Genomic DNA, 54,403 nt, shown 5'->3' with positions numbered 1-54,403 from the left:
CGGAGGGAATGCCAAGCCGGGTCGCCGTCTCGCCTGCGGTCGCGGCTGCGCCGTCGGCAAGCCCGCCGTCTTCGGCATGGACGATGATCGGCAGATCAAAGGCGTTGGCATAGGCGAACAGCCGGCTCATCACCCCTGACGAAGCGATCCAGCGCCGCCCGGTGGCGACGCCGACGGCCCCGGCCGCCTTCATCAGCCCGATTTCGGCAAGCTCAAGGCCTTCCAGTCCCCGCGTCGCGGCGGCCAGGGGGTGGACCCACAGATCGGGCTTGCGCGCTGCGGTCGCCCGCGCGACCAGCGCCGGGTCGTCCAGCACGGGCGACTGGTCGGGCATCAGCGCCACGCGCGTGATTCCACCGGCGGCGCAGGCATGCGGGTCTGCCGAAAACACGCCGACATCGACAAAGCCGGGCGCGACGATCGTTCCTTTGGCGTCGATCCGCTTCGCGCCGGACGGGACCTGCACCTGCCCGATGGCCACGATCTTGCGGTTGGCGCACAGCACGCCGCCCCGGGTTTCGCGGCCGTTGACCGGATCGATGATCCGCGCGTTGATGATGGCGACGGGCGTGGTCATGCCCAGCCTTCCACGCCGCGCCGCGCGCGTGTCAGCACGTCCATGCAGGCCATGCGCACCGCGACCCCCATTTCCACCTGTTCGGTGATTGCCGAGCGGTGGATGTCGTCGGCGACATGGCTTTCGATCTCGACACCCCTGTTCATCGGACCGGGGTGCATGACAAGCGCGTTTTTGCCCGCCCGCTCCAGCCGTTCGCGGGTCAGGCCGTAGAAGGCCAGATATTCGCGCGATGAAGGCACATATGCGCCCGTCATCCGCTCCCGCTGGAGGCGAAGCATCATCACCACGTCCGCGCCTTCTATCCCCCGGTCCATGTCCAGAAACGGCGTCACGCCCATGGCCTCGATCGCGGGCGGCATCAGCGTGGGCGGGGCGACCACCCGCACATTCGCGCCCAGCGCGGTCAGCGCCAGAATGTTGGAGCGCGCGACCCGGCTGTGCAGCACGTCGCCGCAGATCGCCACGGTCAGCCCTTCGATGCGGCCCTTGCGGCGGCGGATGGTGAGCGCGTCGAGCAGCGCCTGTGTGGGGTGCTCGTGCCGCCCATCGCCCGCGTTCAGCACCGGGCAGTCGACCTTCTCGGCGATCAGCGCGACCGCGCCCGATGCGTCATGCCGTATGACGATGACGTCGGGCCGCATTGCGTTCAGCGTCAGCGCCGTGTCCAGCAGCGTCTCGCCCTTCTTCACGCTGGACGATGCGACCGCCATGTTGACGACGTCCGCGCCCAGCCTTTTGCCCGCGATCTCGAAGGACAGCAGCGTGCGGGTGGAGTTCTCGAAAAAGGCGTTGATCTGGGTCAGGCCGCTCAGCCGCCCGTCATGCTTCGCCGTGCCCCGGTTCACCGTGACCCAGGCTTCGGCTTCATCCAGCAGATAAGTGATTTCCCACGGCTGAAGGCCGTTTATGCCAAGCAGATGTCGATGGGGAAAAGGATGAACGCCGGGAGAAAGGGAGGATGGCCCGGGCGAAATCTCGATCATGGACGCAGGCTCTAGACCGCTTTTCCGCAAGTCTCAAGCCATAGCCAGCCGGTCGATCGCGCCTTGCAAAATATAGGCGGCGGCAAGTTTGTCGACCAGCTCGGCCCGTCGGGCGCGGCTTCGGTCGGCGTCGATCAGAGTCCGAGTCACTGCCTGGGTGGACCAGCGTTCGTCCCACAGCAGGATCGGCAGGCCAAGCGGCTGGAGGTTGCGGGCAAAGGCGCGGACGGACTGGGTGCGCGGCGAATCGCTGCCGTCCAGGTTCAGCGGCAGCCCGATCACCAGCCCCTTCACCGCATGGGCGGCGCAGAATGCGGAAAGCGCCGCCATGTCCTTTGAAAACTTTGTGCGGCGGATCGTCTCGGCAGGTGAGGCGATGGTCCAGCCTGCGTCGCAGAGCGCGATGCCGATGGTTTTGACGCCGACATCCAGCCCGGCGAGCCTGCCCCCGTCGTCAAGCGAATCGCGAAATGCGCCGGGTTCGACCGTAATCACCACGGCTTTGCGAAGCTGGCGGCGCGCGCTTCCGCGTCGGCACGCAGATTGGCCCAGAACAAGGCATAGTCGTAGATGTGAAAATTGTTGCCGGGCAGGACATAGCGGCCAAAGCCAAGCGGCGGCGGACCGATGAGAAGCAGGCCCTTGTCGCAGCGCGCGCCGATCTTTCCGGCTTCCAGCGAAAGGGTGGAGAAATCCTCGCTTGGCCGCAGCGCGCCCAGATTTTCCGTAGGAGGGGCGGCGGTGGCCGGAGCGCCGGTCAACGGATTGACGCAGAGCATCTCGGTGTTCTGCCGGGGCTTGCCGGTCAGGCCGGTAGAGGCGTGATAGACCTTTGCGACCGCTCCCGGCTCGGCAGGCTCGGCATAGCTTTGCCAGGCGATCACGCAGCGCGCCTCGCCAGGCTTGGTGCAGGCGGGCAGCCCCAGAGCCGGGATGTCGGCTTCCAGCGACACCGGCCAACCGCCCAGATAGGCCGCGACGATGCGGCGGGAGAGGGGAGTTCCCGCGATCCGGTCTCTCAGCAGCCGCATTAGATGAAGCGAGCCCTGGCTGTGCCCTGCAAGGATGATGGGCCGCGATGCCGGAATTGCGCCGAGAAACGTCTCGAACGCTGCCAGAATGTCCTGATAGGCGAAATCCAGCGCCGCTTCCGCATCGGCCTTGTCGGTCAGGAAAGCGCCGAAGGTGGCCTGGCGGTAGCGCGGCACCCATGTCGCGGAGACTCCGTTGAAGACGCTTGCCTGGGTTTGGGCGAACAGGCGCGCGCGTTCATTCGCTTCACGGTCGTCCAGCGGGGCGTTCCAGCGGTCGCGGCGAAGATAGGTGGTCGGCACGACATAAAATGTCGCAATCGTCGGCCGGGCTGCGGCGCCATATCCCTCGGGCGCCCAGCGGGCGGGATCGTCCGGCAGGTCCGGCCGCGACAGCCACATGGCCGGACGGCGATAGTCGGGCTTCGAATCCTGCTTGCTTTCCGCGAACGGCACCGAAGGCACCATGGCCGCCTTCAGCAACTGTTCTCCAAACATCCGGTAACCAAAAGCCGCTGCGAGCGCGAGCATGACAATTCCTACGATGATCCACAAAAAGCGCCGCGCAAGCATCGAATCCCGGTTCCTCGATTTTCGGGCGAAGCTAGGGGGAGCCGGGGCTATTGCAAGCGGGAATGCGGAAAGCGGCGCTGGCGCGCGCTTGTGGAGGCATAGGCGCTGCTGGGCGATTGAGATTTGCCGCCACGCCTGTTAGGCGCGTTCGTCCGCACTGAAAGGGAGTAGGGAATGGCTGTCGACGCCGCCATGGTGGAACGTGTCGCCAGGCTGGCGCGCCTCAGGCTCGCGCCGGGCGAAGCCGCGCATCTGGAGTCCGAGATCAACGGGATTCTCGGCTGGATCGAGCAGCTTCAGCAGGTCGACACCGACGGCGTCGCGCCGATGACGGCTGTCATCCCCAACCATCTTCGTCTGCGGGAAGACAATGTCACCGACGGCGGCATCCGTGACGAGGTGCTGGCCAACGCACCCCAGGCGGAGCATGGCTTTTTCGCGGTTCCCAAGGTGATCGAATGACCGAACTGACCGGACTCAAGATCGCCGAGTTGCGCGATGGCTTTCGCGAGGGCGCCTTTTCGGCGCGCGAAGTGGCCGAAAGCTATGTCCGCGCGGTCGAGGGCGGCCGCGCCCTCAACGCATTCATCGTGGAAACGCCCGATCATGCGCTCGCGGCGGCCGATGTCGCGGACCGGGGCAGGGCCTCGGGCGAACTGCGGCCGCTTTCCGGCGTGCCGCTGGGCATCAAGGACCTGTTCGCAACCAAGGGCGTGCAGACCACCGCTGCGTCGAAGATCCTGGAAGGCTTCACGCCGCCCTATGAATCCACCGTCACTGCAAAGCTCTTCGCGGCGGGTGCGGGCATGCTGGGCAAGCTCAATCTCGACCAGTTCGCCATGGGCTCGTCGAACGAGACGAGCGCTTTCGGCAATGTGATTTCACCATGGCGGCGCTCGGGAGGCGATACGGCTCCGCTCGCGCCCGGCGGCTCCAGCGGCGGTTCCTCGGCTGCGGTCGCCGCGCGGATCGTGGCGGGAGCGACCGGTACCGACACCGGCGGCTCGATCCGCCAACCGGCCGCGTTCACCGGCATTTCCGGCATCAAGCCCACCTACGGCCGTTGTTCGCGCTGGGGTATCGTCGCCTTCGCTTCCTCGCTTGATCAGGCGGGTCCGATGGCCCGGGACGTGCGCGATTGCGCCATACTGCTCAAGGAAATGTCGGGTTTCGATCCGAAGGATTCCACCTCGCTCGATCTGCCGGTGCCCGATTATGAAGCGGCGCTCACCGGCAACCTCAAGGGCGTGCGGGTCGGCATCCCGAAGGAATATCGCGTCGACGGCATGCCCGGCGAGATCGACAAGCTCTGGGCCGACGGCGTCGAATGGCTGAAGGGTGCAGGGGCGGAGATCGTCGAAGTCTCGCTTCCCCACACGCATCATGCGCTTGCGACCTATTACATCGTCGCTCCGGCCGAGGCATCCTCAAACCTCGCGCGCTATGACGGGGTGCGCTACGGCCTGCGCGTCGCGCCCGACAACGGCAGCCTTGACGACATGTATGCGGAAACCCGCTCGGCGGGCTTCGGGGCGGAGGTCAAGCGGCGCATCATGATCGGCACCTATGTGCTGTCGGCGGGGTTCTACGACGCCTATTACATGAAGGCGCAGAAGGTGCGGGCGCTGATCGCGCGCGACTTCGAGCAGGTCTGGGACAAGTGCGACGTGCTTCTGACGCCGACCGCGCCGTCGGCCGCCTTCGCGCTTGGCGAGAAGGTGTCGGACCCGATCGCCATGTACCTCAATGACGTCTTCACCGTTCCGGCGAGCCTTGCGGGCCTGCCCGCGATGTCGGTGCCCGGCGGGCTGGATGCGCAGGGGCTTCCGCTCGGGCTTCAGATTATCGGCAGGCCACTGGACGAGGCGGGCGTGCTCAATGCCTCCTATGCGCTTGAGCAGGCCGCCGGGTTCGTGGCGCAACCTAACAGATGGTGGTAGGTTCGTTACGGTTGAGCGTATTTTCCTAACAAGGCGGCAATGATTCAGGGATAAACAGGTGCATTGCCGCATTTTGCACCGCAATAACGATCTGCAAGGGCAAAAAGGGTTGCGCAAATATGTACGGGCCTGCCGAGGTGGACACGAGGTCTTCAAAGAACACGGCGGGCACGCCAGCAGGCGGCAGGAATCGGGAGCTTGCCGGGCAGATCCTGCGCTTCGGCGTCACCGGTGTACTCAACACCAGCATCTGCCTTGTCATACTGTTCGTGCTGAACGAGCGCTATGGCGTTGACGAATGGATCGCGAGCTTCATCGGCTATGCCGTTGCCACCGTGCACAGCTTCATCGTCAGCAAGTTCTGGACCTTCGCCGGCCAGCATGAACGAAAGGCCCACCACCAGTTCATCGCCTTTGTCATCCTGAATGTTATCGGCGCAGTGATGTTCAGCACCGGCGTACACCTGCTCACCCCCGTGCTTGGCCTGCGTCCGGGCAGCCTTGTCGCAACGGCCGTCGTCGTGGTCTTCAACTTCATCGGGTCGCGGACGCTCGTGTTCAGAAGGGCGGCGGAATGAGCGGGCTCGAAGCCACGGGCGCTGGCCGGCCGGAGATCAGCCTGGTCGTTCCCGTCTATAATGAGGAAGAGGCGATCCCCCTCTTTCTGGAGCGGGTGACGCCGATCATCGAACAAATCTCTCCGCGCTGGGAGATGGTTTTCGTCAACGACGGCAGCAGCGACCGCACCTTTTCCGTGCTGCGCGAAGCGAACCGGCAGGATTCGCGCGTGAAGATCCTCGATTTTTCCCGCAATTTCGGCAAGGAGATCGCGCTTACCGCCGGGATCGATCACAGCACCGGCCGCGCTGTCGTGCCGATCGACGTCGATCTGCAGGACCCGCCCGAACTGATCGTCGAAATGGTCGCCAAATGGCGCGAGGGCTATGACGTCGTCCTCGCTGCCCGGAAGGACCGATCGAGCGACAGCTGGGCAAAGCGCAGCACCGCTTCGGCATTCTACCGGGTCATGGGCCGATTGAGTTCGGTTGATATTCCATCGAACGTAGGCGATTTCAGGCTCATGGACCGGCGGGCGGTGGAGGTTCTCTGCCAGTACAGAGAACGGCAGCGCTTCATGAAGGGGCTTTTCGCCAGCCTCGGCTTCCGACAGGTGGTGGTGGAATATGCCCGCCCGGAACGAAGCGCCGGAGAGACCAAGTTCAGGCCCTTGCGGCTGTGGGGTCTGGCGCTGGAAGGGATCATCTCCTTTTCCACCACGCCCTTGAAGATATGGACCTATATCGGCGCGTCCTGCGCCCTGATTTCGACACTCTACATGCTGTGGATCATCGGCAAGACGCTGGTGCTGGGCAATCCGGTGCCCGGCTATGCCTCGCTGATGACGGTGATGCTGTTCATGAACGGAATCATGCTGACCGGGCTTGGAGTGATCGGGGAATATGTCGCCCGCATCTTCAACGAGGTGAAGGCCCGGCCGCTCTATATCGTCAGGGAACAGATCGGCCTCGATGAAGGGCAGACCGAACCGCGGTTGTCTGACGACGATGCGCCGTCCCGATACGGGTCGCGCAGGGCATGAACGGCACGGCGCGGGTCGGCGTCCTCACATTCGGTTGCGCGATCCTGTTGATGATCCCGCTGCTCGCAACGCCCGTGTTGCCGCTGATAGATTTTTATAACCACATCGCCCGCTATTATGTGCTGTCGCACCTGGACGAGGCGCGGCTTGCGGCCAATTACGCTTCCGCCTGGGCGCTGCTTCCCAACTTGGGGCTGGATGCGCTGGCGACGCCGCTGCTTGGCGTGATGCCGCCGCTTGCCGCCGCCCGGCTGATCGCGGCGCTGATCCTGCTGGTGCAGTTCAGCGGGGTCATTTTCCTGCACCGAACGCTTCATCGCCGGGCCGATCCGCTGCCTGCGGTGCTGCTGCTCGGGCTGCTCTACAGCTACATCTTCAACTGGGGGTTCAGCAATTTCCTGCTGGGGCTGGGGCTGGTGTTCTGGAACCTGGGCCTGTGGTTCCGGTTGCGCGAACGTCCTGTCATTGCGTCGGCGGCGGCCTCGGCCGGGGCGCTCGCGATCTTCTTCTGCCACGGCTTCGCCTTCGCCATTTACGGCGTCCTGCTGGGAGCGTTGGAGTTCGGCCGATGGTTGCATGCGCGCGAGCGGACCGTTGGCGGGCTGGGGCGCAAGGCGGCGCTGCTGGCCGCACAGGCCATCGTCCCGGTCGTGCTTTTCCTCCGGATGCCCACATCGAGCGCCGAAGGGCAGAGCGGATCGACCCTCGACGCCATTCGCCAGCACGCATCGGGCGGGACGCTGGCGGAGCGGCTGGATTTCGAGTTCTGGTATCGTCTGCGCACCATCTTCCGGGTTGCGGAAAGCCCCTATCTCCTGCTCGACCTTGCGACGTTCATCGGCACGGCGCTGCTTATCGCCTTCGCCCTGTGGAAGGGCTGGATGCGGCTCCATCGCTGGTGCTGGCCCGCGCTCATCGGGCTGATCCTGCTTTGCGCGGCGATGCCGCCCAGCCTGTTCGGCGTCGGCTATGTCTCCGATCGCATCCCGCTGGTGGTGGCGCTGCTGCTTGTGTCGGCGCTGGCGATGTCCGAGCCGATAGGGCGCGGGGCCAGGGCCGTGCTGGCCGCGCTGTTCACAATCGGGCTGGTCCGGATCGCGGCCATCTTCATCGGCTGGTCGGCCTATGCCGGCGATTACGCCGACTATACGCGCGTCATGGCTGCGGTTCCTGAAGGCGCGCTCGTCATCGACATTCTTCCAACGGGCGAGGACAAGCGGGATGGGCTGACTCCGCGCTGCCAGATGTACCGGCCGCTTGCGGTCCTCACGCACGGCAGCGTGGCGCCTCTGTTTGCGAGCCCCAGCCAGCAGCCGCTCAGGATCAAGGGGCCGCTGGAGAGCGCCGTGGTTGAAAGCAATGGGCCGAATGACTCCAGCCTTCACGCGCGTCCGGGCTATTATGATGAGCGTCTGGCGATGCTGGGGAAGGAGAGGCGCTATGACTATGCGATCATCTGCGGGCGCGAACGGTTGACCCGGCCGCTTCCTCCCGGCGTGCGCATTGCGGCCGAATCCGGCGGCATCGCCCTTCTCCAGCTTCGTTGATACGCGTCACGCATTGCCGGGGCTTGTGCTTGGCAGCGCCAAAAGGCAGAAGCGCAGCCCAGAAACGCCGCCACCGGAACCATGTCTGACAAGATGAAGAGCAACTACCGCATTCAGGGCGCGACCGGCGACTGGGAAGTCGTGATCGGGCTGGAAGTTCACGCCCAGGTGACCAGCCATGCAAAGCTGTTTTCCGGCGCATCGACCGAATTCGGCGCGGAGCCGAACAATCAGGTGAGCCTGGTCGACGCCGCCATGCCCGGCATGTTGCCCGTGCTGAACGCGGAATGCGTGCGCCAGGCCGTGCGCACCGGCATGGCGCTGAACGCCGTCATCAACCCCTGGTCGCGTTTCGACCGCAAGAATTATTTCTATGCCGATCTCCCGCAGGGCTATCAGATCAGCCAGCTTTATCACCCCATCGTCGGCGAAGGATCGATCGAGATCGACGTTGAGGAAGGCGTCACCAAGACCATCGGCATCGAGCGAATCCATCTGGAGCAGGATGCCGGCAAGCTGATGCACGACCAGCATCCGACACGTTCCTATATCGATCTCAACCGCTGCGGCGTGGCGCTGATGGAAATCGTCTCGCGGCCGGACATGCGTTCGCCGCACGAGGCGGGGGCCTATCTCAGGAAGCTGCGGTCGATCCTGCGCTACGTCGGCTCGTGCGACGGCAATATGGAAGAAGGCTCGATGCGGGCCGATGTGAACGTTTCGGTCAGGAAGCCGGGCGACCCGCTTGGCACGCGCACCGAAACCAAGAACGTCAATTCGGTGCGTTTCGTCATGGCGGCTATCGAATATGAGGCGAACCGTCAGGTCGATGTGCTGGAGAGCGGCGGCGCGATCGTGCAGGAAACCCGGCTGTTCGATCCCGACAAGGTAGAGACTCGCTCGCTCCGCTCGAAGGAAGACGCGCACGATTATCGTTATTTTCCCGATCCCGACCTGCTTCCGCTGGAATTGACGGCGGACTTCCTCCGCGAGTGCGAGGATAGCCTGCCCGAATTGCCGGGCGCAAAGCGCCGCCGCTATATCGATGCGCTGGGGCTGCCGCCCTATAACGCAAGCGTCCTGACGGCGGAGAAGGAAACGGCGCAGTGGTTCGAGACGCTGCTCCGCGAGGCCGCCGCGGTGCAAGGAAAAAGCGAAGGTGATGTCGCAAAACAGGCTTCCAACTGGCTGATTTCAGACCTTTTCGGTGCGTTGAACAGGCTGGGCAAAGACATCGACGACAGTCCGGTCTCGCCCGCGCAGGGGGCTGAGCTTCTGGGGCTGATCGCCGACGGCACGCTGTCGGGCCGGCTTGCCAAGGAAGTGTTCGAACTGATGCTGGAGACCGGCGACGATCCGTCGAAGATCGTCGAGGAAAGGGGCCTGCGGCAGACGTCCGATACCGGCGCGATCGAGGCCGTCATCGCCGAGGTGATGGTCGCCAACGCCGACAAGGTCGCCGAATATCGCGACGGCAAGGACAAGCTGTTCGGCTTCTTCGTTGGCCAGACGATGAAGGCCAGCGGCGGCAAGGCCAATCCCGCCGTGGTAAACGAGCTGCTCAAGAAGGCGTTGAGCTAACGGCCTTATGCCTTCGCTCCGTTGAGCGAAGCAGGAACCAGTCCACCTTGTTCAGAACAAATTTGTTCTTTGCACGGCGGTTCCACAGCGGAGTGTGGTGATCTCCAACAATGAGAATGTCGGTAGGCGGCAAAGCCGGATCGCTCGCAATTCCAGCGACTGCGTCCATGACTTCCTTCCAGTACTCGGCAAGCTCGCAGACCGTCTTCTCGTCGATTTTGGGGCGGTCTCCCGTGCAGTCCAAAGAGCCATTAGCCTTCGGAACATAGGGGATATGCGAGTTGAGCGTGAGCCAGTAGACCATTTTAGGTGTATTGGATGGGGCGATTAGTTCTCTTCTGATCACTTCCGCCATTTCGCTATCGCAGAGTCCCGGAAACACGCTCCCGCAACGTGAGGGCAGAAGGGTGGCGTGCTGCGCCAACAGCTCTTCCTCGAAATTCATCTCCTTGAAGCCGATGTTGGGATACCAGCGCTGGCGCTCGAACATGGCCGAGCTGAAGCCGTGATAGCTTATGGTCCGGTAGCCGAGCTGACTTAGCTGCCGAGGAAGGCACGGATAGTGGCCATCAGGTAGATAGGTCCGGAAATCTCCCCGTTTTCCGCAAAGCTCGCGGGATTCCGCATCTGTCGTAGACCCGTTGTAAAAGGAAGTGCCATGCTGAAATTCATAGGGATATCTAGCTGCAATGGTCTTCAATGATCCGGCGACGATTTCTCGGTCGTTCTCAGCGGCAAATGCGCCCATTCCTTCGATGACGACGATGAAGAGATTATGGCCTCGCCTCGCTACAATGTCCGCGGAAAGCCCGGCCTGATTAACTGCGCTTTGGAATCCCAGCCCCTCCGCCGATGCACGGACATAAGGAAAGTTGGCGGTGAGATCGAGCAATGCAAACAAACAGGCGATGATTGCCGCCGGTGTTGGCGAGGCAGCTCGAAACTGTGAGCGATAGCGGAGCAGCAGTCCACCGATCAGCCCCGCTGTCGCAAGTAAGGCTGCTGCAAAGGCCAGGTAGAAGAACGAAGCGGTGGGATTGAGGGTGGAGAGATAGCTGATCGATTTGATTGCGGAAGTCAGTTTCAGGTGGAAGGCGCCTACCACGATTAGCATCAGGTCAGACACTGCGGCGGCGAACAGCAGGGGAAAGGTCGCCCATCGCGGCAGAAGGAGCGCGAGGAGTCCCGCCATGGCGTATAGAAGCGGCGACGCGAGGCGGCTGGCAATGAAGAACGGCATCACCACCAGAAACATGATGTTGGGCAATATGCCGATGACGAGCGCCAGCTGAAGCGATGCCACGCTGAATGGCTGAAACCCGCCTCCCGACAAAATTCGGTGCATTGTGTATCGCGTCACGTCAGCGCCTCCAGCCACGCGGAATAAGGCGGAGTGGTTACTATTTGCTTTGCGGGCACCGCTCTTGCCCCTGTTGAAAGGTACTACCCCCAACGCCTTCCCCGATAACGGGATTCCTTTGCTACTGTTTGGCTCGCTGTCTCCGGGGTCGCGCAGGAGGAGGCGGTGACGGGACCGTCGGGTCGGGCCAGCATCGGCGCAACCCCTGTCGGCGGCTGCCGTCCAACATGGGTCGGGGGACCTGGATGCAGAAGGTTGAAGGCGGGACGGAAGACGCGCGTGGTTTCGCCATCGCGATCGTCCTGTCGGGCATTGGCGCGGGAGGGACCGAGCGGGTTGTCAGCATGCTGGCGAACCGGCTGGCGCGTAACGGCTGGCGGGTGACGATCATCACGCCTGAGGCGACGGATGCGCAATCCTATTATCCATTGGATTCCAGCGTCGATATCGTCCGCTTGGGGCTGCCCGCCGCTCGCTATGGACGTTTCCGGGGAAGATGGGTGGCGATCCGCCGGATCCTGGGCTTGCGCCGCGTTTTCGCCAGGCTGAAACCGGATGTCATCCTGAGCTTCCTCACACGCACCAACGTCCAGTCGCTGATGGCGGCGGTGGGCATGGACGTGCCGGTGATCGTGTCGGAGCGCAACAACCCGGCGATGCAGGAGGTCGGGCCGAACTGGAACCGGCTTCGCTCGCTCTTCTATCCCCGCGCGCATGGCTTGGTCGTGATGACCAGCGGGGCCTTGTCGTTCTTTCCCGAAAGCCATCGGCGGCGAAGCTGGGTCATCCCGAACTTCGCGACCTTGCCCCACGGTGTCGTCGCCAGGCGGGACGGCAAGGTGCTGACGGCGGTTGGCCGGATGGTCCATCAGAAGGGGTTCGATCTGCTTCTCCAGGCGTTCGCCCGGATCGCGCGTCGCTTTCCCGACTGGACGCTTGCGCTGTGGGGCGAAGGCCCTGAACGCGAGACGCTGGAGCGTCTGGTGCATGGCCTCGGGTTGGAGGGTCGGGTTCATTTCCCAGGCCTAAGCCAGCGACCGGGCGGCTGGATAGAAAGCGCAGACGTCTTCGTCCTTTCCTCGCGGTACGAGGGCTGGGGTATCGTGCTTCTGGAAGCGATGGCGGCGGGGCTTCCGGTCGTATCTTTCGATTGCCCATGGGGACCGGCGGAAATGGTGGAGCATCGCCAGAACGGCCTGCTAGTCCCGCCGGAGGATGTCGAGGAACTTTCCAGGGCAATGGCGTTGTTGATGAATGACCCGGCCTTGCGGGACCGGCTGGCCCAGGCCGCCAAGTCCGACAGCAGGCGCTTCGAGCCGGATCGGGTCCTTTCCCAATGGGAGGATGTGCTGCTTCAGGCCGCCGTCCATCGGCATTCCGGATCGACGCAGCGCCGACTTGCCCCCGCCGCATAGCCTGCTTGCGAGGATTGGAGCCAAGCTCTCTACCCATGGGTCTTTTGGGAATAGGTCCAAAGCCTTCCGCAACCCTGTCACCATGCCAGTGACAAAGTAGTCGATTCCTGTTTTAGCTGATAATTCTAAGCGGATTTAGCGGGGACATTTCAGTGCTTAAGAAACGCATTCAGGTATATGTAAGGGAAAATCGGCGCTCCAAGCTCTTGGCTCGTGTCGCCCGCGCCTGTGACGCTTATCTCTGGTACTTCCACAATCAGAACAACTTTGACTTTGAGTGCAATGGCGAACGCCGAGTCATGGAGACGGTCAACAGGTGGAGACAAGGACTTACCGTTTGGGATGTAGGGGCGCACACCGGGGAATGGGCCACGGTCGCTCGACAGCGTCTGGACGGAGCAAAATTGGTTAGCTTTGAAATTGTTCCACGTATTCATGAGCAGCTTGCGGACACGGTGGAACACCAGACATTCAACTGCGGGCTTTCCGATCAAGACGGAACGGTTTCCGTGGCGTGGTCCAAGGATTTCGACACCAGCAACTCGATCAATCCTCGTGTGGGCTCAAAGTTCTTTGACGGCAATGTGGAAATGGTCGAATGTCAGGTTGTTCGCGGTGATCGGCTGATCGAAGAGGGGCAAGCTCCAGCGCCGCAGTTCCTGAAAATCGACACTGAAGGACATGACGTTGCTGTACTGCGCGGCCTGTCCAGGCTCGTGGCCTCCGAAGATGCTCCCTCCATAATTCAGATGGAATACGGGGAAACCTATCTACCGGGCGGATTCACACTCAAGAACATCTACGACATTCTTGAGCCACATGGGTATGCTATTGGCAAAGTCTACCCAAATTACGTCGATTTCAGGCCGTATGAATATAAATTGGACGATTTTCGGCTCGGTAATGTCGTGGCGGTGAACGATCCGAAACTGCAGGCCGCCTTGGGGGCGTAACAGCGTGGATCGCGGCAGGCCAATGTCGGGCGAAACATAGGACCGATATGAGTCTCATTCAGGCCGCCGCCCATCGGCATTCCGGATCGACGCAGCGCCGACTTGCCCCCGCCGCATAGCCTGCTATAGACCCGGCTCATTGACGGGCCCGGGCGGGCGTGGCGGAACTGGTAGACGCGCTGGATTTAGGTGCCTGTAACCCCATGTGGGATTATTGCCGAGTGTGGAATATCCCATATCGGCAAATATCAGCGGCTTAAGACGTTAACGACCGGATGGCCCGCTAAGTGCCTGATCGGCCTCCATTGGGGTTCCAGTGGAGGCCATCTTTTTGCCTCCGGTGCGTCTCCCCCTTTTGGGCTAAATCTTTTTGGCAGGTCCCTCTTGCCTTCAATCCTCGCCGGATGTAGTCATTCCACAACCGGCGATAATCCCACCTCGGAAGGAGAGCAAAATTGTACCTTGATGATACAAGAGACGTAGAGTTCAGCCTTGAGGATGCGGCCCTTTCACTGGGGGCTGAAAGGTACCGAGAAGCCCAAGAGCGCAAGGCCAAGCGGGAAGGCTTCGAGAAGACCGACGCGGTCGCCAAGCTGATCAAGGGGGCCATCCCCCTGGTCGCTGCCGGTCTCCGAAAGTGGATGGAACAGGCGGCGGTGGCCAAGGGGCGAAAGTCCGTGGCCTTCAAGCCCCTTCAGCTCCTGGACGCTGACCTCGTGGCCTACGTGTCGCTGAGCCGGACGTTCCACCACATCGCCAAGGGCGGCAATCTCCAGGACATTTGTGAGGACATCGGCAACAACATCATGGTCGAGCTGGAAGGCCGGGCGATCATGGAGAAGGACAAGAAGGCGGCCAAGCGCTACCTGGCGCTCGCCGAGGGAGAGGCCAAGGAAACCGCCAACGCCAGGCGGCACGGAAAGATCGCTGAGGCCCTCGGCGTTCAGCTCAAGTGGCCTCGCGACCGGAAGGCCCTGACGGGCGGTGCGGTGCTTGGCGTCCTCCTGATCGAGCTGAAGGACATCTTCCTCCAAGTCAGCATCCACCCCGACAAGCCGAAGGTCGTGCAGCTCACCGAAGAGGCCGCCGAGCTTCTCAACAGCATGGTCGACGCCGCCGCTTGGCTTCGTCCGCTCCACCAGCCCATGCTGACCTCTCCGCGCCCTTGGGTCTCGTTCCACACCGGCTGCTACGAGGACGTTCGGCTCTCCAAGACCGTCCCGCTCGCCAAGGTCAAGAGCAGCGCCCACCGCCAGGCGATCAGCAAGGCAATCACCGAGGGCAAGATGGACATCGTCCTGGAAGCCCTGAACGCGATCCAGGAGACGCATTACGCCATCGACACCCGCGTCCTGGAGGCCGTCCTCTGGACACGTTCGGTCGGCGCTCGGCCCTCTCCGTCCTTTCCGGCCTCATCGCTCCCTGAGATGCCTCCCAGGGCCTCAGACGAGGCGTGGGCGGCGATGACCAAGCGGGAGCGGATTGCCCTCGCCAGGCAGCACCAGAACCTTAGGAACATCCGGCAGGCCGCTGGCGTCGAGGGGGCGGTCTTTGCGGTGGACATGGACACCGCGCAGTTCCTGGCGGAGCAGGGGGGCTTCTACATCCCCCATAATCTGGACTGGAGGTCCCGCGTCTACGCTGTGCCCTACTTCAACTTCCAGAGGGCCGACCACATGAAGGCGCTCTTCCAGTTCGCCGAGGGCGTCCCGCTGGGGGCCAATGGCGGCGACTGGCTCATGATCCACCTCGCCAACTGCGGCGACTTCGGGAAGGCCTCCAAGAAGCCCTTCGCCGAGAGGATCGCCTGGGTCCGGGAGCATGAGCTGGAAGTCCTGATGTACGCCCGAGACCCCCAGGGCACCTTTCTCGACGACAGCGAGCTGGGAGGATGGTCGAAGGCCGATAGCCCGTTCTGCTTCCTCCAGGCCTGCTTCGAGTATGATGCCTGGATGCAGTCTGGCTTCTCCCAGGACTTCGTCTCGCATATCCCCATCGCGGCGGATGGGAGCTGTTCGGGCCTTCAGCACTATTCGGCGATCACCCGCTCCTATGAGGAGGCGCACCACGTCAACCTGGTGCCTCGGGACACGGTCGGCGACATCTACCAGCTGACGGCCGAAGCCGCCCTTCCGACCCTGAAGATCGCGGCGGACAACGGCGACGTCTACGCCCAGCGCATCCTGGAGGTCGGCTTCGGCCGCTCAGACGTGAAGCGGAACGTGATGACCTACTTCTACGGGAGCGGAAAGTTCGGAATGCGCGATCAGCACATGAAGGACACGATGCAGCCCCTGGCCGATGAGGTCGCCTTGCGGAAGCGGGAGCAGCACCCCTACGAGTTCGACGTGCAGCGAACGGACAAGGACACCGGGGAGATTTCCCTCCAGGCGGACGGTGGCTTCAACTGCGCTCAGGTCCTGGCGGCCCACACGTACCAGGCGGTGGTCAGCGTGGCCCCCAAGGCCGATGAGGCAGCCAGCTGGGTCCAGGCGGTCGCTGCGATCCTCGCGCACGAGAGCCTCTCATTGACCTGGACGTCGCCCACAGGGATGCCAATCATCCAGCGGTATAGTGAGTACACCTCCAAGGTCGTCAACACATGGCTTTATGACCGGAAGGTCCTGGTGCCCACCAGCACCGATAAGGTCGACGCTGCCGGAAACGTCTTGACGCGGGTGACGATGCTGGTGCGCGAAGCACCCACCAAGCGGATCAACAAAAAGAAGATGCGGTCAGCCTCCTCACCGAACGTCATTCACTCAATGGACGCTGCCCACCTCCAGCTTTCAGTCGTCCGCGCGAAGGAGCAGGGCATCAGGCACTTCGCCATGATCCATGACAGCTTCGGCACCCATGCGGGCAATATGGACCTCTTCGGCCGGGTGATCCGGGAGGCCTTCATTGAGATGTACGAGGGATACTGTCCGCTTCAGGAGATCGACCGCCACGCCCGCTCGGTCCTCTCGGATGAAGGCATCGAAAAGCTGCCCCCAATCCCAACCAAAGGCGACCTTGAACTCAGCCTGATCCGCCAGTCTCTATACGCATTTGCCTAGCCTCTACACACCCGGCAACAATCGCCGAGTGTGCATTAGTGCAGACGTATGCACATCTACCTCCCAGGCCACCCAGTTCCGAAAGGTTCCGGGTGGTTTGCTTTTGGGGGACGTCACGAGCGACGGGAGGCTGCCATGTAGACCACGCGGCACACATAGCCAGCCGCTCAGTTACCACGGAATGCGGTCAAAAGAGTCCTCAAAGAGGGCGACGACGCCGACAGCGCCTTGTCGGACCAGGCGCGGATAGCCGCATTCCTTGGAAGCTGAGTTACCAGCTTCACCTTTCACCACACTCGGCGATATTTGCCGATCATAGCCTATCAGCACACAAGAGTTTCTCTAAACACCATGGCTAAGAAGCCACGCATTCAGGCCACAGTTGGCCCATTCGTTTTTGCCTATCCTCACCTGACCTCGCCGGACAGTGAGGGCCAGTACGCCGACAACAAGTACAAGGTCGACGGCATCTGCGATCCCGCATCCCCAGCCGCCAAGAGCGCTGAGGCAGTCATCAAGGACACCCTCAAGCAGTTCGGACTTTCAGCGAAGGGCACCCAGCTCCCGCTGAAGAAGGAAACGGCCAAGAACGACAAGGGCAAGCGGGAACCCACCGGCAAGCTCATGTTCCGTACCAATTCGCAGTACGCCCCGACCATCTGTGACGCGGCCGGTACGCCCATCCCCGAGAAGGCCCTCAAGAAGCTGAAGATCGGCGCGGGCTCGGAAGGCCTGCTTCAGGGCTTCTTCACGGATTACACCCGCACCGAGAAAATCCGCAACGCGGACGGCGAGGTCGAGGAGGTCGAGACAGTCGGCCTCAAGTTCACCCTCACGGGCGTCCAGCTCATCAAGCTCGTCAAGGGCGGTGGCCAGGGCGCGAACTTCTCTGCCTATGACGGCGGTGGGTTCACCTATGGTTCCGACGAGGACGATGACGACGACCTGAACATCGACGCAGACGACAGCACGGACGAAGAGGACACGGACGACAACGGTGGCCTCGACATCTAAGCCACGACGCAAGGCAGTTACCTGGCGATCCGGCTTAGAAGAAGCGAACATGCGGGACCTCGACGAGCGCGGGGTCCCGTACCGCTACGAAGAGGTCAAGGTCCGCTACCATAAGCCCGCGACCGACCACACCTACACGCCCGACCTGATCCTCAAGAACGGGATCATCGTTGAGACCAAGGGTATCTTCGACGTCGACGACCGAAAGAAGCACGAGCTGATCAAGGCCCAGCATCCTGGGCTCGATATTCGCTTCGTGTTCAGCCGGTCCAAGAGCCCGATTCGCAAGGGCTCCAAGACAACATACGCGGACTGGTGCACCAAGCGGAGCATCCCGTTCGCCGACAAGCTCATCCCCCAGTCCTGGGTGGACGAGCCCAACGACCCTTCGCGGCACAAGGCCCTCGCCAACGCCGCTGCCTGATCAATCCTGAAAGAGAGACCCTCAGTGACCCAACGCATCTTCGCGTGGCCGAAAGGCCGCCCCGTCCGCCCACGCCCTCATACCCGCTTCATCGCGGTCCACTGTGCGGCAACGCCCGAGGGGAAGCACTTCGACGCCACCGATATTGACGGCTGGCACCTGAAGCAGGGCTGGGCAGGCATCGGCTATCACTACGTCGTCCACCTGAACGGCTCGATTGAGACCGGGCGGCCTGAAGGCGCTATCGGCTCCCACGTCGCCGGGCACAACAGCGAGGCGCTGAGCGTGGTCTATATCGGAGGTGTTGATCGAGACGGCCACCCGAAAGACACCCGGACCCCCGAGCAGAAGGACGCCCTCAAGCAGCTCCTCCGCAGCCTCAAGGCCAAATACAAGGGCGCTGTGATCCAAGGGCACCGGGACTTCCCCAAGGTGGCCAAGGCCTGCCCTTCGTTCGATGCCAAGGCGGAGTACGCCAACCTGTGAGTTTCGACCGCCCGCCGCGCCTTGACCGCCCCGGCTCTCATAAGCGCGTTCAGTCCCTCGTGGCCCAGCTAGATCACCTAGCGGCCGACATGACGGACGAGCAGCTGGAGCAGGGGATGGTTGAGGCGCACAAGGCCTGCATTGAGGCCTATCGGCACATTGAAGACGCCTACACGGCCTACCTGACGCCGTCTCACCGCTACTTCGCGTTCGAGAGGGCGCTCAACCAGCGCCGCCTTCGAGCAGCACACCCCGACGTCCCGTTCTCCAACTGAGAAAGACCGACGAACATGCCCCATCTGACACCACGGGCCAAAGAGGTCCTCGACTATCTCCAGGCCAAAGGCACCGCATCGCCGCGTGAGGCCCTCCTGGACATCGACATCAACAGCGGCTCGTTTACACGCCGCATCGCTGAGCTTCGGACGGCCGGGTACAAGATCGAGTCCGCGTTTCAGGCCCATCCTGTCAGCGGTCGCCAGTACAAGCGTTACACCCTGGTCCTCGACTGAGGGCCGATTGCCGTTCCGGCTCATCCAGAAATCATAGAAAGGTAAAGGCCCATGGCCGAACCCGCAGACCTCCAGCTCGCCATTGAGGCCTTCAACACCGCCGTCGAAGCCTATGTGGCTGACGCAACCCCAGGCCTCGACAAGGTCTCCCTGACGCACGATGGCGTGACCGTCTACTTCAACGAGACCGGCCTCGCTTCGGCCGTCCTGTCCACCGGGGAAGCTCTCCAGGACGCGGTCAACGCTCTTGGCGTGGCCGTTGCCGCTGATGCCGATGGCGTGACCAAGTTCGTCGAGCTGGACGGCTACGACGCCCAGATTGCGAACGGCGTCCTCTATCAGCTCCGTCACGACTGATCGAAGTCAGCAGCCCCCACAGAGGCTCAGCCCGAGGGGATAAGTGCAGGACGATATAGGTTCACCGTATGGGAACCGCTGCCGGTCCTGACGTGCTGCCCAGCGCGAACCAACGGGCAGAGGCATTCTAGAAATCCGCAGCTGGTGGAAGCCCAGCACACACAGACCCCAGCGCTTGAAGCTGCACCCCGACCGGGGACGTTTGAATAACCTTCGACGTCCCCGGTTTTTATCGACTGCCGTTTTCCCGCGAAGAAAGGTTCCAAGATGCCGGTTGTTATCATTCTCCTCGTGGCCCTCCTCTCCTTCGGGGGCGTCGGGGGCTGCATGGCCTTCTATCCGCAGTACAACGTCTATTCCTCCCGGATGGCCGGACAGGCCCAGCTCGCTGAGGCCGAAGGGAACCGCCAGATTGCTGTCCGCGCCGCAATGGCGAAACGCGACAGCGCCAAGATGGAGGCGGACGCCGAGATCATCCGCGCCAAAGGTGTAGCGGAAGCCAACCGCATCGTGGCCCAGGGCCTCGGCGGTCCCGAGGGCTACCTCCGTTACCTCTACATCAACAACCTCGAAAACTCGAAGGGACAGATCATCTACGTCCCGACCGAAGCGGGCCTTCCGATCCTGGAAGCAGGCAAGCGCCCCCGCCCACAATAACCCAGTCGTGGGACCGTTTACACACGCACAGACGGTCCCACTTCATTCCATCGGATTTCCGGTGGCTCCTGAGGGCTTTCCTCCCTTTCACCTCAGGGGCCTCCAGAGGTCCGTCCTCAACATGATTGGCATCGGGAACAACGGTAGCGTCCCGGCCCAGGCGTCCGCAGCCTGTCTGAAGGCGGACTGAGGAACTCAGCTACATATCCGTAAAGCGCTGCGCCCCAGCGGGTGAAAGGCCCGCACACACCAGATTCCACATCATCGGAGAACACAATGGCCCGCGCCAGCGCTATCTGGATCGTGGTTGAGCCCGACTATGACGGGGACGACATCGTTGCTGCATTCACAGTGAAGCACGAGTGCGTCTCCTACCTGCACCGCTCAAAGCACACTTGGACCGGCAGGGTCCGCCACGTCATGAAGCTCGCCGATGGGCAGCCGGACGCTTCGGTCGAGGATTTCGGCTCCGAGACCGCCTTCCTCAAGGCCTGCGGCCATGGCGGCTGACTACGAGAAGGACACCAGCGCCTTCCTCCAGCACGAACCGTGCCCAGAATGCGGCTCCAGGGACAACCTCGGCCGCTACGCGTCTGGAAGGGCTCATTGCTTCGGCTGTGGGTACTGGGAGACAGCTGACGACGCCTATCAGCCCCGAGCGGGCCACCAACAATCACAACGGAAACGCATGTTCGAAGCTATCGCCGGGGAGGTCGTCTCAATCGCCTCTTCCTATGGCATTGATGAGAAGACCTGTCGCGCCCTGGGCATCAAGATCGTCCAATGGAGCGTGAAGGTCCCCGACGAGGACGGAGAGCCCGTTAAGCTCCCCCGCAAGGGCTGTCTGTCCTTCGACTATCACGCGCCTGACGGTGCCCTCTGGGGCCAGAAGATCAGGTACAAGCTGAGCGATGCCGACAAGGAGCGCTTCGACCTCGACAAGACCTTCTCGTTCCCTCACGCCGAAGGCAAGCCGCCCCTGTGGCTCATGCACAAATGGGGGCCAGGGTGCGACACGCGCTCTCTGGTCATCTTCGAGGGCGAAGGGGACGCCGCAGCCTACTACCAGCTGACTGGGGGCAAATACCCAGTCGTGTCGATCCCAACCGGCGCGAAGGGCTCCGTCGACGTCCTCAAGAACCATTACGAATGGCTGGACCGCTTCGACAAGGTCGTCCTCCTGTTCGACGCCGACGAGACGGGACGCGAATGGGCCAGGAAGGCCGCAGCGATCCTTCCGGCCGGGAAGGCCTTCATCGGAGAGATACAGGGCCACAAGGACGCCCGGTCGGCCCTGATGGCTGGAGATGGCCGGGCGATCACCAACGCTTACTTCAACGCCGAAGAGTTCAAGCCGGACGGCATCTTCACGGTGGCGGACCTGAGAGCCGACGCACTGAAGCCGGTCGAGATGGGCATCCCCTGGTGGAGCCCGAGGCTGACCAAGTGGACCTTCGGCCGCCGATGGGGCGAAACGTACCTGATCGGGGCCGGGGCAGGGGTAGGCAAGACCGACTTCTGCACACAGTCCATCTGCTTCGACGTCCTTCAGCTCGGCATAATGACGGCCGTGATCTACCTGGAGCAAACCCCAGGCGAGACGGTCAAGCGGGTAGCTGGAAAGTATGCCGGGCGTCCTTTCCATATCCCCATGGAGGAGGGCGGATACACCCAAGAAGAGCTGACCGAAGCTATCGACGCCCTGGACAATAGCGGCAAGATAATCTTCGGCGGAAACTTCACGGCTTCTGCATGGGCGGACATCAAGTCCCGCATTCGGTACCTCGCGGTCTCGAAGGGCGTGAAGATCGTCTATCTGGACAACCTCACGGCGCTGATCGACCCGACGAACGAAAGGGCCTCAGTCGAGACCATCGTTAAGGAGATCAGCCTCCTCGCCCAGGAGCTGGGAATCATCATCATTGTGGTGAGCCACCTGGCGACCCCCGAGGGCAAGCCGCACGAAGAGGGCGGCCGGGTGATGCTGAAGCACTTCAAGGGCTCCCGAGCCATCGCCGCCTGGTTCCACTACGCCTTCGGGCTGGAGCGGGACACGCAAGCCGACGATCCCGAGATGCGTCAATACAGCACCCTCAGGTGCGTGAAGGACCGATACACCGGACGGGCGAACGGCAATACCATGTGCCTCAAGTTCGAACCCGAGACCGCCCAGCTAATCGAGAGCGAGTTCCCCGAGCCCAAGACGGACGGGGCCAGCTTCCCGCCCTACGAGGGCGACGACTTCTAGGAACAATTCAAAATGGAAATCCCTGCCGCCTACGCGGCCACCCTGGCGCACGTCTGCGCCGTATTCCCTGGCTCCCTCCTCGCTGGGGGATGCCTCCGTGACCTCGACAACGGCCGTCCAGTCAAGGACATCGACATCTTTGCCCCAAATGCTGGCTCATCTTTCGAAGAAGTCCGCGAGAAGGTCGGAAAACTGGTCCCAGACTCCGCTCTTATTGGAGTAATGGGCGGGTACGAGAACTGGGCCACTGAAGAAGTCCTCGGGGTCTTTGACATCGCAGGACCGCACAGCGACTTTCAGCTCATAACGCTCAGCTCTGGACAGGACAGCATTCTTCCCCGCTTTGATTTCGGTATCTGCCAAATAGCTTCAGACGGGATCAATGTGTTCCGAACGGATGCTTACGTCCGCGATAAGGCCAACGAGACCTTTACTCTCGTTCGGTGCGATGATGCCGCTCAGTACGACCGGAGCTCGAAGCGCTTTCAGCGCCTTTCCGAGAAATACCAAGGCTGGCAGTTCGTCGACCCGTCAGCGCCTGCGGCCTACGCGGCCCTTATCGACGGCCTAAACGATCTTCAGCCCTAACCGGACAGACCCACTAGCCTCCAGCGAGAGGCACAAGGACCTACAAATACCATGACTACCCCACCGCCCATGCAAGACTGGGAGGTGCAGACGATCATGTCCCGGATACGGGGCAAGACTGACAGCATCCTTCGTCAGCAGGCAGACGCCGACGCTGGCAAGTTCACCACCCTCGGGGCCGCTCTCGGCCTCCAGCAGCTCCGCAGGGAGCGTAAAGTCCTCCAAGCCCAGCTCCCGCCCCTGAGGATCGTTCAGTGACTGGGGGCCGCTACGTTTTCGACATTGAGACGAACGGCCTCCTGGACGCCGTCTCGGTCATCCACTCCGCTGTCGCCATCAACATCGACACGGAAGAGGTGCTGGACTTCAAGCCCGCTGAGATCGGGAAGTTCCTGAAGCTCTATCAGGACGCCGAGCTGCTCATAGGCCACAATATCATCGGCTATGACTGCGCGGTGATCGAGAAGCTCCACGGCATCCCGGTCCCGCCAGCTGAGAAGCTGATCGACACGGTCAATCTGGCCAAGCTGGTCTTCAGCGACATCAAGGCCACGGACTTTCCACTGGCGAAAGCCTGGAAGGCATACAAGGCCAAGCTGGAGCAATGGGAACTCCAGAACCCGGATCGTCCCTATCCGTACAAGAAGCCCAAGGAGTTCCCCGGCCAGTTCGTCGGGCTCCACAGCCTTGAGGCCTGGGGCTACCGCCTCGGTACCGAACGCAAGGGCGACTACGCCAAGGAGATGAAGGCCGAGGGCCTCGATCCGTGGGCCGAATGGAACCCCCGGATGCACGAGTACATGATCCAGGACGGCAGGCTCAACCTGGCGCTCTATCGGTACCTCGTCGACCAGGGCTTCAGCGAACAGGCCATGAAGCTGGAGATGCGCGTCCAGCGCCTTTGCAGTCAGATCGAGCGCAATGGCTGGCCCTTCGACCGGAAGGCCGCTGAGGAGCTTTACGCTAACCTCTGTGCCGAGCGGGAAAGCCTCAGCCAATCGCTCCGCTCGCTCTTCCCGCCCTGGACGGTACAGCTCGACGACTTCATCCCGAAGCGCGACAACAAGACCAAGGGATACAAGAGGGGCGTTCCGGTCGAGCGCTTTGAGACCTTTGAGTTCAACCCGTCTTCTCGGGACCATATCGCCGACCGGCTGAAGGCCAAATACGGATGGGAGCCCAGTGAGTTCACCGACAGCGGCAAGCCGAAGGTGGACGACGAGGTCCTCTCGAAGCTCAAGTTCCCCGAGGCCAAGCAGTTGGCCCGGTTCTTCCTCATTCAGAAGCGCATCGGCCAGCTCGGCGAAGGCAACAAAGCCTGGTTGCGCCTTGTCACCAAAGAAGGGAAAATCCATGGACGCTACAACACCAACGGCGCGGTCACAGGCCGAGCGACCCATTACGATCCCAACAAGGCGCAAGTTCCCTCAGTGGGTGTTGAGTTCGGGTGGGAGTGTCGAGCGCTTTTCACTGTCCTCCCTGGCTGGAAACAGCTCGGCGCTGACCAGTCCGGCCTAGAGCTTCGCTGTCTTGGCTCCTTCATGGCCGCCTTCGACGGCGGCGCGTACATCAAGGTGGTTCTCGAAGGGGACATCCACTGGGAGAACGCCAAGGCGCTGTTTGGCCTGCCGGACGACACTGTCCGCGACGAAGCGGCCCACCCGGAGCATAAGAAATACCGGAACGTAGCGAAGACCTTCATCTACGCCTTCCTCTACGGTGCCGGAGACGCAAAGCTCGGTTCGATCATCGGTAAGGGAGCAAAGGCAGGGGCACAGCTCCGCGCCCGGTTCCTGAAGAAGTTCCCGGCGCTCGCCAAGCTCATCGCGGCTGTGAAATCCGCAGCTAAGAAGGGATGGCTGAAGGGCCTGGACGGCCGGAAGATACCCGTCCGATCAGAACATGCGGCGCTCAATTCGCTGCTTCAGTCGGCCGGTGCCGTTATTTGTAAACAATGGATCGCCGACGCCGAGGACGCTCTCATCGCGGCCGGGCTCAAGCACGGCTGGAACGGGGACTTCGTGTTCCTGGGCTGGATTCACGACGAATTGCAGGTCGCCGTCCGCGAAGGCCTTGAGGACAAAGTGAGTGCTATCCTTATCGAAACTGCACGTCGGGCCGGGAATCCCTTCCCATCCTGGCGATGCCCCACAGACGGAGAGGTCAAGGTCGGCCTTAACTGGGCCACTTGCCACTGATCAGGTGCTTCCAGTCCTCGAAAGAGCCTGGAAGTCACCCTTCACGACCCGATCCGACTTCTCACGAAAACACACAGATGAAATCGCAGTGGCTGCTTGCCTCGGATTGATAACAGTCCGCGACGACAGGCACTCATGGGGCCGAGTCTGGAGAATAACCTCCACCGGCCTCCTTATGCTGGAGAACGCATAATGAATACTATTCCAGTTGCCCAGAAAATTGAGTTCGCCGACGAGACCACCATTGCGGTTCCGTGCCGTGTAAACGGTACCTACCGGATCACGGTCGACACCGCCGACTTCCTGAGCTGGCTTGAGGGCGCTTCGCTTGAAGAGGCCTTCCCGTACCTCTCCGCCCCTGAGCGCAACGTCCTGATCGGTGGCCCCACGCCCGCGCTGCTCGAAGCAACCGCCCGTGAAGACGACGAGAACACCGTCCCGGAGAGCCCAGAGGACCAGGCAATCGCCGAGTTCATGCGGGAACGTGAGGAGCTGAAGCTGGAAGCGACGGGATGGCGGGAAGTCGCCAAGCTGATCAACGACACGGCGACCGAAATCGTTGCCGATGCTCACGCCCAGATCGCTGCCCTCAAGGAGGAGGTCCGCCGCGTATCCGACAAGGCCGAACGCCAGCGCGGCGCTCTCAACGGCCTCACCCGCCTGCACGACGAGAACACGGCGATCATCCTCCAGGCCTCCCGCTACGTGGGCCAGGCACGGGAGCTGCTCGGCGAGCTGGGAATTGTCGTGGAGACCGATGAGAACGGCTACCCGTCGCTCTCGGTCGACCTCCCGGCGATCACCAACAAGCTGGCGGAAATCGCGGGCATCTGATGCTTCCCTGGCTCCGCAGATTCGCCGGGGCCATCAAGCACCTTCTGACCACAAAGGACGGGGAAACCTACGCCCCGTCCAGGGTCTATTGGTGCCTCGCGGCCCTTCAGTTCCTCTGTCTCTCGGCATGGTCCGTGGTCGGGCAGGGGCAGGCGTTCAACCACACGGACTTCGGCACAGGCATGGGGCTCATCCTCACGGCCGGTGGAATTGGCGTGTGGATCACCCGGAAGAGCGAGCCCGATGAAGATTGATTACGTCCCTGTAGTCATCCGCGTCGATGCCACGGCCGCCGAGTGTCCCACATGGATGCGGCGGTTGCACGGGGAATACGTCTCTCCAGGTAAACGCGGGCGCTGGACCAAGGACATAAACCAGGCACAAGTATTCAATCGGAAAAATATCCCCTTCAGCGAGTGGGACGCGCCCTGTTTCCGGGTGGTTCCTGTGACGATCCAGCCCGTTTCCTAATCCTCCAAGAAGGATACCCGATATGATCTCATTCCTGACGCCTAAGATCGGCGCTGGGCTCGCTGTGATCGCCACGGCCGCCAGCGTCTTTGCATGGGTCCAGTCCGCCCGCCTCACGGCCGCCAATGACCGCATCGTCTCCCGCGACCGGGAAATGACGACGATGCAGCAGCAGCTGAACGTCCAGGCGACCGCACTGGCCCAAAAGGACGCTGTGATCCGACAGCAGACGACCGGCCTCGACATGATCCTCAAGGCCCGCTGGCAGGATCGCCAGGCCTACACCGCCAACCTCTCGGCCGCTGATGGCCGCGCAAAGTCACTCACCGCCCAGGCGGACAGGCTGATCGCTCTCAAGGTGCCTCAGGGCGATGAGGTCGATCAGTGCCGTGCGGCCCGTGAGCTGCTTGAGAAGGAGCTGATGGAATGATGAAGCCCGAAATAGTCCAAGTCGAACGCCGGGAATATGAGCGTCTGCGCCGCTCCGAAGAAAAGCTCCTCGCCCTAGAAGCTGGAGGTGTGGACAACTGGGACGGCTACGACTGGGCCATGGAAGCTCTGGGGGAGGACGACCAATGAGCGTTCAACGGTACGTCTTTCGCTACAAGCCGCACGAGACCGTCGAGAGCTACAGGACGAAGTACGATCAGTACAGCTGGCTGGAGCATCTCCCCCCTGAACGACGGCAGGTTCGGGCAGAAGAATCCTACGGCCTACACATCGCCACCTACGGAAGCCGCCCCTATGAAAAGGAGGGAGGCGGGCTCACCACGGAGCTTTCCGAGGCCAAGCTCATAGGCTGGCGGTCGGCTAAAAAGTGGAAAGCAATGGCCCATCGTGGCGACCTGCTCCCCGCGAAGATAGTCCTGGAGGTCGAGTAATGAACACCTCCTGGCAGGACGTCGCCATCCTGGCGGTCCTCTCCCTCCTGATCATCGCCCTGACGATCCTGGGGGCTTGCACAGCGCCACCCAAAGTCAACCTCCCGTCACCTCCCGCCGAGACGGTCACCGCAAAGGTCGCCGTCCCCGTGGACTGTGAGATCGAACAGGTCCCGGAGCCGACTTACCCGCGCCCGGCAACCTCAGACATCTTCACGCTGGCCAAGACCATCGCAGCGGATCGCAAGGTCCGAATGGCTGACCAGGAGCGGCTCCGCGCCGCGAACAAGAACCCATGCCCCGCAAAGGAGCCAAACGAATGATCGACTTCAATAAACCCGTCCGCACCCGCGACGGACGCAAAGCCCGCATTGTTGCTACGGACGCGGCTGGAAAGTTCCCGGTGGTCGCCCTGGTCACTGGGTACGATGGGAACGAGTACCCCGACACATTCCTCCTCTCTGGCAGTTCCTACAGCGGGCTCGACGAGAGCAGCGAAGACCTCGTCCAGGTCCCGGAGCAGCGGCGGCGCTATTTCAATGCCGGTGATGCCTACCCAGCGGCCAGCGGCGCTGCGACCAGGTACGGACGGGACAAATGGGACGTCTTCGAAGTGATCGAAGAGGACGGTGAGATCGTCTCGACCCGGCGCATCCCCAAGGACAGCCCGGAGCTGGTGGAGGCCTAATGTTCCTCCGAGAACCCTGGAAGCCCCCGCCCGGCGCAACCTCCTCCTACGAAGTCCGCTACCAGAGAGGCCGAAAGCCTTTCGCCACCCTGGCCGAGGCCCGAGCCTTTGCCGTGGAACAGCGGGCGCTGGAGGAGGGCTGGGCGTCCATCAATCAGATTTTCTCTATCGAGATCGAGAAGAAATCATGAGCATCCTCACCATTCTCACTTGCATCCTCCTGGTCGTCCTGATCGTCGCTTTCTCCGGCCCGCTCCTCGGCCTGGTCCTCCTCGTCTGCGGCTTGCTGGCCTTGGGCATCATGTGGTTCGTTGCGTTCCTGGTCGACGTTCTCGGCAAGGCTATTGCGGCCGTCCGCTGGGTGTTCGTCCACGGGGACAACCGCTACCCGTGACGCAGCTACTGATCGACGCCGACTTCACGCTCTTTCAGGCCTGTTCGGCCGTGGAGCGCGAGGCGGTGTTCACCAACGAGGCTGGGGCTTCCGTCCACATCCTCAACAGTGCCTTCGACGAGGCGCTGGATACCTTCGAGCGGCAGGTCCAAGGGCACATCAAGCGCCTGAAGGGCGAAGAGGCCGTGCTGGTCTTCTCCGGTCCCAACAACTTCCGAAAAGAAGTCTGGGAGGACTACAAGGCAAACCGAAAGAGCGTCCGAAAACCCCTCTGCTATTGGCCGATCATTGATCACCTTAGGGCAGACGGAAAGTATCGCGTAGTCTCCGAGGATTGCCTTGAGGGCGACGACTACATCGGTATTCTTGCCACCCGCCAGTCGCCGGTCGACCGGGTCATCGTGTCCGAAGATAAGGACATGCAGACACTTCCGAACGTCAAGATATGGCGGCAGGACAAGCTGGTCGAAACGACGCCCGAAAGCGCCGAGGAGTTCTGGCTCTACCAGACGCTCATGGGCGACAGCACGGACGGCTATGCAGGCTGCCCAGGCATCGGCCCCAAGTCAGCCGAAAAGGTCCTGATGCAAGCCGGTGATCCCTGGGAGAATGTCCTCCAGGCTTACCGCGCCGCCTACGCCAAGGACAAAGACCCGTCGAAGTCCAAGTGGCTCGGCCGGACACCTGAGGACCTGGCGCTGCTCAACGCCCGCCTGGCCCGCATCCTTCACCACACTGATTGGGACAGTAAGGCCCGCAGGCCGATCCTTTGGGAGCCGCCTGCCGCCTAACAGAAAGAACAAATCGAACATGGTTGAGACGACACAGCAGAAGACGACCGTTCAGGTCCTGAAGGAAGCCAAGCAGCTCCTGATCGACAAGGGATGGACGCAAGGCAACTACGTCGGTTTAACGGATGAGGGACTATATCCCCGCAACCTCGACGAGGTGCTTTGCGCCTGTGGTCATGGGGCCGTTTGCCTGGCTCAGGGTGACTTAGCGTTCATGCGTATTGATTCTCCAGCCCACAAGGCCCTGGACGCCGCTGCCGGTGAATACTTCCCGCACTTCAACGACAGGATGGGCCAAACGGTCGAAGAGGTCCTGGCCGTGTTCGATAAGGCCATTGCGGCCGAAGAGGCCAAGGTCTCTGAAGCCCTGACGTCCCCGGCCGGGCGCATCGACGTTATCTGATGATCCCGACAGTCCGCGCAAAGCAACTGGATGACACCGCGAGGAACCTCCGGTCGCTGGCGGCTGGTCTTATGGCCTCAGGCCAACCTATCGAGCTGATGGTCCACAGCCCTACCGGATACCCAGAGGGCAAGCTCTACCAGTTCAGCCAGGTAACTGCCCGCGATCTTATCGACGACGCGGAAGACTTCGAGCGAGCAGCCCAGAAGCTCCGCACAATCTACAACTGAGGAAACCAGCACCCATGAGCGATAACGCCCTGATGAGCCCAAAGCCTCCCCAGGTCCTGGACGAGGATGACTTCGACACCCTGACCGTGATCGACATGGGTGACGCGATCAGTCTCGGCCAAGTGACCGAGGACGATGACCTCCATGACGTGATTATCGGGAAAGAACAGGCCAAGCGCCTGATCGACCTCCTGAAGGAGTTCGCGGATGAGCAATAAGTGCAGCGCCTGTAATCGGCGGCCCACGGCCTGTCAGTGCGATAGGGTGGAATGTCAGCGAGAGACGGTTTTTCCTATCGACACCTCAAAGCTTCTGGAGCTGGAAGATGGAACCCCGGTTGTTTTCCACAGGATGAACAGAGACAGCTGGGCCGACCCAAAGATTTGCGTCAAGTATTTGGACAAAGGCCGCATTGTTTATCGGCACTTTGATTCAGAAACTGGCGACCACGTCTTCGGAGGTTACCCCCGCCTACGGAACGCCAAGCGGACGGCGAGCATCGGCGTGGGCCTAACGCTGACGCCCACCTCCTTCTCTCAACAGCCGTCGCTCCCCGACGACGCCGCCAAGCGCCAAGAGTACCCCATGGCCGAAGGCCTCCTGGACTACTTCCCGAACGCCTTGGCCGAGGTGGCCCGTCTGTCCCATGCCTCAACCGCCCAGCATCACCCGGAGAAGGGGATGCACTGGGACCGCGACAAGTCGACCGACCATGCCAACAAGATCATGCGTCACCTGGTCGACCGTGGGAAGCTGGACGACAAAGGGCTACGCCATTCGGCCATGGTGGCCTGGCGGGCTCTGGCGATGCTTCAAGAGGAGCTGGAGCAGGCGGAGGGCTACCCTCTGTCCCGCGCGTCCCGGAAGGCCCCTGTGGAGCGATTTGTACGGGATATAGCCGAGGAGTTCGTTCTGTGACGCTCTTCCGCTCTCTCCGCCTCCTTCTGGCCGTGGCGGTCTTCGTCTGCGTCCCGGTGATCCTTCTGGTCTCGTCGGCGCTGGCCGTCCTGTTCCTCCATGCCTTCTGGATTTGGGCTTCGTTCCGTTGGACGACGCCTGGGCTGGCCATAGGCTACCCGGAGGCGTTCGCCTTCGCGGTGGAGGACGTTCTGGACTTCCTCGACTGGTGGTTCATGGACGAATAGTCCGCCACACCAAATAGCAAACCCCCATAGCCTCTTAACGGGCCTTGGGGGTTTCTTTTCGACCTTCAGGCTGCTCGTCGGAACGAATGGCCTCCCATCTGCCCGGAAAGTGGGTCAGGAGAGGCGATCCGCTCTTCAGACTCCTTTGGTAGCCCCGAGGGCCATTGAGCCTCCATGAGGCCTCCCAGGGCATTCTGGAGCATCTTCCACATATCAGCCACGGTCAGATTGACGGCTTGGGGTTCCCCGTCGACCTCCTGGCGCACAATGTACATTCCGTCGCCCATGTTCTCGGCGACACCTTCCGACAGCGGTACACTCAACATATTCGTCACCATCAAGACACCTCGGCTCTCGCTATGATCCACACACGACCCGCATGTTCGCGGTTTGTTCCCATACGCCAGCCCGGAGCATGTAGGACAGTGCGAAAATGTCTCACATGCTTGGGGTTAGCGTTTCGCGCCACACGCTGCCCATCCCCCGCTGGGCCTCAGTGCGTGTGTGCCCTTAACTTTCGTGTCCAGTCCGTTAACCGTGGGTGAAGGTGTCTAGTTAATCCAGGTATTTGACGACGGCCAGAACGGTGACCTTGTCCCGGACGACTGCCCCGTAGCCCATGTTGGGGCTGACCGCGCCCCCGAGGAGGCCGATCACCTCGCCCTTGGTTCCCAGCATGACCACCGCGTCCCCTCCGTGCTTGATGGCCGCCTTGGCTACGCCCTTGGAGCCGACGACGTCAGGAACGAGATTGTTGTCCCGGCGCTTGTCCGTCAGGAACCCCAGGAGCTGGAAGCGGCGGGGAGGGGTGCCGTTCGTCCAATAGTCGATCCCGTGCTTGGTGATCCTGGAGCCTCCGGTCCCCTCCTGGTAAGCGCCCTGGCCCTCATAGGCCGCGAAGGATTGACCGGCGATAGCTGGGGATGAAACGATCAAGGCGAGAGGAAGTAAAGTGAGACGCAGCGCAAGCATACAGAAAACCCCTGAGAAACATTAAGTCCCTCAGGGGTAATAGCGACGTAGTGAACGAATAGTAAACAGTCAGGCAGGAATAGTCGCCTCCACGGGATGGGTGGCCGCATCGTTGTAGCCGAGGGCGAGGAGTTCCTTCAGCAGCTCATGGGCCTTGGGGGCTGGCAGCGGACCTGAGCGCTCCCGGCCGCCGTTGGTGGACCATGTGACCTCCAGCGCCCGATAGACCCGCGTGGTGAAGCCCAGGGCTTGCACCTGGTTCTCGAAGTCCTTTGCGGCTGGAGGGCGGAGAGGGGCTGACAGGTTCGTGTTATCCTTCGTGTAAACGACAATATAGTGCTGGTCGATGGTGCTATGTGTCATGGCTGGGCCTCGTGATGGTGGCGCGGAACAGGCGGTCCCTTTCGGCCGGTGGTGGTCGATGCTCCCCAGGGCGAGCTGCCGCCCATGTGAGGTCGATGGCCCTGAGGACCTGTCCGGCCGTTGAGTAGGCGTTCCGCAGCTCTTCGTTGCTGGGGTGACGTGTCATGTGCGGGCTCAATCCGATATGAAGCCAGTGATCAGGCCGACCAGGGCGATGATGGTCCACAGGATTACGAAGTTATCGGTCACAGTCCTTATTCCTCATTCTCACATAGGATTAGCGTTGATCCTCGCCATTCAATGCTAAACGGCCTGAACTCCCGCCCACCTTTAGTTCGACACATGACGTCCACCTTTTCAGGCTGAGGCCGTCCTAATGCTCGTTTCGTATACCGTTCGACGATCCAAGACAGCCACATCACCTTTTCTCCCCGATCCTCCCGCCACGGACAGAGTGACGCTCCCAGGCCAAACCCACAATCTCGGGACCGAACGGGGAGCCGGTGAAGAACCACGGGTGCGCCTTCGCTTCGGCCGCGTCCTGAGGCTTGAGGCAGCTATCAAGCCCCATTCTTTCGAATGTGGCCAGCTCCCCATGCTCGCCCGTAACGATCAGCACGTCCGGGTGGCGGCCGAACGATCCCCGCGAGACGGAATGAATATCGTTGAGGGCGGTCACCGGCCCAGCCTCCATTCCAGCGCGAAGTGGACAAGGTGCGTGTCGTTGGCCTTGGCCACCTTGGGCGCATAGCCTACCCGAAGGGCCAGCCGGTCCCCGAGGTCCAGCTTCCCGCCCACCAGGGCGATAGGCGTGATCCGGTGGCGCTCATAGCCCGTTGCGAGGCCGACCGCGCCCCAGGCGCTTACAGGCCCGACGATCCTGAGGTCCTTCACATAGGACGCATAGGCCGTGAAGTTCCTTTCGCTGTTGTAGTAGCCCCCGACCTGAATGCCGCTGTTGCACCTGGCGTAGAGCCCAGGGTTGGCGTTGTTGTAGCTGCGGCGCACCTCCTGGCTGATGGACAGCGCCGCGCTGCCTTGGGCTCCTGGCGCTGGCGTTGAGGCGACCGACTGCGTCTCCACGGTCGTGTAGTGCCCAGGGGCGTGAATGGAGGCGAGGTGGAGGCCGACAGCGGCGATAGAAGAACAGATACCCATGATGAAATGATCCTTTCGATAGAATGCGTTAAGGGTTGGTTAGGAGCGCTGAAGATTGCCGTCACAGTCGGGCACAGGGCACGTAAGGCCGTCCTCGTGTGCCTCAATGTGCTTGGCGGTCGTCCGGCAGCTGAAGCCGCACTGGTCACATTCCAGCTTCAACATGCGTGTGGTCTGCTTCTTGCCACCTGAGGAGAGCTGAAGGTCGCCCAGGGCCGCCCCAGGGAGAGGCCCGAGGGACGCGAGGATCGGATCGGCCCAAACGTGCCATTCAGGCCCGGCGACCGTTGCGGTCATCTTCCCGGTCAATCCCAGGGCCGTGGCGCACTTGGCGAACTTCCGGCCGTGCTTGGCTTCAAGGCCCACGGCGGCGTGGACCAGCTCATGGGTGAGGACGTCCGCGATCCTAGAGGCGTCCGACTGCATGGAGGGCCGAAGGAATATCTCGAAGTGGCCATCCTCTGAGACAGCGTTCGACCAGCATTCGCCAATCACCTTGGACCTAGCGCCCTTGGAGGGGAACCCGATGGAGCTGCGGACCTCAGAGGGCAGGGGGAAGCCCACCCGGTCGAAGTGTGGCCGAGCGGCCGCTGTGAAGGCGTTGAGCCAGCTTTCGCGCGTTGGGTGCTGGGAGGACACAACGGCGAGATCGGTGAGACTGAGAGGCATCGCGTTCAGCTCCCCTTCGTCTCGACGGCGACCGGCAGGATCGTCACCTCAATGTAGAACTTGCGGTGCGCGTGGGCCTGCTTCTCCGCGAGGTCCTTCCGGCTGCACCAAGCCAGCGCTTCGAACCTGTCGTAGAACCCTTCGTCCTTTGCGGCCTGGACGGCCTTGAGGCGCTGTTCGCGGCGCTTCTCCTGGTAGTCCTTCACGTCCGAATAGCCCGAGAGGCGCTCGGGGTTGTGCTTCTCCCAGTAGCGATAGTTGCTGGCGTCCGTGTCTTCGATCCGGCCCGCACGGGACAGAGCGTCCAGGAAGGAACGCTTGCCAACGACCAGGTACGCATAGGTCCTGGAGGCGCTGGTCCGTGTAAACGTCTGGCCGCTGAAGGAGACGGTGTGGATGTTTCTGCGCTTTGCCATGGTCGTATCGTTCCCTTGTGTGGATTATTGCCGATTGTGTAGCGTCAGGACGTGCGAAGGGCGCTCTGTGCGCTCAAAGCCCGTGCGTGGTTGATGGCTATCTCAGCGGCCTTCTGGAGGCTTAGGGTGCTGAAGATCGAGACGTCGCCGACCAGGACCTCATAGCCATTCCGGCCAGCCTTGAGGCGAACGATTGTGCCAGCGAGTGCCTGGCGGAGCTGGGTGATGGTGATCATGTGATGGTGTTCCTTTCAGTCTTTCAGGATGTCATGGCATTCGAGGAGGCGGACCAGCTCCTTCGCCCATTGGCTGGCTTCCTGGTCCTTTCCGCACTGTTTGAAGGCCTGGGCCTTGGCGAGGGCGGTAGCGATGGCTTTACGATCAAGCTGCATTGGCCACCTCGAAGACTGCCTCGCCGTTGCTGAAGGTCCCGAGGCGGCGAAGGCGGCCAAAGGTCTCGACGAACTTAGGGGCGACTTGGGCAACCCAGCGCTCTGCCAGACCAGCGTTGTCCGTGTCGTCCTTTGCGACGATCCAGTAGGCGACCAGGCCGCAGTATTCCGAGACGCCCACATAGGCGTGATCGTTTTCGAGGACTGCATGGTCTTCGCGGTCCAGCCAGCGGTCGCAAGGGGTCAGAGAGGGCCAGAGGGTGGGCGCATAGTTCACCAGGTCGTCGATGACGTCCCACTGGAAGTCTGCGTCCTCGTCGGCCTCCCAGGTGTTGTAGGCGACCACGGCGTTGGACGGAGAGGAAACTGAACGTCCCATTGGATTAGCCTTTCGTGTTTTCTTGGGTGGACCAGAAGGTCGCCGCGTCTTGGACACGGATGCGGCCATGTCGGGCGAGTGCCTCCCGCTCGGCCTTGAGGCAGCGCTCAGGAACCGCACGGCCCTTGTGGAAGATCACGACAGCGTAGGAGACACGGCGGCGACCTCCCAGGACCTCTGGGGCAAACCAGCGGGTGACCTCAAAGCGGTATGGCTTCCCATCGCGCTCAAAGGTCCCGAGGTCGCTGTGGGTGCAGGAAGTTCCGTTCGTCACCCGGCCGGGCCGTGGGCTGTCCCAGGTCAGTGCGGTGAGGTCCATCTGTCTTCGTCCTTGTGTTTAAACTGTTCGCTCCACATACGGGAACAATCCACACATGGCAATAGTCCACATGAGGCGAGAGTGATTTATTTTTTGAATCAATGGAGATCGAGAGGGGCGATCAGTACGATGGGGGCAGAACGCCCGGCTTTCGGGGCTTTTCGTCCCTTCAGGCCTCCTGATGCCCTTCAACTTATCGAGAAAATCGAATAGTCCCTCGCTGATTGTTCGACCCAGTCGATCAATCCTGGGCGCTAACTCCTCGCCCGCCCGGCCGGTGGGGGACGCAGAGGATCAGGCATCCAGCGTCAACCCACGGAAATCAGGGGGATTGCGCCATGGTGGGGGAGAATGCGGTGGGGTAATGGCCCTAATGCCTGGCAGGCCAGACCGATTGGCTTTGATGCTGATCGAGCCTAATGTCCCAGGCATTCAGGGGCGTGACATGGCGTTACGTTTACACGACGTCACACCGAGAAACCCACGGATTTCTGCGGGTCTCCGAGGGATTGAATGTCCAATGTCGGCCTGCGGGTCCCTCCTCGCCGGGCCGATGGTACCGCGCGGATCGTGGCGATTGCGATTTGAAACTCGGGGTTTCGCTGGGGGATTTTTGGGCCGGTCGGACTATCACGGAAATCCGCCGTTTTCTGTGGCTCGCTGAGGCCATTTTCGCCCGATTATTTTTGGGTCCCATGCTCGGGAGGCCGATGGTACCGAATGAACCTAAACGACACAATATGTAGTAGCTGGGGCCTCAAGAACCACAAGGGACCCTATGTTACTAAAAGTCTGAAAAATCAATGAGTTGCCATTAGTGCAGACGTATGCACAACATTCCACAATCGGCAACTATCCGGGACCCTTAAGGTCACCTGAAGGAAACCCAAGGGAAGGTGATCATCAATCATGATGAGATCACCCCTTAAGGAACTCTAAGCCCCTTAAGCCCCTTAAAGTAACCTAAAGCCCCCTATAGTCCCCCAAAGCTGCCGATTGCATCCAGATCATTGGTGTCCTCCATCCGATGAGGACCTTTCCACGCCTGGGGGAGCTGATGGCCTAGCGCCTCGCTCCCCTTAAGCCCCTTCATACCCCGCGAGACCTATCGGTGCCCATCGAGACCGCAGAATACATTAACGACCTCAATGTCAGCTATCCGCCCGATACGGACCCGCAAGGGGAAGCTGCCAGTCACCTCCGCATCATCAAGGCTGCCCTGAAGGCGACCTTCCCGAACATTGACGGTCCCGTCACCGCAGACCAGGCGGCCCTGTCGAGCCTCTTTGAGATGCCTGTCGGCAGCGTCGTGTCTTTCTTCGGTGCCGAAGAGGACATTGCGACCGGATGGGCGCTTTGCGATGGCCGGACAGTTGCCCGGACGGACGGTACCGGGAACATCACGACCCCCGATCTTCGCGGTCGGTTCCTCCTGGGCGTCAGCGACACTTACGCGCTCTCGGCCACCGGAGGCGCGGCGGAAGCCAACGTCAACACCGGAGACGGCGGAGCCCATAGCCACGGTGTCACGGTCGATGCTGGCGGCGCTCACAGCCATACAGGCTCGGTCAGCGGCCATGCGCTCACGACCGCCGAGCTTCCGGCCCACAGCCACCTTAACGTGGTCTCCGGGATCGGCAACGATACCCTCACGGGCAGCAACAGCCTTTCGCAGGAACGGACGGCCGGTGGCGACACCGAATACATCCTCAACAGCGCCGCAGGGACGCCGACGCTCGGCAAGACCTCTGAGGTCGGTTCGGGCCAGGCGCACACTCACGGCCTGACGGTCAACAGCGGCGGAAGCCACAGCCATACGGCCGAGACGGACGAAGAGGCTGATCACAACCACAGCGTTACCGTTCCGACCCTTCCGCCCTACGTGGCCTGCAATTTCATCATGAAAGTCTAGGTTCAATGCCCAACGCTACGCTCCCCGTCAGGGGGCTTGGGTCCGTTGGGATCATTGCGGACATCAATCCCTACGACCTCCCACCGGCCGCCCTTTCGGCTGGCGTCAACGTCCGCTTCGAGAACGGGAAGATCACTCGGGGTCCGGTCATTCGCCGGGTCTACGAGTATGAAACCGGCTTCTCTCCAGCCTTCATGTTCTCGCTACCTCCGGTGTCCTCGTCCTATGAGGGCATCGTTGCGGTGTCCAAGGACATGGCGACCATCAAGCAGGTTATCGGGAATACCGAGAGCGACCTCAGCCCCACAGGCTTCACGGGCGCTGACCTGGAGATGCCGTTTACACACACGTTCCTCGGCGGCGTCAGCTACCTGAACCGCAAGAGCCACGCACCGCTCCATAAGCTCCCCGGAGACGCGATCTACTCGACGCTGCCCAACTGGGACGCCGGGTGGCGGTGCGCCTCCCTGAGGACCTACAAGGACTTCCTGGTGGCGCTCAACGTCACCAAGGGCGCTGTCAACTACCCCACCATGGTCAAATGGTCCGACCTAACCGGCTACGGCTCGGCTCCGGGCTCCTGGGACCATGAGTCCACCACCAACTCGGCAGGCGAGAGCGTCATCAACGAGATGAAGGTGGAGATAATTGACGGCCTCGGCCTCCGGGACAGCTTCATCCTCTACGGAAGGGGCGAAGTGTGGACGATGGACTATATCGGCGGCAACTACCTGTTCCGCTGGCGCAAGCTCTTCGACAAGGTCGGCATCCTGAACCAGAATTGTGTCGTCCAGATCGACGGGCTGCACTACGTCTTCGATAAGGACGACATCTACCTGCACGATGGCTCGACCAAGAAGTCCATCATCCACGGCAAGGACAAGGATTTCGTCTTTCAGTCCCTCAACTACGGGAAGTCCTGGCTGGCCTTCGTCAACCACGACCCTCGGCTGAATGAGATCCATTTTTGCTACCATTCGGGCGACAGGTTCGCACGGTTCCAAGGCGGCCTCGGCTGCAATCGGGCGGCGGTCTACAACTACCGGCTCGATAACTGGACGTTCTACGACCTCCCGAATGTGACTTCAGGCTGCCTTTCGACCGTCAGCTCCGCGTTGAGCTACAACGACGTGATGGACAGCTCCTATCAGGAGATGGGCGGGTCCTATGTGTCCAACGAGGACGACAAGGACCTTCATGCCATCTTCGTGGCCCCGGCCGACAGCTCCATTGGACTTACCGAGAGCCGCATCTACGGCCTCGACCTGTTCACGGGCGGCCGTCTGGTCAAGCCACTGGAACCTGAAGTCCCCATGCCGTCCTTTGTGGAGCGTGTCGGCATCGACCTCGACGAGATCGGGGCGGACCTGACGCTCTATAAGGTCCTCCAAGCCATCTATCCGCAGTTAGGAGTTCGGGGCGAGGTTTCTAACGTCTCGTTCCAGTTCGGCGCATCAGACATTGTGGGCCACGAGCCCCTTTGGTCCGACACAACGACTTATGACCCGCGCACCGACAACAAGGTGGATATTCGAGAAGCCGGAAGGTACCTGGCGTACCGACTGTATCACGACGGCCCCACGGACTTCACGTTCTCCGGGTTCGACCTGAAGGTCTCGCTGCGCGGTAGGAGATAAACCGCGTGGCGAACCCATCGCAAACCACCAATCCCCTGGATTACCCGAGGTACGTCCGGGGGATCAGGCCCACCATGCCCGAGAGCCTCGGCCAGTACGTCGACGACGAGTTGGAGAAGCTCCAGAACAGCTTCGACAACATGGCCGTAGCGGCCGACAGCTCGGCAGCGGCGCGAGTCACTGAAGAGGCAATCGTCCGCGCCGATGCGGACAGTGCCCTGGCGGCCTCGGTCACCACGGTATCCACCAGGGTGGACGATAACGAGTCGAGTATTGAGTTCCTTCTCAGTTCCGAGAACGGCGACGAGGCCACCGCCCGCCTGACGGTCGACGTCAACGGCAAGGTTACCGGCTTCAAGATCAACGGCGCTGAAAGCGAGTTCATCGTTGACGCCAGCCGCTTCGCGGTCGGTGAGGACGGCGAATACGTCTTCGAGGTCAGCGGCGGCACCACGTACATCAAGAACGCGGTCATCCAGAACCAGGCCATCGACGCCAACAAGCTGTCCGAAGACGTCATCAACAAGGTCGTCTCGGCTTCCGCGACTGGCGTAACAGCTACCGATGCCGGTAACCTCATGGTCACGCTGGCAGGACTGCCGGTGAAAGTCTCGCAGGGAGGCTACGTCCACCTGATCCTATCTGCGAATATCTCAGGAAATCCTGGGGCGCTGTCTTTCGGGGTATCCCGCCTTTACGGGTGGCTCCAGAGAAGGCCCGCAGGTTCTGGAACGTGGACCACCATCCACAGTTGGCCGATGTACGCGAACGGGGTCGTCGAATACGATGACGACGGAGTCCTAGAGAGCGCTGGCCATACCATCGGCGTCTCCGCGACCACCCAGTACATCGACACGCCGCCCGCAGACGGCTCCTACGATTACAGATGGATGGCAGGCAAGGACCTCCCCGGCTCAGTCGCCCCCGCGTCAGTCTCGGGCGCGACTGCCACCAACATTTACGGCATGGCCCTCTCCACGAAGGTGGGTTGAGGCCGCTGCCCCTCAACGCACACACGGAATAACCAATGAACTTCGGCGAGCTGAAGGACGACCTGATCGCCCTCATCAATCGCAAGGACCTTACCCCAGCTCGTGCCGGTAGGTTCATCAACCGCGCGGTCGACCGGCTTGAGCGGAACGTCCGGCTTCCCTTCATGGAACGCCTGGTCGAGTACACGATAACGGATAGTCCCGACATCGACCTGCCGACCGACTTCCTGGAGCTTGCAAACCTCTACGTCGACGACGTGGAGCTTGAGCAAGTCGACATGCGCCGCTTTCTGACCTGGACGAAGTACGGGCTGACGCCCAAGGTCTTCGTGAAGATCAGGGGCCAGTACAAGTTCCGCCCGGAACCAGCCGAAGGCACGGTCGTGTCTCTCCATTATTACGGCGCTGAGGACCGAATGGTCACCGACGCCGATGAGAACATGTGGGCACAGGCCGCTGAAGATGCGGTCCTGTACGGGGCCGCAGAGCTGGCCGCCGACTTCTACGAGGACGAGCGCCTCTCCAGGTTCGCCGACAAGTCCGCCGAGTGCGCCGCAGAGCTGACCGCCCAGGGCATCAGCGATGCTTTTGCTGGTCCCATGTCTGTGGCCCCGGCCGCAGCCAATGAGGAATACTAATGGGTTCGTCCTTCTACCAGGACACTGGGATCGACAAGGACCAGGTTAAGACCGCCACTGAGGTGGCCGCCGAGCAGGTAGCCATCGCAACCGAACAGGCGTCCATCGCCACCACCAAGGCCACTGACGCCGCTGCGTCCGCTACGGCAGCTGCCAGCTCCGAAAGTGATGCAGAGACCGCCGCCCTCGCGGCTGCGGCGTCAGAGACCGCTGCGGCGACCTCAGAGTCCAACGCTGCGGCCAGCGCCGCTACGGCGACCACCAAGGCCGCTGAAGCCGACGCTTCGGCAGTAACGGCCGCCGCAGAGGCAGCTACGGCGACCACCAAGGCCGCTGAAGCCGACGCTTCGGCCGGTGCCGCTTCCTCAAGCGCTGCCGCTGCCGCCACGAGCGAGGCGAACGCCGCCGCCAGTGAAGCCAACGCCTCCACGAGCGAAACCAACGCGGCCTCAAGCGCCGCAGCTGCCGCCTCCGAGGTGGCCGACGCAATCGCGGCGCTAACCAAGGCGGACGTGGGGCTCGATCAGGTCGACAACACGTCGGACGCTGATAAGCCGGTCTCGACAGCACAGGCAGCAGCCATCGCCGCCAAGATCGACAAATCGACCTTCGACGCGGCCGACCAGGTCCTCACCTCCTCAGGGGCTTCCACTCCTACCAAGGTGGCCCTGACGGCCTCAACGGTCCTTGGGCGCGGCCCCTCTGGCGGCATCGTCGCTCTTCCGCTGAACATCGACCCGGTGGGTGGCCACGTGGGGATTGTCACCACCCCCGCTCCGTGGTCCGGGAGCTTCAAAGCCCTGAACCTCGGTAACGGCGCAAACTTCATCGCCGGATCGGGCGGAACAACCCTGGTGTTGGGCGTCAACGCCTATCATAATGGTACGGTGTGGAAGCGCCCCCAAGGGGCAACCTCGTCGACCCTTATGTTGGCCGATAGTGGGTCCTTCTATTGGTCCTTCGGCGCTTCCGGCGCGGCGGGCGGCGACGTGACATTTGCCGACCGAATGAGGCTGGTACAGAACGCTTTCGGCGGCGGAATGTTGGACATTTACGGGGCGGCGGGCGTCCTCGCCATCCGCCTCGATTCCAGCGGGACAATAACTTCTACCGGAACATACTCAGCAACCACCGCCAACGCGGCGAATATGTATGTCCACACCGATGGTTCGTTCAATAGGTCCACATCGTCGCTCCGCTACAAGAACGTCTTGGAGCCAATAGCTGACGAATGGGCCTACAAGCTCCTCGACCTTGACGGAATCTTCTACAAGTCAAAATGCGAGGCCGATAACCAGGACTGGACCTACTATGGCTTCGGGGCAGAGGACGTCGCCCAGATAGACCCTCGTTGGGTCCACTGGAAGACGCAGGAATACGCCGCGATTCTCGCCAACGGCCAGGAGCCGGAGCTGGTCCAGCTGCCGGAGCCGGTCGCTGACGGCGTCCAGTATGAGCGCATGGTCGTAGCCCTTCAGCATATCGCCAAGCGCGAGAAGGCGCGGGCAGACGATGCCGAGGCGCGACTTAATGCCATTGAGGCCCGACTGGCGGCTCTCGAAGCCGCTTAACACCAACAATCAGATTTCGACAGGAGCTTTCAGTCACCATGGGAGTTCCTGTCGTACCTGATCACCAGTTCAAAGTCCCGGTAATTCGCCGCTCGGAATACACAGTGTTCCTGGAGCAAGCGACCCGCGACCACACATTCATTCACTGTCTTGTGCATGTCCCATGGACGAAAGGCGTCTTCGGCCGCCTGACGCAAGATTTAGGCTCTCTCCGTGATTTACATGGGGGACCAATATACGCGCTTCATCCTCCCGAGGATCGCAAGCACTTCAAGTTTCTCAACCGCATGGGCTTCAAATACGCCGCGTCCTACAAGGACAAGAAAGGCCGACCCATGGAAATCTATAGCATCTAGGAATAACTATGGGCGGCCTCTTCGGCGGTTCACAAAAGACAACCACCAACGAAAAGTTCGATACGGGTCCTAGCAGCTGGCAGAAGCCATGGCTGGACCAGACGTTCGGCGAAGCACAGCGCATCTACGGAAGCTCGGCCGGTTCCCCCTATTACGAGGGCGAGACCTACGCCGGGATGGACGCGGATACCCGAAGCACCCTTGAGCGCCTTAAAGCCTACGCGGGCTCCACGGCCATGGGTAACGCGGGGACCATCAGCTCCATCGGCTCCAATCTCGCCTCCTCAGGCTCCTCACGCGCCCTCTCGGCCCTTGACGCCTTCACGTCCCTAGCAGGCGAGAACGCGACCACAGCCAACATCAAGGCCGCCCAACAGTACGCGGACAACCCTCACGTCCAAGGCATGATCGACGCCAACTCCAGGGATGTGGTCCGTAACCTCAACGAGGAGACGCTCCCCGGCATCGACCGGCAGGCGACAGCCACCGGAGGCATCAACAGCTCCCGTGCGGGCGTTGCGGCCGGAATTGCCCGTAGAGGCGCTGAGGACCGCATCGCAGACATCTCCGCTACTCTGAGGGGCGATGCGTACAATCGCGGCCTCTCGCTGGCTCAGGGCGACCGTGCGGCCAAGCTGGGGGCTCTCAGCACCTCAGCCGGACTCGCCAGCAACCTGACAGGTCAGGGCATCGGCGCGATGACGGCTGGTAACGACATGACCATGGGCGCATTCGACAAGATGACCCAGGCGGGCATGATCGACCAGGCAGACCGACAGGGCCAGATGGATGCCGACTTCGAGAAGTGGCAGGGCATGGACCAGCGCGATTGGGACCTGTTGAACAGGTACTATTCGATTGTCGGTGGGAACCAGTGGGGCCAGTCCGGGACCTCCAGCGGCACTTCGAAGACGAAGAGCGGCGGGAATATCTTTGGGCAGCTGGCAGGTGCTGCAATCGGCGCTGCGGGCGCTTTCAGCGGCGGAAAATAACACAATGACACTTCTTCCATGGGATGACCCGAGGATTCAACGCGCCTTGGGACACGCCGACAGAAAACCAACCGTCTTTGACGGACCCGACACGGACTTTCTGAGCAGGCTGCCCAAGGCTCCACCCACACGGTCCACCAACCCGTTCGCTAAGGAAAACCGAAGCGATACCCTTCTGGCCATCGGATCGGGGATGATGCGCGGCGGAAACTTCGGCGAGAGCCTGGCCAACGCCGCCGATACCATCCTGTCGCGCCGACAGGACCTGAGGAAGGCCAACGTCCGCCAGTCCACTCTGGGCGGGCCGGACGATGCCTTCGAGATCACGGTTGACCCCGAAACGGGCGAGCGGTCCTACACGCCAGTCCAAGCATTCCAGAATTACCTGGAGGAACAGAAGGCATCCAAGAACCAACCCAAAGCTGATGATGTAATCAAGCAGCGGGGAGCGGTGATGGGGTCCATCCTCCAGGCACCGAAGGAACAACGGGCTACCCTCTATGAGCGGGTGGTCTCCGATCCTCAGTTCGCAGCGCTCGGCCTCCCGCCGACGTGGGACGAAGGCATCGCCACGACCTACCGGGACAGGGCGATTTCTCCAGCCGATCAGCTGAAGATCGACATTCTGCGCCAGCGGGCTGAGGACAGCCGCATCGACGATGAGCGTGACTACCAGATTCAATCTCAGAAACTGAACGCGCCCCCCAGCACCCGCCGCAGTCGGATTAACCCGAACAACGCCGACCTTTCTTACCTTCTAGGACAATAACCGATGGCCGACCCTCTCAAGGAACGCATCTCCCTGCTTCAGATGGGGGCCGCCCAAGGCAAGCTCAAACCGGAACACCAGGCGGAGCTTGACCGCTACACCGCCCAGGGCCTCGTCAAGGGCGCTCAGCCGGGCGTGGACCGGGACGACATCCAGAGCCGAATCAGCCTCAGACAGGCGGGGATGCCAGCCGTGGAGCCCATCCGGGACCCGTTCCTCCGCATTGAGAACCCCAAGGTCCGAGAAGAGACCAAGGGCCGCATGATGGCCAACGGGGCCAAGGTCCTGGAAAAGGCCCAGCCCGAGATCGACAAGGCCCGGAACGCCCTCGCGTCCTACGATGAGTTCTCGGAACTCAACGACCGCGTCCGGCCGACCGGGGGCCTGATCAACCGGGGCTTCAACGCCATCCGAGAGACCTTCGGCGACAGCGACCTGTCCCGGATGGAACAGCTCTCGCTGGCCATGGCCCGCTCTATGCGCCAGCCCGGCGAAGGCCCTGTGTCTGACTGGGAAGGCCGCATCTTCGCCAAAATGTCCGGGGGCTACAACCGGCCCTACGCGACCAACGAGGCGTTCATTGAGGCCGGGAAAGCACTGTCCCAGCGGCAGATCGACATGCAACAGTTCCGCGAGGCCTACCTCCAGGCCAACGGAACGCTCGTCGGATCGGACACCGAATGGGCCAAGTACCGGGAAGCCAACCCCATCATCAACCGGGACGGAACGGTACGGAAGGCCCAGCACTGGTCCGACTGGTACTCGTCCCAGATGAACCGCGCCCTTGAGAGGCGGAAGGCCCTTAAAGGTGCCCCCCCGTCAACCCGGAAAGGCGCTAAGACAAGCGGCCGTGTGGTCTACGACATCAACGGAAACCCTATTAAATGACGACTCCAATACGCCTCCCGAATGGCGAGATAATCGAGATCGCAACAAACGATCCGAAGGCAGCCGCCGCCGCCGCGAGGAAGGTGTGGGCGAGCCGTCAGGCACCCAAGCTCCCGAAAGCCCCGCCCAAGAAGGGCAGGGGACTGGGCGCTACTATCGGTGACGCAGCTGGCAAGGTGGTGGACACCCTCACGGGTGGATACGGGGACGAGCTGGCGGCCGGTGCCGAGGTCCTTGGGAACAAGCTCAAGACGACCTTCGGCTTCGAAGGAACCGGCAGAGACTTCGACGAAGCTCAGGAGAACTTCCAGGACGAGCAGGCCGATTTCAGCCGCAACCACGGCGTAAGCTCCGGCGCAGCCACAGGAACCGGCATTGCTGGCTCCATGCTCATGCCGGGCCTGAAGGTCGCCAAAGGCGCTGGAGCCGTGGCCAGAACCGTCGACAACGTCGCCACGGGCGCATTTTACGGCGGCGTTTCTGGCGCTGGCCAGGGAGACGGACTAGGCGAACGCACTCGTAATGCCGTCGAAGGCGCACTGTTTGGCGCGGGAACTGGCCTTGCCGCCGACCCACTCGCTCGCGGGGTAACCGCTGTGGGACGCAACGTCCGAAACGCCTTGCTGCCCTACATCTCCCGCGAGGGCGGACGGAAGGTCGCTCAGGCCCAAGCGCACCGCGAGATCGACACGGCCCTGGCCGACGCTGGCTTCACCCCAACCGAAGCGGCCGATGCTGTCCGCGACCGCGCGGCACTCAACGTCCCTGCTTCCGTGTCCGACCTTGACGACACAACCCGCCAGCTCACCGGCTACGCCTCCAGAGGCATGGGTCCGGGACAGCGGGCAGTCAGAGAGGCGGTCAAGAAGCGTCAGAGCAATATGGCCCAGCGCACCCGGCAGCACGTCGACGACACGCTGGGCTCGACGGTCAACCCGCACCAACAGTCCGCACGGCTGACCGAGGAAGCCCGCACCAGAGCCGCCCCGCTTTACCGTGAGGCTTATGAGCAGCCGGTCATCCAGACCCCAGGGCTCCATGAAGTGGCGACCAGCCCCGCTGGCCCCGCCGCGATCACAGCGGGTGCCCGGCAGATACGGCAGACGCCGATGGCCCGCCGCAACCCCGGATCGGAAGCACCTTTCCGCCCAGGGCCACGCTTCGTCCCCGAACAGGGACTTGGAGCGCCTGGCGGCAACCCTCCGCTCTACGAGACCGGCCAGGTCCCGGTCCTTGAGACCTGGGATGGCGCTAAGCGCTATCTGGACGACCTGGAGTTCGACACCAACAGCCCGTTCATTGCCCGGCCGGAAGGCATGACCTCGGATACCCGAGCGATTGACCTCACCCGCCGCCAGCTTCTGGACGAGCTGGACCAACAGGTTCCGGTCTACCGCGAGGCCCGCCAGGCCTTTGAGGGTCCCACCAAGGACAAGCAGGCATTCCGCCTCGGCCTTGAGGACCTCCCAGGTTCCCGGCGCAACACCGCCAACGATGCAACCGACCAGATGGGCCGCCTCAACGACAGCCAGACGGAGCAGTTCCGCCTTGGTGACCGCACCCGCCTTGCCGATGAGATTTACGGAAGCAAGAGCGGGGTCCGGCGCTGGGGGGACGCGACGGCACCGATCAACGCCAATGACGCCCGGACAGACCTCCTCAGGTCGATCCATGGCGACGAGGCGACCGATCAGCTGATGGAACGGGCCACCGCAGAGCGTGACGCCCACCTGACCTACCGTGAGGTGTTCGGCAACTCAGCCACCCGTGGCCGCCAGGCGGTCGACGAGGGCATGGACGCGACGACTGGCACCCAGGTGGCCACTCAGTTGGCCTCAGGGCGACCGCTCGCAGCGGCCTGGACGATCCTGTCCGACGCAGGCCGGGGACGCTTCGGCCGCTACGGCGAGGACCTGAAGGCCGAGCTGGCCCGGATGCTCACCGACACGAACGTCTCGTCCGTTGAGGACGCTATGCGCCTCGTGGAGCAGAGAGCAGCCATGGACGCGGCATTCGCCGAGAAGCTCCAGAAGGCAGCCGCAGAGCTGACCAAGGTGGGCACCATCCAGGCTGTCGGACAGTCGGGAGACGAAACGGGGCTTTACGGCCCAACGGACTGAGGGGCTGGGGGCTAACCCTGGCCCCCGGCACACTCAGGAAATCACTACATGCCATCAACTCATGGGGCGCTGTCCCAGGAGGCGATCAATGCTGCCCTGGCGGCAACCTATGGCGGCTCTGCGCTGCCTATGCCGTCCATAACCCGGACGACCGCAGACCGCTTCCGCAACCAACCCAAGACGCGAGGCGTCCTCTCCGCTCCACGGCCGCGTGGGGCTCTCACCAAGTCCGCCTCGTCGCTGGTCGAGCAGGGCCTCAGAGCCCTCGGCGCTTCAGAACAGGGCGCGGCTAGGGCCGGAAGGTCCTTCGAGGAGTTCAATTACGATTGGAACCCACTGTCCGGCGCGGACATCGTCGGAACCCAAGCCCGCCGCCTCACTGACGGGACCGGCGCTGACGTAACGGACCTGGCGCTCAACGCCGGGATGCTCGCCGCACCTCTGGCCGCCCCGATCAGTAGGATGCCACGACGACTGCGTCATGGCCCTCGCCATTGCCAACCACATTCATGAAGGCTCCTGGGACCTCATCCCGGTGACCGACGACATGTTCATTGAGATGATATGAAAAACGAACGCATCCGGCCGCTCACTGAAGATGAGCTGCTGAACGCTTGCCGGTCGAAGGCCGATGCGGGCTCCACCTTTGTGGATACCAACCTGGCCGACGAGCGGCGCAAGGTCACCGAATATTACCTCGGCCAGCGGCCCTATCAGGCCCGCGAAGGCGGCTCCAAGTTCGTCAGCCAGGACGTCTACCTATCGGTCGAGACCATGAAGGCAGAGATCGTCGAGACGTTCGGGGCCGGTAGCAATATCGTTACCTTCAGCCCCCAGAACGACGACGACGTTCCTCTGGCCAAGCAGTCGACCGCATATTGCGAATATGTCGTCCACCGCCAGAACCGAGGCCTGGAGGTCTTCCAGGACGTGGTCCACGATGGCCTCACCAACCGCGTCGGCCTGGCGAAGGTCTACTGGGACAGACGGGAGATAATCGAAGAATACAGCTTCGAGAACATCACCCAAGAGCAGGCCATCCGGCTCCTGATGAACCCCCAGTTCCGGCTGAAGGGAAAGCCGACGATCACCCAGAGCGAGGACGGAACGGTCCTCCTGTCCGGCGAGGTCGAAGAGATCACCGACGCCTCACAGGTCGTGATCGAGCCTATCCCCCCGGAAGAGTTCATCAAGACCGGACGCTCCCGATACCTCGACAAGGCCGACTATCTTGCCCACCGCTACCGCTGCACTCTCGGCGACCTGGTGGACGATGGCTACGACGCGGACCTGGTCTATTCGATCACTGGGTCCGACGACGACCTGGCGATGGACGCCGAGAAGCTCCAGCGCGAAGAAGAGACGACCAGCGGCTTCCTCAACGACGAGGACAACGTGGACGAAGCGGGCCGAATGGTCACAGTCTATGAGAGCTACATCCGCATCGACTTCGAGGGCACCGGCCGCCGCCAGCTGTGGAAGGTGGTTCACGTCGGCGAGGTGCTTCTGGAGAAGCAGAAGGTCAACGATCACCCGTTCGTGGCCTACGTCCCCCAGCCGATCCCTCACACCTTCTACGGGAACAACTTCGCCGCCCGCACGATCCAACACGCCAACACCAAGACGGTCCTGGCCCGCGCTGTCATCGAACAGGCCGTGGACGCCACGAACCCTCGCTGGATGGTTGCCCGTGGCGGCGTTGCGAACCCACGGGAGTTGATCGACAACCGCAGGGGAGGGGTGGTCAACGTCAGGTCACTGACCGACAGCGTTGCGCCGCTCCCGTCGACGAACATCAACCCGTTCGTCCCCCAGGTGATCCAGATGGTCGACAGCGACCGCGAGGACACCACCGGCATCTCCAGGCTCTCACAGGGCCTCGACAAGAAGGCACTGAGCCACCAGAACAGCCAGGGCCTTGTCCAACAGCTGACGGAAAACAGCCAGGGCCGGACGAAGATCATCGCCCGCAACTTCGCGCTTCAATTCGTCTCCCAGCTGTACCTGAAGGTCTACCAGCTCGCTATCGAGAACGAGACCGAAGAGAAGATCGTCGAGATCGCTGGCTCATTCGTCCGGGCAACTCCCTCCCAGTGGCGCTCAAGGCGCGACGTGGCTGTGGACATGACCCTGGGCTACGGCGCGAGGGACCAGGCGGTCGAAGAGCTTCTGGTGGCCGACAAGGCCCTCAGTGAGAAGCAGGCCCGCTGGTATGGCGACAAGCAGTCCTACAACGTCTGGAAGAGGGCGATGGAGATCAAAGGATGGAAGAACATCCAGGAGATCATCACCGATCCCGACACCCTGCCGCCGCCAGAGCCTAACCCGCTCCAGAAGGCGGAGCTGGACGAGAAGCTCAAGAACATTGACGTTGCTGAGCGCCAGATGGCTCTCCGCGAACGCCAAGTGGAACGCGAAGATTCCCGCAAGGATGCAGAGCTGGCTATTCGCCGGATCGACACCCTCCAGGGCATCAAGCTGAAGTCGGCCGAGCAGGCCCGCAAGGACCGCGAGACGGACAACCGGATCGACATCGGCCTTGCTGAGCTTGACCTGGCCATTGAGGCACAGGTGAACGCTTCGCCCGAGAATACGCGGCTTACCGCTATCGCCTCGCCGAACAGCTAAGGAGCCACAGTGTCCGAAATCGTCCTCACCGAAGAGGAAGAGCAAGAAATCCTTGAGGGTCAGGCAGCGTCTGACCTTCTGGATAACCCCGCGTTCCTTCTCGCCATTGAGCGGGTGCGCGGGGAATGCTCCGAAGGCATCCTCACGAGCCCTCCCGACCGAAGGGATGCTCGTGAAGACCTCTACAACCTATCGCGCGGCCTGACCGCTATCACCGAGAAACTGGCGCAAATTGCTGCCGTTGGGGCCTCCGTGTTGCAGAATGCCGCGCTACGCACCGACGAGTCTGTCCAGGATGATCCCGACAGTCTCGACGACTTTTGAAAGTAACCGAAAAACGTGTCTATCCAACCGGACGACAATACCGGCCTGTCAGACGACAGCGCCATTGAACAACTGACCGCCTCTCTCATCCCGGCTAGTAAGAAGCAGGCCCCCGATCCCGACGCAGACGACGAGGACGATCAGGGCAACGAGATCGCCCAGGACGAAGACGACCTGGAGGACGATGAGGATGATACGTCTTCTGAAGAGGACGAAGGCGACGACGACGACAGCACGGACGAAGATGACGACGATGCTGACGAAGGCGAGGAAGATGACGAAGGGGACGACCAACGCGCCCCCGAGGCCAAGGAGATCGCAGACGATGCGGTCGTCAAGGTAGTCGTCGACGGCCAGGAAACCGAAGTTACGGTTGGCAGCCTGAAGCGCCTTGCGGGCCAGGAAGCTGCGCTCACCAAGAAGAGCCAGGAAGCTGAGCTTGTGGGCGGCCGTGCGGCCATGCTTATCCAAGGGGCGCTTGATAGTGTCCTGGAGGAGCTGGAGCCCTACAAGGACACCGACTGGGAGGTCCTCAGAAACGACCTCGACCCGGAGGAGTTCAAGTGGCACCGCGAGAACTTCACCAAGAACCAGAAGCGCTTCTCGAAGCTCATGGAGGCCGGGAAGAACTTCGAACAGATCGTCGAAGCCCGTCAGGCCAACATCATCCGCGAGCAGGCCGCAGAGGCCCGCAAGGAGCTTGAGGCCGACATTCCGGGCTGGAATGACCAGGTGTACGCCGAGGTCATGCAGTTCGGTATCGAGCAGGGCCTGGACGAGGCAGACGTTCGCAGGATCGCCAATGCGAAGGTCTTCAAGCTGCTGCACATGGCGATGCAGTACAAGAAGGGCGAAAAGGTCGTCACCAAGAAGATCAACCAGACGCCCACCCGAGTGAAGAAGAGCAGCGGCCGGGAAGCAATCGCCGACGCTCCCTCAAAGAACCTGAAGGCCCTGGAGAAGAAGCTCCAGACAGGTCGGGCCACCGATGATGACGCCGTAGCGCTCCTGCTTGGACGCTGGAACGTCAAGAGCCGGTAAGCCTCAAGCTGCCAACCCTTATCAACAATCAGTTCAACAACGAAGAACACACGTAAACAATGGCTACTTTCAAGACCTATGACAGCGTTGGCGCTAAGGAAGACGTTTCGAGCGTCATCTCCATGCTGACCCCGCATAAGGTTCCCTTCAGCACCTCCATCGGCTCCGAAGTCGTGAAGCAGAAGGTCTACCAGTGGCAGGAAGACGAGCTGGACCCGGCGCAGGATAACGCCCAGGTCGAAGGCTTCGACGCCACCGAGGAAGATTGCAACACCACGGAGATGCTCCAGAACACCACGCAGATTCTGAGCCGCACCATCAAGCTCTCCGGTTCGCTCCAGGCTACCGACCATCACGGCCGCGCCAACGAGCTTGCCCGCCAGCTGGTGAAAAAGGGCAAATCGCTCCGCCTCGACCTTGAACGGGCGAACGTCGGTGTCGACCAGGCGATGGTCCTGGGCTCCGACGCGGTGGCTCGCCGGTTCGCTTCGGCTTCCCAGCTGATCCACGCGGACAACAAGATCGACGCCGCAGGCGCTGCGATCAGCGAGACGCTCGTTAAGCAGGCGATCCGCACGGCCTACGACGCTGGCTCTGACGGCGCTGAGACCTTCATGGTTAAGCCGACCGACGCCGAGGCCATCTCGGAGTTCGCTGGCTCGGCCGACCGTGTCCGCGACGTGGGCATCAACCCGTCGAAGGTGATCGTGAAGGTCGACATCTACACGACCGCTCTGGGCACCCTCCGGGTGACCATCAACCGTGAGATCAAGAGCGACTTTGCGCTCCTCTACGATCCCAGCATGTGGAAGCAGACGAACCTGAAGGGCCGCAGCTGGTTCCGCGAAACGCTGGCGAAGACCGGCGACAACACCAAGATCATGCTCGCTGGCGAATATGGCCTGAAGCATGAGAACCGGAAGGGCGCTGTCCTCCTTGAGGCCCTCGACGTCACCGGCACGGACGCGGACGACTAAGGCTTAGGCCTAACGCAAGCCCCTGGGTCCTGATGGACCTGGGGGCCTTCCTGTCCCATTTATCAGTTTCAAATGCCAGAAATAATCGACAGTACCGACCGCCTACACCTGGAGGTCGACAAGAACCTCAAGATCAAAGAGGCGCACATCGAGTGCTTCCAGGAGATACCCGACTGGTTTCTCCGCCGCCTCGCGGACATTCGAACCGAGCAGGACGCCAAGTTCCGCAAACGGGACAACGACCTTGAGCTGCGGCTCGTCGCCTCGGTTCCTGGCGCTGTGGCAGACCATTGGGCTCGCACCGGCCTCAATGTCTTCGACGGCAGCGCCACGGCCAAAGATGTGGTCATGCGCCTGATCAAGGAAGACCTCACCAAGTTCCTCGCTACGGGCTGGCGGCCGTGATTACGGACCAGACGCCCTGGCACATTCTAGGCGACATCCGGGAAAGCCTTGGCCGCCTCGAAGGGAAGTTCGACGCTCAGCGCGAGCGGAACGAGAAGACCGACGCTAACCTTGCCGATCACGGCGACCGGATCACGGCGCTGGAAACCGATCAGGACCGCATGAAGACCCGCTTCAACCTCCTGGCCTGGATCGGCAGCGTCCTCCTAGCGCTCCTCACGGTCTTCGGTGACCGCATTCTCAATCTCCTCTTCTAACCCACAAAACCCCTCAGCCTGATGGTGATGAGGGGTTTTTATCTGGCGACTGTTGACGATCAGCAATAAAATCAGATAAGCAATAGTCGCCTATGTGCGATGAATACGGAGGACCGAGACATGGCCGACAAACAGGGTAGACGTGGCCTGACGAAAGGCTACCGACACCTCACTCAGATACAGGCAATGATCGGGACCACCATCCCGATGCAGCTTGCCCGGACGTTCTATGTGGTAGCCCTCAACGAGGGCAAGAGCCTCCACGAATTGGCCAAGATGATGGGGATTAGCGACAGCACGGTCAGCCGTCACTTGCTGGACCTCGGCGAACGCAACCGCAGGATGGAGCCGGGCTACGGCCTCGTGGAGCGCACGGTTAACCCATCGAACCTCAAGCAGAACTTCTACACCCTGACGCCTCGTGGCCGACAGGTCGCTGAGGTCCTCGCCGATCTCTTGGAGGATTGACCACACATGGCAATATATGCCGATAAGAAGGACGGCCAGGTAACCGGGCGCTGGCGCGTCGAGCTTCAAAGGGCCGGTGAGCGCTATAGGAAGCGCTGGGACAACCACGCGGACGCCATAGAGGACGAGAAGCGCGTTCTGGACGCCTGGGCGCGTGGTGAGAGCCTGAAGCCCGCTCCGGCTGTCCAAGAGGAGGCCTTGCCGGTCAACTCGCTCGCAGCGACCATCCAGGCCGCCAAGGGGCTCCTGTGGGACGGAGACGCCACCACGGAGACCAACTTCGCCCGTCTGGGCCATATCGCTGACATCCTGGGCAAGACCACCCGGCTGGACGAAATTAACACCAACTCCATCGACAAGCTCATCCAGGAGCTTGCCGCTAGGGGACGTGCGCCAGCCACGATCAACAGGTACCTCTCGCACCTGAGGACCTTCCTGGTTTGGGCTAAGAAACGGGGCTACCGCACCAAGCCTGTCGCGGGTGAGGACGGCATCTCCTTCGGGTGGAAGGAGGAGGGCGAGGGCCGCATCCGGTGGATCACCCTGGGGGAGGAGGAGAAGCTCAAAGAGTACCTCCCCGACAACGTCTGGAAGCTCACCAAGGTGGCTATCGAGACCGGCTGTCGCCGGGACGAACTATTGACAGTCGAGCCCGGACAGATCAATGGGACGCGCCTCCACCTCTGGAACACCAAGACGAAAACCCCCAGGACCGTGCCCATGTCGCAAGAGACGACCCGAATGCTGACTGAGCTGGTTAAGTCCAAGAAGATGCCGACCAGGCGCAACCTGAGGTCCTGGTGGAACCGCGCCAGGA

General features: G+C 61.9%; 71 protein-coding genes (2 of these 71 only partly in view). 55 read left to right on the top strand and 16 right to left on the bottom strand.

What is annotated here, in order from left to right:
• The 4 genes in view from BSL82_RS03995 to BSL82_RS03980 are tightly spaced (at most 33 nt apart) and all read right to left on the bottom strand, a layout consistent with a single transcriptional unit that may run on beyond the window.
• On the bottom strand, positions 1-577 hold the 5' portion of the coding sequence (locus BSL82_RS03995) for a dihydroorotase (RefSeq protein ID WP_072596144.1). It extends 656 nt beyond the left edge of the window; only the first 577 of its 1,233 coding nucleotides appear in the window; its start codon is at positions 575-577; its stop codon lies off the left edge, out of view.
• On the bottom strand, positions 574-1,563 hold the full coding sequence (locus BSL82_RS03990) for an aspartate carbamoyltransferase catalytic subunit (RefSeq protein WP_072596143.1): 990 nt from the start codon (positions 1,561-1,563) through the stop codon (positions 574-576). The genes BSL82_RS03995 and BSL82_RS03990 overlap by 4 nt, the downstream gene beginning before the upstream one ends.
• A gap of 33 nt (positions 1,564-1,596) precedes the next feature.
• Entirely contained in the window at positions 1,597-2,058 is a 462-nt protein-coding gene (gene ruvX / locus BSL82_RS03985) for a Holliday junction resolvase RuvX (protein ID WP_072596142.1), read from the bottom strand.
• Entirely contained in the window at positions 2,055-3,125 is a 1,071-nt protein-coding gene (locus BSL82_RS03980) for a DUF3089 domain-containing protein (protein ID WP_226998610.1), read from the bottom strand. Before BSL82_RS03980 ends, ruvX begins: the two co-directional genes overlap by 4 nt.
• A 216-nt stretch (positions 3,126-3,341) precedes the next feature.
• Here BSL82_RS03980 and gatC point away from each other — a divergent pair, with 216 nt between their 5' ends.
• The 6 genes from gatC to gatB all read left to right on the top strand — a co-directional run bounded on the left by gatC (position 3,342) and on the right by gatB (position 9,835).
• Complete coding sequence (gene gatC / locus BSL82_RS03975; protein WP_072596140.1) at positions 3,342-3,629, top strand: Asp-tRNA(Asn)/Glu-tRNA(Gln) amidotransferase subunit GatC; 288 nt, start codon at positions 3,342-3,344, stop codon at positions 3,627-3,629.
• The gene (gene gatA / locus BSL82_RS03970; RefSeq protein WP_072596139.1) at positions 3,626-5,107 is read left to right on the top strand and encodes an Asp-tRNA(Asn)/Glu-tRNA(Gln) amidotransferase subunit GatA; all 1,482 of its coding nucleotides are present in this window, start codon (positions 3,626-3,628) and stop codon (positions 5,105-5,107) included. Before gatC ends, gatA begins: the two co-directional genes overlap by 4 nt.
• A gap of 119 nt (positions 5,108-5,226) precedes the next feature.
• The gene (locus BSL82_RS03965) at positions 5,227-5,685 is read left to right on the top strand and encodes a GtrA family protein (protein ID WP_072596138.1); all 459 of its coding nucleotides are present in this window, start codon (positions 5,227-5,229) and stop codon (positions 5,683-5,685) included.
• The gene (locus tag BSL82_RS03960; RefSeq protein ID WP_072596137.1) at positions 5,682-6,707 is read left to right on the top strand and encodes a glycosyltransferase family 2 protein; all 1,026 of its coding nucleotides are present in this window, start codon (positions 5,682-5,684) and stop codon (positions 6,705-6,707) included. Before BSL82_RS03965 ends, BSL82_RS03960 begins: the two co-directional genes overlap by 4 nt.
• Positions 6,704-8,254, top strand: coding sequence for a hypothetical protein (locus tag BSL82_RS03955; protein WP_072596136.1), 1,551 nt, complete (start codon positions 6,704-6,706; stop codon positions 8,252-8,254). Before BSL82_RS03960 ends, BSL82_RS03955 begins: the two co-directional genes overlap by 4 nt.
• An 81-nt stretch (positions 8,255-8,335) precedes the next feature.
• Positions 8,336-9,835: an Asp-tRNA(Asn)/Glu-tRNA(Gln) amidotransferase subunit GatB gene (gene gatB, locus BSL82_RS03950; protein ID WP_072596135.1), complete on the top strand. Its 1,500-nt coding sequence runs from the start codon at positions 8,336-8,338 to the stop codon at positions 9,833-9,835.
• On the opposite strand, the gene BSL82_RS03945 is transcribed toward gatB, so the two are convergent.
• Complete coding sequence (locus BSL82_RS03945; protein ID WP_158010675.1) at positions 9,816-11,195, bottom strand: sulfatase-like hydrolase/transferase; 1,380 nt, start codon at positions 11,193-11,195, stop codon at positions 9,816-9,818. The two genes, gatB and BSL82_RS03945, sit on opposite strands and share 20 nt — an antisense overlap.
• A 245-nt stretch (positions 11,196-11,440) precedes the next feature.
• On the opposite strand from BSL82_RS03945, the gene BSL82_RS03940 reads away from it, so the two are divergent.
• From BSL82_RS03940 to BSL82_RS03790, 31 genes are all read left to right on the top strand, one after another.
• Positions 11,441-12,610, top strand: coding sequence for a glycosyltransferase family 4 protein (locus BSL82_RS03940; protein WP_072598580.1), 1,170 nt, complete (start codon positions 11,441-11,443; stop codon positions 12,608-12,610).
• Between the two features lie 152 nt (positions 12,611-12,762).
• Positions 12,763-13,563, top strand: a complete 801-nt coding sequence (locus tag BSL82_RS03935) for an FkbM family methyltransferase (protein WP_158010673.1) — start codon at positions 12,763-12,765, stop codon at positions 13,561-13,563.
• 455 nt (positions 13,564-14,018) lie between these two features.
• The gene (locus tag BSL82_RS03930; RefSeq protein ID WP_072596132.1) at positions 14,019-16,622 is read left to right on the top strand and encodes a DNA-directed RNA polymerase; all 2,604 of its coding nucleotides are present in this window, start codon (positions 14,019-14,021) and stop codon (positions 16,620-16,622) included.
• Positions 16,623-16,973: 351 nt separating this feature from the next.
• A complete protein-coding gene (locus tag BSL82_RS03925) occupies positions 16,974-17,636 on the top strand; it encodes a DUF2815 family protein (protein WP_072596131.1) in 663 nt (220 codons plus the stop codon).
• Positions 17,620-18,060, top strand: coding sequence for a GxxExxY protein (locus BSL82_RS03920; protein ID WP_072596130.1), 441 nt, complete (start codon positions 17,620-17,622; stop codon positions 18,058-18,060). The genes BSL82_RS03925 and BSL82_RS03920 overlap by 17 nt, the downstream gene beginning before the upstream one ends.
• Positions 18,061-18,084: 24 nt before the next feature.
• Positions 18,085-18,546: an N-acetylmuramoyl-L-alanine amidase gene (locus BSL82_RS03915; RefSeq protein ID WP_226998609.1), complete on the top strand. Its 462-nt coding sequence runs from the start codon at positions 18,085-18,087 to the stop codon at positions 18,544-18,546.
• An 89-nt stretch (positions 18,547-18,635) separates the two neighbouring features.
• Positions 18,636-18,821, top strand: a complete 186-nt coding sequence (locus BSL82_RS03910; protein WP_158010672.1) for a hypothetical protein — start codon at positions 18,636-18,638, stop codon at positions 18,819-18,821.
• Positions 18,822-18,836: 15 nt separating this feature from the next.
• Positions 18,837-19,058 (top strand): helix-turn-helix domain-containing protein, encoded by a 222-nt coding sequence (locus tag BSL82_RS03905; RefSeq protein ID WP_072596128.1) that lies wholly within the window; start codon positions 18,837-18,839, stop codon positions 19,056-19,058.
• A gap of 51 nt (positions 19,059-19,109) precedes the next feature.
• Positions 19,110-19,415, top strand: a complete 306-nt coding sequence (locus tag BSL82_RS03900) for a hypothetical protein (protein ID WP_072596127.1) — start codon at positions 19,110-19,112, stop codon at positions 19,413-19,415.
• 267 nt (positions 19,416-19,682) lie between these two features.
• Positions 19,683-20,072: an SPFH domain-containing protein gene (locus BSL82_RS03895; protein ID WP_072596126.1), complete on the top strand. Its 390-nt coding sequence runs from the start codon at positions 19,683-19,685 to the stop codon at positions 20,070-20,072.
• A gap of 276 nt (positions 20,073-20,348) precedes the next feature.
• Complete coding sequence (locus BSL82_RS03890; RefSeq protein ID WP_072596125.1) at positions 20,349-20,582, top strand: hypothetical protein; 234 nt, start codon at positions 20,349-20,351, stop codon at positions 20,580-20,582.
• Positions 20,572-22,320: a DnaB-like helicase C-terminal domain-containing protein gene (locus tag BSL82_RS03885; RefSeq protein WP_072596124.1), complete on the top strand. Its 1,749-nt coding sequence runs from the start codon at positions 20,572-20,574 to the stop codon at positions 22,318-22,320. The genes BSL82_RS03890 and BSL82_RS03885 overlap by 11 nt, the downstream gene beginning before the upstream one ends.
• 12 nt (positions 22,321-22,332) lie before the next feature.
• On the top strand, positions 22,333-22,908 hold the full coding sequence (locus BSL82_RS03880) for a Gabija anti-defense Gad2 family protein (protein ID WP_072596123.1): 576 nt from the start codon (positions 22,333-22,335) through the stop codon (positions 22,906-22,908).
• A 51-nt stretch (positions 22,909-22,959) separates the two neighbouring features.
• The gene (locus BSL82_RS03875) at positions 22,960-23,166 is read left to right on the top strand and encodes a hypothetical protein (RefSeq protein WP_158010671.1); all 207 of its coding nucleotides are present in this window, start codon (positions 22,960-22,962) and stop codon (positions 23,164-23,166) included.
• Complete coding sequence (locus tag BSL82_RS03870; RefSeq protein WP_072596121.1) at positions 23,163-25,106, top strand: DNA polymerase; 1,944 nt, start codon at positions 23,163-23,165, stop codon at positions 25,104-25,106. Before BSL82_RS03875 ends, BSL82_RS03870 begins: the two co-directional genes overlap by 4 nt.
• 192 nt (positions 25,107-25,298) lie before the next feature.
• Positions 25,299-25,940, top strand: a complete 642-nt coding sequence (locus BSL82_RS03860) for a hypothetical protein (RefSeq protein ID WP_072596119.1) — start codon at positions 25,299-25,301, stop codon at positions 25,938-25,940.
• Positions 25,940-26,194: a hypothetical protein gene (locus tag BSL82_RS03855; RefSeq protein WP_072596118.1), complete on the top strand. Its 255-nt coding sequence runs from the start codon at positions 25,940-25,942 to the stop codon at positions 26,192-26,194. The genes BSL82_RS03860 and BSL82_RS03855 overlap by 1 nt, the downstream gene beginning before the upstream one ends.
• Entirely contained in the window at positions 26,184-26,411 is a 228-nt protein-coding gene (locus BSL82_RS03850; RefSeq protein ID WP_072596117.1) for a hypothetical protein, read from the top strand. The genes BSL82_RS03855 and BSL82_RS03850 overlap by 11 nt, the downstream gene beginning before the upstream one ends.
• Positions 26,412-26,433: 22 nt before the next feature.
• Positions 26,434-26,841: a hypothetical protein gene (locus BSL82_RS03845; protein ID WP_072596116.1), complete on the top strand. Its 408-nt coding sequence runs from the start codon at positions 26,434-26,436 to the stop codon at positions 26,839-26,841.
• A complete protein-coding gene (locus BSL82_RS20345; protein WP_158010670.1) occupies positions 26,838-26,990 on the top strand; it encodes a hypothetical protein in 153 nt (50 codons plus the stop codon). The genes BSL82_RS03845 and BSL82_RS20345 overlap by 4 nt, the downstream gene beginning before the upstream one ends.
• The gene (locus tag BSL82_RS03840) at positions 26,987-27,292 is read left to right on the top strand and encodes a hypothetical protein (RefSeq protein WP_072596115.1); all 306 of its coding nucleotides are present in this window, start codon (positions 26,987-26,989) and stop codon (positions 27,290-27,292) included. Before BSL82_RS20345 ends, BSL82_RS03840 begins: the two co-directional genes overlap by 4 nt.
• Positions 27,292-27,615: a hypothetical protein gene (locus BSL82_RS03835; RefSeq protein ID WP_072596114.1), complete on the top strand. Its 324-nt coding sequence runs from the start codon at positions 27,292-27,294 to the stop codon at positions 27,613-27,615. The genes BSL82_RS03840 and BSL82_RS03835 overlap by 1 nt, the downstream gene beginning before the upstream one ends.
• A complete protein-coding gene (locus BSL82_RS03830; protein ID WP_072596113.1) occupies positions 27,612-27,980 on the top strand; it encodes a hypothetical protein in 369 nt (122 codons plus the stop codon). Before BSL82_RS03835 ends, BSL82_RS03830 begins: the two co-directional genes overlap by 4 nt.
• Positions 27,980-28,171 carry a hypothetical protein gene (locus BSL82_RS20340; RefSeq protein WP_072596112.1) on the top strand — a complete coding sequence of 64 codons (192 nt, stop codon included), beginning with the start codon at positions 27,980-27,982 and terminating at the stop codon, positions 28,169-28,171. Before BSL82_RS03830 ends, BSL82_RS20340 begins: the two co-directional genes overlap by 1 nt.
• Positions 28,168-28,374 (top strand): hypothetical protein, encoded by a 207-nt coding sequence (locus BSL82_RS20335; protein WP_072596111.1) that lies wholly within the window; start codon positions 28,168-28,170, stop codon positions 28,372-28,374. Before BSL82_RS20340 ends, BSL82_RS20335 begins: the two co-directional genes overlap by 4 nt.
• A complete protein-coding gene (locus BSL82_RS03815; RefSeq protein ID WP_072596110.1) occupies positions 28,371-29,165 on the top strand; it encodes a hypothetical protein in 795 nt (264 codons plus the stop codon). The genes BSL82_RS20335 and BSL82_RS03815 overlap by 4 nt, the downstream gene beginning before the upstream one ends.
• A 19-nt stretch (positions 29,166-29,184) precedes the next feature.
• Positions 29,185-29,568 carry a DUF6197 family protein gene (locus BSL82_RS03810; protein WP_072596109.1) on the top strand — a complete coding sequence of 128 codons (384 nt, stop codon included), beginning with the start codon at positions 29,185-29,187 and terminating at the stop codon, positions 29,566-29,568.
• Between the two features lie 71 nt (positions 29,569-29,639).
• On the top strand, positions 29,640-29,798 hold the full coding sequence (locus BSL82_RS03805) for a hypothetical protein (protein ID WP_226998608.1): 159 nt from the start codon (positions 29,640-29,642) through the stop codon (positions 29,796-29,798).
• 14 nt (positions 29,799-29,812) lie between these two features.
• Positions 29,813-30,016: a hypothetical protein gene (locus BSL82_RS03800; protein WP_072596107.1), complete on the top strand. Its 204-nt coding sequence runs from the start codon at positions 29,813-29,815 to the stop codon at positions 30,014-30,016.
• The gene (locus tag BSL82_RS03795) at positions 30,006-30,716 is read left to right on the top strand and encodes a dATP/dGTP diphosphohydrolase domain-containing protein (RefSeq protein ID WP_162274374.1); all 711 of its coding nucleotides are present in this window, start codon (positions 30,006-30,008) and stop codon (positions 30,714-30,716) included. The genes BSL82_RS03800 and BSL82_RS03795 overlap by 11 nt, the downstream gene beginning before the upstream one ends.
• A complete protein-coding gene (locus BSL82_RS03790) occupies positions 30,713-30,943 on the top strand; it encodes a hypothetical protein (RefSeq protein ID WP_072596105.1) in 231 nt (76 codons plus the stop codon). The genes BSL82_RS03795 and BSL82_RS03790 overlap by 4 nt, the downstream gene beginning before the upstream one ends.
• Positions 30,944-31,008: 65 nt before the next feature.
• Here BSL82_RS03790 and BSL82_RS03785 read toward each other — a convergent pair whose 3' ends face one another.
• From BSL82_RS03785 to BSL82_RS03740, 11 genes are all read right to left on the bottom strand, one after another.
• Positions 31,009-31,281: a hypothetical protein gene (locus tag BSL82_RS03785; RefSeq protein ID WP_158010668.1), complete on the bottom strand. Its 273-nt coding sequence runs from the start codon at positions 31,279-31,281 to the stop codon at positions 31,009-31,011.
• Between the two features lie 217 nt (positions 31,282-31,498).
• Positions 31,499-31,879, bottom strand: coding sequence for a hypothetical protein (locus BSL82_RS03780; protein ID WP_158010667.1), 381 nt, complete (start codon positions 31,877-31,879; stop codon positions 31,499-31,501).
• Between the two features lie 105 nt (positions 31,880-31,984).
• Positions 31,985-32,278, bottom strand: coding sequence for a hypothetical protein (locus BSL82_RS03775; protein WP_072596102.1), 294 nt, complete (start codon positions 32,276-32,278; stop codon positions 31,985-31,987).
• A 418-nt stretch (positions 32,279-32,696) separates the two neighbouring features.
• Positions 32,697-32,957: a hypothetical protein gene (locus tag BSL82_RS03770; protein ID WP_072596101.1), complete on the bottom strand. Its 261-nt coding sequence runs from the start codon at positions 32,955-32,957 to the stop codon at positions 32,697-32,699.
• Positions 32,954-33,436: a hypothetical protein gene (locus tag BSL82_RS03765; protein WP_158010666.1), complete on the bottom strand. Its 483-nt coding sequence runs from the start codon at positions 33,434-33,436 to the stop codon at positions 32,954-32,956. The genes BSL82_RS03770 and BSL82_RS03765 overlap by 4 nt, the downstream gene beginning before the upstream one ends.
• A gap of 39 nt (positions 33,437-33,475) precedes the next feature.
• Positions 33,476-34,105 carry a SprT-like domain-containing protein gene (locus tag BSL82_RS03760; RefSeq protein WP_072596099.1) on the bottom strand — a complete coding sequence of 210 codons (630 nt, stop codon included), beginning with the start codon at positions 34,103-34,105 and terminating at the stop codon, positions 33,476-33,478.
• A 5-nt stretch (positions 34,106-34,110) separates the two neighbouring features.
• A complete protein-coding gene (locus BSL82_RS03755) occupies positions 34,111-34,521 on the bottom strand; it encodes a hypothetical protein (RefSeq protein ID WP_072596098.1) in 411 nt (136 codons plus the stop codon).
• A gap of 44 nt (positions 34,522-34,565) precedes the next feature.
• The gene (locus tag BSL82_RS03750; RefSeq protein WP_072596097.1) at positions 34,566-34,757 is read right to left on the bottom strand and encodes a hypothetical protein; all 192 of its coding nucleotides are present in this window, start codon (positions 34,755-34,757) and stop codon (positions 34,566-34,568) included.
• Positions 34,758-34,772: 15 nt separating this feature from the next.
• Complete coding sequence (locus BSL82_RS20330) at positions 34,773-34,913, bottom strand: hypothetical protein (protein WP_158010665.1); 141 nt, start codon at positions 34,911-34,913, stop codon at positions 34,773-34,775.
• Entirely contained in the window at positions 34,903-35,292 is a 390-nt protein-coding gene (locus tag BSL82_RS03745) for a hypothetical protein (protein ID WP_072596096.1), read from the bottom strand. The genes BSL82_RS20330 and BSL82_RS03745 overlap by 11 nt, the downstream gene beginning before the upstream one ends.
• 4 nt (positions 35,293-35,296) lie before the next feature.
• Positions 35,297-35,611 (bottom strand): hypothetical protein, encoded by a 315-nt coding sequence (locus tag BSL82_RS03740; RefSeq protein WP_072596095.1) that lies wholly within the window; start codon positions 35,609-35,611, stop codon positions 35,297-35,299.
• 1,111 nt (positions 35,612-36,722) lie between these two features.
• On the opposite strand from BSL82_RS03740, the gene BSL82_RS03735 reads away from it, so the two are divergent.
• The 18 genes from BSL82_RS03735 to BSL82_RS03645 all read left to right on the top strand — a co-directional run.
• Positions 36,723-37,523, top strand: a complete 801-nt coding sequence (locus tag BSL82_RS03735; protein ID WP_072596094.1) for a tail fiber protein — start codon at positions 36,723-36,725, stop codon at positions 37,521-37,523.
• Positions 37,524-37,528: 5 nt separating this feature from the next.
• A complete protein-coding gene (locus BSL82_RS03730) occupies positions 37,529-39,160 on the top strand; it encodes a hypothetical protein (protein WP_072596093.1) in 1,632 nt (543 codons plus the stop codon).
• A 5-nt stretch (positions 39,161-39,165) separates the two neighbouring features.
• The gene (locus tag BSL82_RS03725) at positions 39,166-40,152 is read left to right on the top strand and encodes a phage tail tip fiber protein (RefSeq protein ID WP_072596092.1); all 987 of its coding nucleotides are present in this window, start codon (positions 39,166-39,168) and stop codon (positions 40,150-40,152) included.
• 35 nt (positions 40,153-40,187) lie between these two features.
• Positions 40,188-40,790 carry a phage adaptor protein gene (locus BSL82_RS03720; RefSeq protein ID WP_072596091.1) on the top strand — a complete coding sequence of 201 codons (603 nt, stop codon included), beginning with the start codon at positions 40,188-40,190 and terminating at the stop codon, positions 40,788-40,790.
• On the top strand, positions 40,790-42,361 hold the full coding sequence (locus BSL82_RS03715; protein WP_072596090.1) for a tail fiber domain-containing protein: 1,572 nt from the start codon (positions 40,790-40,792) through the stop codon (positions 42,359-42,361). The genes BSL82_RS03720 and BSL82_RS03715 overlap by 1 nt, the downstream gene beginning before the upstream one ends.
• 38 nt (positions 42,362-42,399) lie before the next feature.
• Positions 42,400-42,717: a hypothetical protein gene (locus BSL82_RS03710; RefSeq protein ID WP_158010664.1), complete on the top strand. Its 318-nt coding sequence runs from the start codon at positions 42,400-42,402 to the stop codon at positions 42,715-42,717.
• Between the two features lie 8 nt (positions 42,718-42,725).
• Complete coding sequence (locus tag BSL82_RS03705; RefSeq protein WP_072596088.1) at positions 42,726-43,709, top strand: hypothetical protein; 984 nt, start codon at positions 42,726-42,728, stop codon at positions 43,707-43,709.
• On the top strand, positions 43,651-44,478 hold the full coding sequence (locus BSL82_RS03700; RefSeq protein ID WP_158010663.1) for a hypothetical protein: 828 nt from the start codon (positions 43,651-43,653) through the stop codon (positions 44,476-44,478). Before BSL82_RS03705 ends, BSL82_RS03700 begins: the two co-directional genes overlap by 59 nt.
• A 3-nt stretch (positions 44,479-44,481) precedes the next feature.
• The gene (locus BSL82_RS03695) at positions 44,482-45,366 is read left to right on the top strand and encodes a hypothetical protein (protein ID WP_072596086.1); all 885 of its coding nucleotides are present in this window, start codon (positions 44,482-44,484) and stop codon (positions 45,364-45,366) included.
• Positions 45,363-47,486, top strand: coding sequence for a hypothetical protein (locus BSL82_RS03690; protein WP_072596085.1), 2,124 nt, complete (start codon positions 45,363-45,365; stop codon positions 47,484-47,486). The genes BSL82_RS03695 and BSL82_RS03690 overlap by 4 nt, the downstream gene beginning before the upstream one ends.
• 564 nt (positions 47,487-48,050) lie before the next feature.
• Complete coding sequence (locus BSL82_RS03680) at positions 48,051-50,114, top strand: portal protein (RefSeq protein WP_072596083.1); 2,064 nt, start codon at positions 48,051-48,053, stop codon at positions 50,112-50,114.
• Between the two features lie 9 nt (positions 50,115-50,123).
• Complete coding sequence (locus BSL82_RS03675; protein WP_072596082.1) at positions 50,124-50,438, top strand: hypothetical protein; 315 nt, start codon at positions 50,124-50,126, stop codon at positions 50,436-50,438.
• A 15-nt stretch (positions 50,439-50,453) separates the two neighbouring features.
• The gene (locus BSL82_RS19885) at positions 50,454-51,479 is read left to right on the top strand and encodes a hypothetical protein (RefSeq protein WP_083579022.1); all 1,026 of its coding nucleotides are present in this window, start codon (positions 50,454-50,456) and stop codon (positions 51,477-51,479) included.
• Positions 51,480-51,538: 59 nt separating this feature from the next.
• Positions 51,539-52,456 (top strand): SU10 major capsid protein, encoded by a 918-nt coding sequence (locus tag BSL82_RS03665; protein WP_072596080.1) that lies wholly within the window; start codon positions 51,539-51,541, stop codon positions 52,454-52,456.
• Between the two features lie 72 nt (positions 52,457-52,528).
• On the top strand, positions 52,529-52,861 hold the full coding sequence (locus tag BSL82_RS03660; protein ID WP_072596079.1) for a hypothetical protein: 333 nt from the start codon (positions 52,529-52,531) through the stop codon (positions 52,859-52,861).
• Positions 52,858-53,118, top strand: coding sequence for a hypothetical protein (locus BSL82_RS03655; protein WP_072596078.1), 261 nt, complete (start codon positions 52,858-52,860; stop codon positions 53,116-53,118). Before BSL82_RS03660 ends, BSL82_RS03655 begins: the two co-directional genes overlap by 4 nt.
• A 120-nt stretch (positions 53,119-53,238) precedes the next feature.
• Positions 53,239-53,586: an ArsR family transcriptional regulator gene (locus tag BSL82_RS03650; protein WP_072596077.1), complete on the top strand. Its 348-nt coding sequence runs from the start codon at positions 53,239-53,241 to the stop codon at positions 53,584-53,586.
• Positions 53,587-53,592: 6 nt separating this feature from the next.
• A protein-coding gene (locus tag BSL82_RS03645; RefSeq protein WP_072596076.1) for a site-specific integrase crosses the window boundary here: on the top strand, positions 53,593-54,403 show its 5' portion. It continues 302 nt past the right edge of the window; the window shows 811 of its 1,113 coding nt (coding positions 1-811); it begins with the start codon at positions 53,593-53,595; its stop codon lies beyond the right edge, outside the window.

The organism is Tardibacter chloracetimidivorans (assembly GCF_001890385.1).
GTDB classification, from domain to species: domain Bacteria; phylum Pseudomonadota; class Alphaproteobacteria; order Sphingomonadales; family Sphingomonadaceae; genus Tardibacter; species Tardibacter chloracetimidivorans.
This window is presented reverse-complemented; position numbering and strand designations above follow the sequence as displayed.

Bases quoted from the DNA above. Each gene is read 5' to 3' on its own strand.
- BSL82_RS03690 (WP_072596085.1), top strand. From the start codon at position 45,363: ATGACGACTCCAATACGCCTCCCGAATGGCGAGATAATCGAGATCGCA.
- BSL82_RS03880 (WP_072596123.1), top strand. From the start codon at position 22,333: ATGGAAATCCCTGCCGCCTACGCGGCCACCCTGGCGCACGTCTGCGCC.
- BSL82_RS03845 (WP_072596116.1), top strand. From the start codon at position 26,434: ATGATCTCATTCCTGACGCCTAAGATCGGCGCTGGGCTCGCTGTGATC.
- BSL82_RS03850 (WP_072596117.1), top strand. From the start codon at position 26,184: ATGAAGATTGATTACGTCCCTGTAGTCATCCGCGTCGATGCCACGGCC.
- BSL82_RS03990 (WP_072596143.1), bottom strand. From the start codon at position 1,563: ATGATCGAGATTTCGCCCGGGCCATCCTCCCTTTCTCCCGGCGTTCAT.
- BSL82_RS03860 (WP_072596119.1), top strand. From the start codon at position 25,299: ATGAATACTATTCCAGTTGCCCAGAAAATTGAGTTCGCCGACGAGACC.
- BSL82_RS03715 (WP_072596090.1), top strand. From the start codon at position 40,790: ATGGGTTCGTCCTTCTACCAGGACACTGGGATCGACAAGGACCAGGTT.
- BSL82_RS03760 (WP_072596099.1), bottom strand. From the start codon at position 34,105: ATGCCTCTCAGTCTCACCGATCTCGCCGTTGTGTCCTCCCAGCACCCA.
- BSL82_RS03785 (WP_158010668.1), bottom strand. From the start codon at position 31,281: ATGGTGACGAATATGTTGAGTGTACCGCTGTCGGAAGGTGTCGCCGAG.
- BSL82_RS03835 (WP_072596114.1), top strand. From the start codon at position 27,292: ATGAACACCTCCTGGCAGGACGTCGCCATCCTGGCGGTCCTCTCCCTC.
- BSL82_RS03660 (WP_072596079.1), top strand. From the start codon at position 52,529: ATGCCAGAAATAATCGACAGTACCGACCGCCTACACCTGGAGGTCGAC.
- BSL82_RS03810 (WP_072596109.1), top strand. From the start codon at position 29,185: ATGGTTGAGACGACACAGCAGAAGACGACCGTTCAGGTCCTGAAGGAA.
- BSL82_RS03750 (WP_072596097.1), bottom strand. From the start codon at position 34,757: ATGATCACCATCACCCAGCTCCGCCAGGCACTCGCTGGCACAATCGTT.
- BSL82_RS20335 (WP_072596111.1), top strand. From the start codon at position 28,168: ATGAGCATCCTCACCATTCTCACTTGCATCCTCCTGGTCGTCCTGATC.
- BSL82_RS03765 (WP_158010666.1), bottom strand. From the start codon at position 33,436: ATGGGTATCTGTTCTTCTATCGCCGCTGTCGGCCTCCACCTCGCCTCC.
- BSL82_RS03705 (WP_072596088.1), top strand. From the start codon at position 42,726: ATGGGCGGCCTCTTCGGCGGTTCACAAAAGACAACCACCAACGAAAAG.
- BSL82_RS03855 (WP_072596118.1), top strand. From the start codon at position 25,940: ATGCTTCCCTGGCTCCGCAGATTCGCCGGGGCCATCAAGCACCTTCTG.
- BSL82_RS03745 (WP_072596096.1), bottom strand. From the start codon at position 35,292: ATGGGACGTTCAGTTTCCTCTCCGTCCAACGCCGTGGTCGCCTACAAC.
- BSL82_RS03910 (WP_158010672.1), top strand. From the start codon at position 18,636: ATGACGGACGAGCAGCTGGAGCAGGGGATGGTTGAGGCGCACAAGGCC.
- BSL82_RS03925 (WP_072596131.1), top strand. From the start codon at position 16,974: ATGGCTAAGAAGCCACGCATTCAGGCCACAGTTGGCCCATTCGTTTTT.
- BSL82_RS03980 (WP_226998610.1), bottom strand. From the start codon at position 3,125: ATGCTCGCGCTCGCAGCGGCTTTTGGTTACCGGATGTTTGGAGAACAG.
- BSL82_RS03900 (WP_072596127.1), top strand. From the start codon at position 19,110: ATGGCCGAACCCGCAGACCTCCAGCTCGCCATTGAGGCCTTCAACACC.
- BSL82_RS03650 (WP_072596077.1), top strand. From the start codon at position 53,239: ATGGCCGACAAACAGGGTAGACGTGGCCTGACGAAAGGCTACCGACAC.
- BSL82_RS03680 (WP_072596083.1), top strand. From the start codon at position 48,051: ATGAAAAACGAACGCATCCGGCCGCTCACTGAAGATGAGCTGCTGAAC.
- BSL82_RS03895 (WP_072596126.1), top strand. From the start codon at position 19,683: ATGCCGGTTGTTATCATTCTCCTCGTGGCCCTCCTCTCCTTCGGGGGC.
- BSL82_RS03740 (WP_072596095.1), bottom strand. From the start codon at position 35,611: ATGGACCTCACCGCACTGACCTGGGACAGCCCACGGCCCGGCCGGGTG.
- BSL82_RS20345 (WP_158010670.1), top strand. From the start codon at position 26,838: ATGATGAAGCCCGAAATAGTCCAAGTCGAACGCCGGGAATATGAGCGT.
- BSL82_RS03805 (WP_226998608.1), top strand. From the start codon at position 29,640: ATGGCCTCAGGCCAACCTATCGAGCTGATGGTCCACAGCCCTACCGGA.
- BSL82_RS03885 (WP_072596124.1), top strand. From the start codon at position 20,572: ATGGCGGCTGACTACGAGAAGGACACCAGCGCCTTCCTCCAGCACGAA.
- BSL82_RS03665 (WP_072596080.1), top strand. From the start codon at position 51,539: ATGGCTACTTTCAAGACCTATGACAGCGTTGGCGCTAAGGAAGACGTT.
- BSL82_RS20340 (WP_072596112.1), top strand. From the start codon at position 27,980: ATGTTCCTCCGAGAACCCTGGAAGCCCCCGCCCGGCGCAACCTCCTCC.
- BSL82_RS03965 (WP_072596138.1), top strand. From the start codon at position 5,227: ATGTACGGGCCTGCCGAGGTGGACACGAGGTCTTCAAAGAACACGGCG.
- BSL82_RS03795 (WP_162274374.1), top strand. From the start codon at position 30,006: ATGAGCAATAAGTGCAGCGCCTGTAATCGGCGGCCCACGGCCTGTCAG.
- BSL82_RS03955 (WP_072596136.1), top strand. From the start codon at position 6,704: ATGAACGGCACGGCGCGGGTCGGCGTCCTCACATTCGGTTGCGCGATC.
- gatB (WP_072596135.1), top strand. From the start codon at position 8,336: ATGTCTGACAAGATGAAGAGCAACTACCGCATTCAGGGCGCGACCGGC.
- BSL82_RS03905 (WP_072596128.1), top strand. From the start codon at position 18,837: ATGCCCCATCTGACACCACGGGCCAAAGAGGTCCTCGACTATCTCCAG.
- BSL82_RS03710 (WP_158010664.1), top strand. From the start codon at position 42,400: ATGGGAGTTCCTGTCGTACCTGATCACCAGTTCAAAGTCCCGGTAATT.
- BSL82_RS03695 (WP_072596086.1), top strand. From the start codon at position 44,482: ATGGCCGACCCTCTCAAGGAACGCATCTCCCTGCTTCAGATGGGGGCC.
- BSL82_RS03940 (WP_072598580.1), top strand. From the start codon at position 11,441: ATGCAGAAGGTTGAAGGCGGGACGGAAGACGCGCGTGGTTTCGCCATC.
- BSL82_RS03830 (WP_072596113.1), top strand. From the start codon at position 27,612: ATGATCGACTTCAATAAACCCGTCCGCACCCGCGACGGACGCAAAGCC.
- gatA (WP_072596139.1), top strand. From the start codon at position 3,626: ATGACCGAACTGACCGGACTCAAGATCGCCGAGTTGCGCGATGGCTTT.
- BSL82_RS03800 (WP_072596107.1), top strand. From the start codon at position 29,813: ATGAGCGATAACGCCCTGATGAGCCCAAAGCCTCCCCAGGTCCTGGAC.
- BSL82_RS03890 (WP_072596125.1), top strand. From the start codon at position 20,349: ATGGCCCGCGCCAGCGCTATCTGGATCGTGGTTGAGCCCGACTATGAC.
- gatC (WP_072596140.1), top strand. From the start codon at position 3,342: ATGGCTGTCGACGCCGCCATGGTGGAACGTGTCGCCAGGCTGGCGCGC.
- BSL82_RS03730 (WP_072596093.1), top strand. From the start codon at position 37,529: ATGCCCAACGCTACGCTCCCCGTCAGGGGGCTTGGGTCCGTTGGGATC.
- BSL82_RS03875 (WP_158010671.1), top strand. From the start codon at position 22,960: ATGACTACCCCACCGCCCATGCAAGACTGGGAGGTGCAGACGATCATG.
- BSL82_RS03755 (WP_072596098.1), bottom strand. From the start codon at position 34,521: ATGGCAAAGCGCAGAAACATCCACACCGTCTCCTTCAGCGGCCAGACG.
- BSL82_RS03960 (WP_072596137.1), top strand. From the start codon at position 5,682: ATGAGCGGGCTCGAAGCCACGGGCGCTGGCCGGCCGGAGATCAGCCTG.
- BSL82_RS20330 (WP_158010665.1), bottom strand. From the start codon at position 34,913: ATGCAGCTTGATCGTAAAGCCATCGCTACCGCCCTCGCCAAGGCCCAG.
- BSL82_RS03775 (WP_072596102.1), bottom strand. From the start codon at position 32,278: ATGACACATAGCACCATCGACCAGCACTATATTGTCGTTTACACGAAG.
- BSL82_RS03720 (WP_072596091.1), top strand. From the start codon at position 40,188: ATGAACTTCGGCGAGCTGAAGGACGACCTGATCGCCCTCATCAATCGC.
- BSL82_RS03840 (WP_072596115.1), top strand. From the start codon at position 26,987: ATGAGCGTTCAACGGTACGTCTTTCGCTACAAGCCGCACGAGACCGTC.